This window comes from Aquabacterium sp., assembly GCF_041909175.1.
In the GTDB taxonomy this organism is placed as follows: Bacteria; Pseudomonadota; Gammaproteobacteria; order Burkholderiales; family Burkholderiaceae_C; genus Aquabacterium.
This window is the reverse complement of sequence record NZ_JAYRDZ010000005.1, coordinates 284,656-332,268: the sequence shown is the minus strand read 5'-3', so window position 1 is coordinate 332,268 and position 47,613 is coordinate 284,656. Positions and strand designations below refer to the sequence as shown.

General features: G+C 60.9%; 50 protein-coding genes and 1 riboswitch (1 of these 51 only partly in view). Of the genes, 22 read left to right on the top strand and 28 right to left on the bottom strand.

What is annotated here, in order from left to right:
* The 5 genes from ACE3PH_RS09965 to ACE3PH_RS09945 form a co-directional block, all read left to right on the top strand.
* The coding region (locus tag ACE3PH_RS09965) for a FlhC family transcriptional regulator (RefSeq protein WP_374316199.1) at positions 1–149 on the top strand (149 nt) is incomplete at its 5' end.
* Between the two features lie 304 nt (positions 150–453).
* On the top strand, positions 454–1,314 hold the full coding sequence (gene motA, locus ACE3PH_RS09960; protein ID WP_374318414.1) for a flagellar motor stator protein MotA: 861 nt from the start codon (positions 454–456) through the stop codon (positions 1,312–1,314).
* Positions 1,315–1,343: 29 nt separating this feature from the next.
* A complete protein-coding gene (gene motB, locus ACE3PH_RS09955; protein ID WP_374318413.1) occupies positions 1,344–2,327 on the top strand; it encodes a flagellar motor protein MotB in 984 nt (327 codons plus the stop codon).
* A gap of 65 nt (positions 2,328–2,392) precedes the next feature.
* On the top strand, positions 2,393–2,791 hold the full coding sequence (gene cheY, locus ACE3PH_RS09950) for a chemotaxis response regulator CheY (RefSeq protein WP_374318411.1): 399 nt from the start codon (positions 2,393–2,395) through the stop codon (positions 2,789–2,791).
* Between the two features lie 14 nt (positions 2,792–2,805).
* Positions 2,806–3,486, top strand: coding sequence for a protein phosphatase CheZ (locus ACE3PH_RS09945; RefSeq protein WP_374318409.1), 681 nt, complete (start codon positions 2,806–2,808; stop codon positions 3,484–3,486).
* On the opposite strand, the gene ACE3PH_RS09940 is transcribed toward ACE3PH_RS09945, so the two are convergent.
* The gene (locus tag ACE3PH_RS09940; protein ID WP_374318407.1) at positions 3,483–4,253 is read right to left on the bottom strand and encodes a LytR/AlgR family response regulator transcription factor; all 771 of its coding nucleotides are present in this window, start codon (positions 4,251–4,253) and stop codon (positions 3,483–3,485) included. The two genes, ACE3PH_RS09945 and ACE3PH_RS09940, sit on opposite strands and share 4 nt — an antisense overlap.
* On the bottom strand, positions 4,250–5,401 hold the full coding sequence (locus ACE3PH_RS09935) for a sensor histidine kinase (RefSeq protein WP_374318405.1): 1,152 nt from the start codon (positions 5,399–5,401) through the stop codon (positions 4,250–4,252). The genes ACE3PH_RS09940 and ACE3PH_RS09935 overlap by 4 nt, the downstream gene beginning before the upstream one ends.
* Positions 5,402–5,461: 60 nt before the next feature.
* On the opposite strand from ACE3PH_RS09935, the gene argH reads away from it, so the two are divergent.
* Together argH and ACE3PH_RS09925 are read left to right on the top strand one after the other, a co-directional pair.
* Positions 5,462–6,859: an argininosuccinate lyase gene (gene argH / locus ACE3PH_RS09930; protein WP_374318403.1), complete on the top strand. Its 1,398-nt coding sequence runs from the start codon at positions 5,462–5,464 to the stop codon at positions 6,857–6,859.
* Between the two features lie 96 nt (positions 6,860–6,955).
* A complete protein-coding gene (locus ACE3PH_RS09925) occupies positions 6,956–7,468 on the top strand; it encodes a hemerythrin domain-containing protein (protein ID WP_374318401.1) in 513 nt (170 codons plus the stop codon).
* Between the two features lie 9 nt (positions 7,469–7,477).
* Here ACE3PH_RS09925 and dxs read toward each other — a convergent pair whose 3' ends face one another.
* From dxs to ACE3PH_RS09910, 3 genes are read right to left on the bottom strand one after another with little or no spacing between them, the layout of a single operon-like run.
* Positions 7,478–9,415 (bottom strand): 1-deoxy-D-xylulose-5-phosphate synthase, encoded by a 1,938-nt coding sequence (dxs, locus tag ACE3PH_RS09920; RefSeq protein ID WP_374318398.1) that lies wholly within the window; start codon positions 9,413–9,415, stop codon positions 7,478–7,480.
* Between the two features lie 37 nt (positions 9,416–9,452).
* Positions 9,453–10,382 carry a polyprenyl synthetase family protein gene (locus ACE3PH_RS09915; protein ID WP_374318396.1) on the bottom strand — a complete coding sequence of 310 codons (930 nt, stop codon included), beginning with the start codon at positions 10,380–10,382 and terminating at the stop codon, positions 9,453–9,455.
* Positions 10,379–10,630 (bottom strand): exodeoxyribonuclease VII small subunit, encoded by a 252-nt coding sequence (locus ACE3PH_RS09910; protein WP_374318394.1) that lies wholly within the window; start codon positions 10,628–10,630, stop codon positions 10,379–10,381. Before ACE3PH_RS09910 ends, ACE3PH_RS09915 begins: the two co-directional genes overlap by 4 nt.
* Positions 10,631–10,987: 357 nt before the next feature.
* Here ACE3PH_RS09910 and ACE3PH_RS09905 point away from each other — a divergent pair, with 357 nt between their 5' ends.
* Together ACE3PH_RS09905 and ACE3PH_RS09900 are read left to right on the top strand one after the other, a co-directional pair.
* The gene (locus tag ACE3PH_RS09905) at positions 10,988–12,112 is read left to right on the top strand and encodes an aromatic ring-hydroxylating dioxygenase subunit alpha (protein ID WP_374318392.1); all 1,125 of its coding nucleotides are present in this window, start codon (positions 10,988–10,990) and stop codon (positions 12,110–12,112) included.
* A 49-nt stretch (positions 12,113–12,161) separates the two neighbouring features.
* Positions 12,162–13,100 carry a DMT family transporter gene (locus tag ACE3PH_RS09900; protein WP_374318390.1) on the top strand — a complete coding sequence of 313 codons (939 nt, stop codon included), beginning with the start codon at positions 12,162–12,164 and terminating at the stop codon, positions 13,098–13,100.
* On the opposite strand, the gene ACE3PH_RS09895 is transcribed toward ACE3PH_RS09900, so the two are convergent.
* The gene (locus tag ACE3PH_RS09895; RefSeq protein WP_374318389.1) at positions 13,094–13,930 is read right to left on the bottom strand and encodes a ZIP family metal transporter; all 837 of its coding nucleotides are present in this window, start codon (positions 13,928–13,930) and stop codon (positions 13,094–13,096) included. The genes ACE3PH_RS09900 and ACE3PH_RS09895 overlap by 7 nt on opposite strands.
* Positions 13,931–14,015: 85 nt before the next feature.
* Between ACE3PH_RS09895 and ACE3PH_RS09890 the strand changes: the two genes are divergently transcribed.
* Positions 14,016–15,587: an exopolyphosphatase gene (locus tag ACE3PH_RS09890; RefSeq protein ID WP_374318387.1), complete on the top strand. Its 1,572-nt coding sequence runs from the start codon at positions 14,016–14,018 to the stop codon at positions 15,585–15,587.
* Here the strand turns inward: ACE3PH_RS09890 and ACE3PH_RS09885 are convergent.
* From ACE3PH_RS09885 to ribD, 7 genes are all read right to left on the bottom strand, one after another.
* On the bottom strand, positions 15,577–16,041 hold the full coding sequence (locus tag ACE3PH_RS09885; RefSeq protein WP_374318385.1) for a TssQ family T6SS-associated lipoprotein: 465 nt from the start codon (positions 16,039–16,041) through the stop codon (positions 15,577–15,579). The genes ACE3PH_RS09890 and ACE3PH_RS09885 overlap by 11 nt on opposite strands.
* Before the next feature lie 15 nt (positions 16,042–16,056).
* A complete protein-coding gene (locus ACE3PH_RS09880) occupies positions 16,057–17,595 on the bottom strand; it encodes a serine/threonine-protein kinase (protein WP_374318383.1) in 1,539 nt (512 codons plus the stop codon).
* A 29-nt stretch (positions 17,596–17,624) separates the two neighbouring features.
* Positions 17,625–18,137 (bottom strand): transcription antitermination factor NusB, encoded by a 513-nt coding sequence (gene nusB, locus ACE3PH_RS09875; RefSeq protein ID WP_374318442.1) that lies wholly within the window; start codon positions 18,135–18,137, stop codon positions 17,625–17,627.
* 29 nt (positions 18,138–18,166) lie between these two features.
* Positions 18,167–18,631 (bottom strand): 6,7-dimethyl-8-ribityllumazine synthase, encoded by a 465-nt coding sequence (gene ribH / locus ACE3PH_RS09870; protein WP_374318380.1) that lies wholly within the window; start codon positions 18,629–18,631, stop codon positions 18,167–18,169.
* A 54-nt stretch (positions 18,632–18,685) separates the two neighbouring features.
* Positions 18,686–19,795 (bottom strand): bifunctional 3,4-dihydroxy-2-butanone-4-phosphate synthase/GTP cyclohydrolase II, encoded by a 1,110-nt coding sequence (gene ribBA, locus ACE3PH_RS09865; protein WP_374318378.1) that lies wholly within the window; start codon positions 19,793–19,795, stop codon positions 18,686–18,688.
* Positions 19,796–19,876: 81 nt separating this feature from the next.
* A complete protein-coding gene (locus ACE3PH_RS09860) occupies positions 19,877–20,512 on the bottom strand; it encodes a riboflavin synthase (RefSeq protein ID WP_374318376.1) in 636 nt (211 codons plus the stop codon).
* A 24-nt stretch (positions 20,513–20,536) separates the two neighbouring features.
* Entirely contained in the window at positions 20,537–21,682 is a 1,146-nt protein-coding gene (gene ribD / locus ACE3PH_RS09855; protein ID WP_374318374.1) for a bifunctional diaminohydroxyphosphoribosylaminopyrimidine deaminase/5-amino-6-(5-phosphoribosylamino)uracil reductase RibD, read from the bottom strand.
* A 102-nt stretch (positions 21,683–21,784) separates the two neighbouring features.
* Between ribD and ACE3PH_RS09850 the strand changes: the two genes are divergently transcribed.
* From ACE3PH_RS09850 to ACE3PH_RS09825, 6 genes are read left to right on the top strand one after another with little or no spacing between them, the layout of a single operon-like run.
* A complete protein-coding gene (locus tag ACE3PH_RS09850; RefSeq protein ID WP_374318372.1) occupies positions 21,785–22,375 on the top strand; it encodes a GspH/FimT family pseudopilin in 591 nt (196 codons plus the stop codon).
* A gap of 2 nt (positions 22,376–22,377) precedes the next feature.
* Entirely contained in the window at positions 22,378–22,923 is a 546-nt protein-coding gene (gene pilV, locus ACE3PH_RS09845; protein WP_374318370.1) for a type IV pilus modification protein PilV, read from the top strand.
* Positions 22,920–23,819 carry a PilW family protein gene (locus tag ACE3PH_RS09840; protein ID WP_374318368.1) on the top strand — a complete coding sequence of 300 codons (900 nt, stop codon included), beginning with the start codon at positions 22,920–22,922 and terminating at the stop codon, positions 23,817–23,819. Before pilV ends, ACE3PH_RS09840 begins: the two co-directional genes overlap by 4 nt.
* An 18-nt stretch (positions 23,820–23,837) precedes the next feature.
* Positions 23,838–24,377, top strand: a complete 540-nt coding sequence (locus ACE3PH_RS09835; RefSeq protein WP_374318366.1) for a PilX N-terminal domain-containing pilus assembly protein — start codon at positions 23,838–23,840, stop codon at positions 24,375–24,377.
* 24 nt (positions 24,378–24,401) lie between these two features.
* Positions 24,402–28,133, top strand: coding sequence for a pilus assembly protein (locus ACE3PH_RS09830; protein WP_374318364.1), 3,732 nt, complete (start codon positions 24,402–24,404; stop codon positions 28,131–28,133).
* Positions 28,130–28,609, top strand: coding sequence for a type IV pilin protein (locus tag ACE3PH_RS09825; protein WP_374318362.1), 480 nt, complete (start codon positions 28,130–28,132; stop codon positions 28,607–28,609). The genes ACE3PH_RS09830 and ACE3PH_RS09825 overlap by 4 nt, the downstream gene beginning before the upstream one ends.
* Before the next feature lie 53 nt (positions 28,610–28,662).
* On the opposite strand, the gene nrdR is transcribed toward ACE3PH_RS09825, so the two are convergent.
* From nrdR to ACE3PH_RS09810, 3 genes are all read right to left on the bottom strand, one after another.
* Positions 28,663–29,145, bottom strand: coding sequence for a transcriptional regulator NrdR (nrdR, locus tag ACE3PH_RS09820; protein WP_374318360.1), 483 nt, complete (start codon positions 29,143–29,145; stop codon positions 28,663–28,665).
* 79 nt (positions 29,146–29,224) lie between these two features.
* The gene (gene glyA, locus ACE3PH_RS09815) at positions 29,225–30,475 is read right to left on the bottom strand and encodes a serine hydroxymethyltransferase (protein ID WP_374318358.1); all 1,251 of its coding nucleotides are present in this window, start codon (positions 30,473–30,475) and stop codon (positions 29,225–29,227) included.
* 51 nt (positions 30,476–30,526) lie between these two features.
* Positions 30,527–30,650: riboswitch (ZMP/ZTP riboswitch) on the bottom strand.
* Positions 30,651–30,678: 28 nt separating this feature from the next.
* Complete coding sequence (locus ACE3PH_RS09810; protein ID WP_374318356.1) at positions 30,679–31,635, bottom strand: transglycosylase SLT domain-containing protein; 957 nt, start codon at positions 31,633–31,635, stop codon at positions 30,679–30,681.
* A gap of 279 nt (positions 31,636–31,914) precedes the next feature.
* Here ACE3PH_RS09810 and ACE3PH_RS09805 point away from each other — a divergent pair, with 279 nt between their 5' ends.
* Entirely contained in the window at positions 31,915–33,501 is a 1,587-nt protein-coding gene (locus tag ACE3PH_RS09805; protein ID WP_374318354.1) for a UbiD family decarboxylase, read from the top strand.
* A gap of 236 nt (positions 33,502–33,737) precedes the next feature.
* On the opposite strand, the gene ACE3PH_RS09800 is transcribed toward ACE3PH_RS09805, so the two are convergent.
* Complete coding sequence (locus ACE3PH_RS09800) at positions 33,738–34,622, bottom strand: YdcF family protein (RefSeq protein ID WP_374318352.1); 885 nt, start codon at positions 34,620–34,622, stop codon at positions 33,738–33,740.
* 29 nt (positions 34,623–34,651) lie between these two features.
* Between ACE3PH_RS09800 and msrA the strand changes: the two genes are divergently transcribed.
* Positions 34,652–35,221 carry a peptide-methionine (S)-S-oxide reductase MsrA gene (gene msrA / locus ACE3PH_RS09795; RefSeq protein WP_374318350.1) on the top strand — a complete coding sequence of 190 codons (570 nt, stop codon included), beginning with the start codon at positions 34,652–34,654 and terminating at the stop codon, positions 35,219–35,221.
* 12 nt (positions 35,222–35,233) lie between these two features.
* Here the strand turns inward: msrA and pdxH are convergent, their stop codons facing one another.
* A complete protein-coding gene (gene pdxH / locus ACE3PH_RS09790; protein WP_374318348.1) occupies positions 35,234–35,884 on the bottom strand; it encodes a pyridoxamine 5'-phosphate oxidase in 651 nt (216 codons plus the stop codon).
* A gap of 152 nt (positions 35,885–36,036) precedes the next feature.
* Here pdxH and ACE3PH_RS09785 point away from each other — a divergent pair, with 152 nt between their 5' ends.
* The gene (locus tag ACE3PH_RS09785) at positions 36,037–36,702 is read left to right on the top strand and encodes an NTP transferase domain-containing protein (protein WP_374318346.1); all 666 of its coding nucleotides are present in this window, start codon (positions 36,037–36,039) and stop codon (positions 36,700–36,702) included.
* On the opposite strand, the gene ACE3PH_RS09780 is transcribed toward ACE3PH_RS09785, so the two are convergent.
* From ACE3PH_RS09780 to tyrS, 4 genes are all read right to left on the bottom strand, one after another.
* Entirely contained in the window at positions 36,687–37,313 is a 627-nt protein-coding gene (locus ACE3PH_RS09780; protein WP_374318344.1) for an outer membrane beta-barrel protein, read from the bottom strand. The genes ACE3PH_RS09785 and ACE3PH_RS09780 overlap by 16 nt on opposite strands.
* An 18-nt stretch (positions 37,314–37,331) precedes the next feature.
* The gene (locus tag ACE3PH_RS09775) at positions 37,332–38,468 is read right to left on the bottom strand and encodes an OmpW family protein (protein WP_374318343.1); all 1,137 of its coding nucleotides are present in this window, start codon (positions 38,466–38,468) and stop codon (positions 37,332–37,334) included.
* 122 nt (positions 38,469–38,590) lie between these two features.
* A complete protein-coding gene (locus ACE3PH_RS09770) occupies positions 38,591–39,346 on the bottom strand; it encodes a PEP-CTERM sorting domain-containing protein (RefSeq protein WP_374318341.1) in 756 nt (251 codons plus the stop codon).
* A 275-nt stretch (positions 39,347–39,621) separates the two neighbouring features.
* Complete coding sequence (gene tyrS / locus ACE3PH_RS09765; protein WP_374318339.1) at positions 39,622–40,881, bottom strand: tyrosine--tRNA ligase; 1,260 nt, start codon at positions 40,879–40,881, stop codon at positions 39,622–39,624.
* A 287-nt stretch (positions 40,882–41,168) separates the two neighbouring features.
* Between tyrS and ACE3PH_RS09760 the strand changes: the two genes are divergently transcribed.
* Together ACE3PH_RS09760 and ACE3PH_RS09755 are read left to right on the top strand one after the other, a co-directional pair.
* Positions 41,169–42,455, top strand: a complete 1,287-nt coding sequence (locus ACE3PH_RS09760) for a peptidoglycan DD-metalloendopeptidase family protein (protein WP_374318337.1) — start codon at positions 41,169–41,171, stop codon at positions 42,453–42,455.
* On the top strand, positions 42,452–43,573 hold the full coding sequence (locus tag ACE3PH_RS09755; RefSeq protein ID WP_374318335.1) for an anhydro-N-acetylmuramic acid kinase: 1,122 nt from the start codon (positions 42,452–42,454) through the stop codon (positions 43,571–43,573). Before ACE3PH_RS09760 ends, ACE3PH_RS09755 begins: the two co-directional genes overlap by 4 nt.
* A 20-nt stretch (positions 43,574–43,593) precedes the next feature.
* On the opposite strand, the gene erpA is transcribed toward ACE3PH_RS09755, so the two are convergent.
* The 6 genes from erpA to rplM form a co-directional block, all read right to left on the bottom strand.
* On the bottom strand, positions 43,594–43,971 hold the full coding sequence (gene erpA / locus ACE3PH_RS09750; protein WP_374318333.1) for an iron-sulfur cluster insertion protein ErpA: 378 nt from the start codon (positions 43,969–43,971) through the stop codon (positions 43,594–43,596).
* Positions 43,972–44,005: 34 nt separating this feature from the next.
* Complete coding sequence (locus ACE3PH_RS09745; RefSeq protein WP_374318331.1) at positions 44,006–44,401, bottom strand: polymer-forming cytoskeletal protein; 396 nt, start codon at positions 44,399–44,401, stop codon at positions 44,006–44,008.
* Positions 44,402–44,425: 24 nt separating this feature from the next.
* On the bottom strand, positions 44,426–45,145 hold the full coding sequence (locus ACE3PH_RS09740; RefSeq protein ID WP_374318329.1) for a DUF6776 family protein: 720 nt from the start codon (positions 45,143–45,145) through the stop codon (positions 44,426–44,428).
* Entirely contained in the window at positions 45,145–46,182 is a 1,038-nt protein-coding gene (gene argC, locus ACE3PH_RS09735; RefSeq protein ID WP_374318327.1) for an N-acetyl-gamma-glutamyl-phosphate reductase, read from the bottom strand. The genes ACE3PH_RS09740 and argC overlap by 1 nt, the downstream gene beginning before the upstream one ends.
* A gap of 167 nt (positions 46,183–46,349) precedes the next feature.
* Positions 46,350–46,742, bottom strand: a complete 393-nt coding sequence (rpsI, locus tag ACE3PH_RS09730) for a 30S ribosomal protein S9 (RefSeq protein WP_374318325.1) — start codon at positions 46,740–46,742, stop codon at positions 46,350–46,352.
* A 9-nt stretch (positions 46,743–46,751) separates the two neighbouring features.
* On the bottom strand, positions 46,752–47,180 hold the full coding sequence (gene rplM, locus ACE3PH_RS09725) for a 50S ribosomal protein L13 (protein WP_374318324.1): 429 nt from the start codon (positions 47,178–47,180) through the stop codon (positions 46,752–46,754).
* A gap of 356 nt (positions 47,181–47,536) precedes the next feature.
* Here rplM and ACE3PH_RS09720 point away from each other — a divergent pair, with 356 nt between their 5' ends.
* Positions 47,537–47,613, top strand: the 5' portion of a protein-coding gene (locus ACE3PH_RS09720; RefSeq protein ID WP_374318322.1) for a GNAT family N-acetyltransferase. 592 nt of this gene lie beyond the right edge of the window; the window shows 77 of its 669 coding nt (coding positions 1–77); it begins with the start codon at positions 47,537–47,539; the stop codon falls past the right edge of the window.

Below are 47,613 nucleotides of genomic sequence, written 5' to 3'. Positions count from 1 at the left end.
GCATGCTGACGATGACCAAGTGCTCCAAGTGCGGCGGCCACTTCGTGAGCCACCCGCATGAAATCTCGCGCCACTATGTCTGTGGCCTGTGCAACCCGCCGGCTCGCGCCGGCAAGGGCAAGGCTTCCGGTGGCTTGCAAATGCATTGAGCGCACGGGAAACACGGCAAAGCGTTAAGACCTCACGGGAAATTCGGTCAGTCGTTCAAGGCATCCCGTTCAGTTGTCGATATAGAGGTCGGACGCTTTGCAAGTGAAACGTCCTTGCTTGTCTCCTCCTTACAGCACAACACCCTGTGCTTTCACGGGCCCCAATCGGGCCCGTTTTTTATGTGACGCAAAAAATGCGGGGGTTCACCCCTTGTTTGGCGTTTAGAAAAAGTCGCGATGGCCGAATATGAGAACAGGCCATAAGGCCAATCTGCCTTTCGTATCGACCTGACCCACCACCACCATGTTTGTCATCATCGGTTACGTCGTCGCCCTCGGGTGCATCTTCGGCGCGTACATCATCCACGGCGGGAACATGGCTGTGATCATTCACGCCATCCCAACTGAAATGATGGCCATCGGGGGCGGCGCGATCGGCGCGTTCATCGTGAACAACCAGCCCAAGACCCTGAAAGCCGTGCTCCACAATCTGGGGCCGCTGTTCAAAGGCTCGAAATACACGAAGGCTCGTTACATGGAAATGATGGCCATGCTCTACGAGATCCTTCAAAAGGTCCGCAAGGAAGGTCTGATGTCCATCGAAAAGGACGTCGAAGACCCCCACAACTCGGCACTGTTCAAGAAGTACCCCACCGTCGGCAGCGATCACCACGTGATCGAGTTTGTGACGGACTACCTCCGCATGATGGTGTCCGGCAACCTGAATGCCCACGAGATTGAAACCCTCATGGACAATGAAATCGACACGCACCACCACGAAGAGCACCAAGCCGTGGCGGCGGTGGCCCGACTGGCCGGCGCCCTGCCCGCCTTCGGTATCGTGGCCGCCGTGCTGGGTGTGGTGAACACCATGGGGTCGGTGGGCCAACCCCCTGCCGTGCTGGGGGGCATGATCGGCTCAGCGCTGGTGGGTACCTTCCTGGGTATTTTGCTGGCGTACGGGGTGGTGGAACCACTGGGCGGCCTGATGGAGCAAAAGCAGGACGAGGCCACCAAGGAGTTGCAGGTGGTCAAGACGGTCTTGCTGGCCAGCATGCAGGGCTACGCCCCACAAGTGGCCATCGAATTCGGCCGCAAGGTGCTGTATTCGACAGAAAAGCCGTCGTTCGCCGAGCTGGAAGCCCACGTCAAGGGCAAGAAGTAAGCAAGCCTTGAAACCCGGAGCACGCCACCATGGCCGGTGATTCGAAAAAAGTCCAGCCGATCATCATCAAGCGCATCAAGAAAGGTGGGCACGCTGCCCACGGTGGTGCGTGGAAGATCGCCTATGCGGACTTCGTGACCGCCATGATGGCCTTTTTCCTGCTGATGTGGCTGCTGGGCTCCACCACCGAGGGTGACCGCAAGGGCATTGCCGACTACTTCAACAGCCCCTTGAAAGTGGCCTTCTTTGGTGGCTCGGGCGCAGGCGATGCATCGTCCATTCTCAAGGGTGGCGGCAACAACCTGGCTGAAAGCACGGGCCAGATGAAAAAAGGCGCCACCACAGAATCCGTCCAGGAGCGTGCCCGCAAACGAGCGATCCGAGCCGAGCAGGCAGCCGCCGAAGCCGAGCGACTCAAGGTACTCAAGAACAAGGTTGAAGAGGTGGTCGCCAACGATCCACGGCTGGCCAAATACAAGTCTCAGATCAGGCTGGACATGACGGCCGAGGGCCTGCGCATCCAGATCGTCGATGACCAGAACCGCCCGATGTTCGACAGTGGCAATGCCGAGGTCAAAGGATATATGTACGACATCCTGCAGGCCATTGGCGCGGTGTTGTCCGTCGTGCCGAACCACCTGACCATCGAGGGGCACACCGATGCCATGCCGTTTGTCGGTGGCGAGCGTGGCTACAGCAACTGGGAGTTGTCAGCGGACCGAGCCAACGCCTCACGCCGCGTGCTGATATCAGGCGGCTTACCCCCGGACAAGGTGCTGAGGGTCCAGGGCCTGGCGTCGAGTGTGCCGTACGAGCGAGGTGATCCGATGAGCCCCCTCAACCGGCGCATCAGCATCATCGTGATGAACCGACAGTCCGAAGACAGGATGTTTAATGCCGCGGAGGTGGAGGACGACGAGCCCGCACCTGGCGAGGCCCAAACACCGCCACAACCGGTGACGTCGCTCCCCAGCCCGATAAAGCCCTTAAGCCCGCCCTCAGAACGCCGATAAGTAGATGACGCGAAATTCCGAGGCCTGAAAAAACCGCCTCACCCGATTGAATCAAGGACACGCCCATGAGCAATCCCACCGACCTGAAATTTCTGATCGTTGACGACTTCTCGACGATGCGGCGCATCGTTCGCGGGCTGCTCAAAGAAATCGGCTACAACAATGCCGACGAAGCCGAAGACGGCGCTGTCGCCTTGAACATGTTGAAGAACAACAAGTTCGACTTTGTGGTCAGCGACATCAACATGCCGAACATGAATGGCTTCGAGTTGCTCAAGGCCATCAAGGCGGATGACACGCTCAAGCACCTGCCCGTGCTGATGGTGACGGCCGAAGCCCGCAAGGAAGACATCGTGCTGGCCGCCCAGACCGGTGCTGCCGGCTACATCGTCAAACCCTTCACGAAGGCCACGCTGGAAGAGAAGGTCCAAAAGATCATGCAAAAACTCACGGCATCGGCCTGACTGGGGAGCGACAGATGAAAGTGGATCTGCCAGAAAACATGAGCATGCCGGCTGCATCGCCGGAGATTTTTCAGCAATTGGGCACCCTGACTCGCCAACTGCACGACACCCTGAACATGCTGGGTGTGTTGCCGGGTCTGAAAAACAACGTTGATAACCTGCCGGATGCCCGCAGCCGACTGAACTACATCGCGACCAAAACCGCCGATGCAGCGGAAAGGGTGCTCAATCTGGTCGACACGGCCAAGGCCGATCAGGAGCACATTGCGACCGAGACACGCAAGCTCGCAGAACTGATCACGGCAGACCCCGTCAAGGCGGTGGCCACCGGCGCCGTCTACAACTTTGTGCAGGATGTCGAAACGGTGACCCGTCGTGTGGATGGTCACCTGACCGACATCATGATGGCCCAAGACTTCCATGACCTCACGGGCCAGGTCGTGGCCAAGGTGGTCAAGCTGGCCAATGACCTCGAGAGCCAACTGGTCAAGCTGCTGGTGCAGGCTGCACCGCTAGATCAGGCTCAAAAGGTGGAAGCGGTGCTGACCAGCCACCCGCAGGCAGCTGCAGCAGCCGTGGTGGCCGACCCCGACCACCCTACGCTGGAAGGCCCGGTCGTGTCCCACGAAGGGCGCACCGACGTGGTCGCCAACCAGAGCGAAGTGGACGACCTCCTCGCCAGCCTGGGCTTCTAAGCGCCCGCCGCGATGGCATCGCGCACGGCAGCCACCTGCCGCCGCGACACAACCAGCCATTCTCCTGTGGGGCGAACCTGGACTGCCCAGGTCTCGCCCCCTTCTTCATCGTCCGCCCGGCGCGCCAAAGCCATCATGGCCGACCTGGCCACCAGCGCATTGCGGTGCACACGGACAAACGACGCGCCCAGTTGTTGCTCCAGTTCACTGAGCGACTGGTCCAGCACATGGCTGTGTGTTGCCGTGCGCAGCGTCACGTATTTCAGTTCCGCTTTCAGGTACAGGATGTCATCGGCCGGGATGCGCAGCACCTTGCCGCGGTCATGTACGACCACCACTGACTCACCGCGCACCGCCGTACCGGCATCTGCCGAAGTACGTCCTTCACCACGCACTTTGCAACGCGTCAGTGCCGCCTCCAGTCGCTCCAGCCGAACCGGCTTGGTGAGGTAATCCTTGGCCTCGACCTCAAAAGCGCGGAGTGCATGCTCGACATGGGCCGTGACAAACACGATGGCCGGGACCCTGGGCATCTGCCGGATGCGCTCGGCCAGACGCATGCCATCTGCCCCAGGCATCTGGATGTCGAGCAGCAGCACATCCACATCCACGCCTTGCGGCTGAGACAACAGGGTCATGGCCTGGGCAGCATCGCCTGCTTCGGCCACCACTGAATTGGGCACCCTGGCCTGGGCCAGCAAGGTCTTGAGCCGCAGACGGGCCAGCGGCTCGTCATCGACAATCATGATGCGCAGCCGTTCCGTCACAGCAGACTCCCGGCTGATTTCAGCGGCACCGTCAGCCGAACCACATACACAGCAGACCGCCCCCCATCGGCACTGCGCTGAAGCCCTGCAGAGAAACTGGCGTCCAGATCGTGCATCAACTGCAGGCGCTGCTTGACGTTGCGCAGCGCGATGCCATGGCCAGCAGTCGCACCAACAGGCAGGTTGGGCACCGAGTTGGAGATGGTGACCACCGCCTGTCCGCCCTTGACCAAGGTTGACACCCGCAACCAGCCCCCCTTCGGGTCCGACTCAATGCCGTGCTTCACGGCATTTTCGACCAGGGGCTGCAGGATCAGCGCAGGAACCTCGGCTTCGCCAGCTGCATCGTCCAACGCCCAATGCACTGTCAGACGGGATCCAAAACGCAACTGCTCGATGCTCAGATAGCGTCGCGCCAGGTCAATTTCGTCGGCCAGTCTGACACGGGCATGGGGCGAAGTCAGCGCCTGACGGAACAGTTCGGCCAGGTCTTCCAGCACGGCCTCAGCGCGCTGGGGCTCAATCTGCACCAACGCGATCGCGGTATTCAGGGTATTGAACAGAAAGTGGGGGCGAATGCGCGCCTGCAACTCAGCCAGGCGCGCCTGGGTCTGCGCCGGCATCTCGGAACGCCAGCGCAAGCGCAGCCACCCCATGGTCAGCACGGCCATGGCCCCGCCGCTGAGCAGGCACGGCACCCAGTCCCACCAGTGAAAAACCCGTCCGCCCAGCCACCAATCGATCATCGACGACTGAGCCTGTCCATAGAGCCCCGCCAGCATGCCCAGCAGCACACCCAGGATCCACTGCGCAGCCAGCCGCAGGCGATCGAACACGGGACGCAGTGAGCAGGTCAGAACCAGCCAGAGCAAGGCAGCAGGCAAGGCCGCCGTCCAGGCATTGAGGCTGCGCATCAGCCATGACTGGGGCCCTGTGGCCTCGTGTGAGGCCGCCAGGGCCACGACCACGAGCACGCCCATCGCCACCCGCAGCACCACCCCGACATGGCAGACATCAAAAGGAGAGCGCATACCCACGGATGGGCGACGGCTGACCTTCGAACGGGCCGCCGATGGCTGGTCAAAACCGGTCGCAGCCCACATCGTGGGCGCTTTCAATTCATCCGGCGCACTATCCTGGTCTGGCATGGGTGAAGGGGGATCTTTACAATCGAGGGTTCGAACATTCTCGCCCAAGCACGCTGCGTCATGAGCACCAATCAACTCGACAAGAAGTCCCAGGCCTGGTCGGCCCTCTTTTCCGAACCCATGAGCGAGCTGGTCAAGCGCTATACCGCCAGCGTGTTTTTCGACAAGCGCTTGTGGAAAGCCGACATCCAGGGCTCACTCGCCCATGCCGACATGCTGCAGGCGCAAGGCCTGATCTCGGCTGCCGACCTAGAAGCCATCCAGAAAGGCATGGCTCAAATCACCGCGGAAATTGAAGCGGGCAGCTTCGAGTGGAAGCTCGACCTCGAAGACGTGCACCTCAACATCGAGGCTCGCCTGACCCAACTGGTGGGCGATGCTGGCAAGCGCCTGCATACCGGCCGTTCGCGCAACGACCAGGTTGCCACCGACGTGCGCCTGTGGCTGCGCGGCGAAATCGACGAAATCGGCGTGCTGCTGATCGAGTTGCAAAAAGCCCTGGTGGACGTGGCCGAGCAAAACACCGACACCATCCTGCCCGGTTTCACCCACCTGCAAGTAGCCCAGCCCGTGGCCTTTGGCCACCACCTGCTGGCTTACGTGGAAATGTTTGCCCGCGACGCCGAACGCATGATCGACTTGCGCAAGCGCGTGAACCGCCTGCCGCTGGGTTCGGCCGCACTGGCCGGCACCAGCTACCCGCTGGACCGCGAGCGCGTCGCCCGCACACTGGGCTTCGAGGCCGTCAGCCAGAACAGCCTGGACGGCGTATCTGACCGGGACTTCGCCATCGAGTTCACCGCCGCCGCATCGCTCTTGATGGTGCACGTCTCACGTCTGAGCGAAGAACTGATCCTGTGGATGAGCCAATCGTTCGCCTTCATCGACCTGGCTGACCGCTTCTGCACCGGCTCGTCGATCATGCCGCAGAAGAAGAACCCTGACGTGCCTGAACTGGCGCGCGGCAAGACCGGCCGCGTGGTCGGCCACCTGATGGGCCTGATCACCCTGATGAAGGGCCAGCCCCTGGCCTACAACAAGGACAACCAGGAAGACAAGGAACCCTTGTTCGACACGGTCGATACCCTGAAGGACACGCTGCGCATCTTCGCCGAAATGGCCGCCGGCATCACCGTCAAGCCTGAAGCCATGGAGCGCGCTGCCAAGAAGGGCTACGCCACCGCGACCGACCTGGCCGACTACCTGGTCAAGAAGGGTCTGCCTTTCCGTGATGCCCACGAGGTTGTCGCCCACGCCGTGAAGGATGCCATTGCTGCGGGTGTCGACCTGTCCGAGCTGCCACTGGACAAGCTGAAGGCCTACAACCCCGCCATTGAGCAGGACGTGTATGACGTACTGAGCCTGCGCGGCTCGCTCAACGCCCGCAACATCCTGGGTGGCACCGCCCCAGAGCAGGTGCGTGCGCAGGTCGCTCGTCACCGTACACGCCTGGGCTGATTCCACCCAGTGAACTCTGGCCGGCTTCTTGCGCTAGCGCAACGACAAGCCGGCCGGGGGCGCGTAGCCTTCGGTCTCCCCTAGGAGACTGAGCACATGGCACGCCTTGAATGGTCCGATGCGCTGGCACTTGACCTGCCGCTGATGGACGACACCCACCGCGAATTTGTCGATCTGCTGGCAGCCTGTGAGGCGGCCCCGACCGACATCGCCCTCTTCGAAGCCCTGATCGACCACACCGACGATCACTTTGGTCGCGAGGACCGCTGGATGGCCGAAACCGGCTTTGCGTCTGGCAACTGCCACGCCACCCAGCACGCGGTCGTGCTCAAGGTGCTGCGTGAAGGCCTGACCCGTGCCCGCGCAGGTGATCTGGAGCCGATGCAGCAAATGGTGATCGAGCTGGCACCCTGGTTCAGCAACCATGCCCAGTCGATGGATGCTTCTCTCGCCCTGCACCTGCGCTCGGTCGGCTATGACCCGGAAAGCGGTCAGGTGCTCTCACCGGACGCGCTGCCCCAACAAGCCATCAGTGGCTGTGGTGGTGCCTGCTCGGACAGCGCCAGCAAAGACGCCAGCAGCAACTGCGAGACCCCTGCGGCGGCCTGAGTCCGCCCTTCACCCCCTTAGCGGGGTGACATTCGAAGCGGGCATGTCTTCAGTCGATGCCCGCATGTGCGGCCAACGGGTCCGCACCGTCTGCTCGATACCGGCAGCGTCCAGGCCACAGAGGCTCATCAGCTTGACGGGATCGCCATGTTCAACGAACTGGTCCGGCAAGCCCATGATGGCCACCGGCACACTGACGCCGGCATCCAGCAAGGCCTCGGCCACGGCAGAACCCGCCCCACCCATGCGGCAGCCCTCTTCGATCGTGACAATGGCGTCGTGGGTACGCGCCACCTCCAGCAGCAGTTCGGTGTCCAGCGGCTTGACGAACCGCATGTTGACAACCGTCGCATCGAGCTTGTCGCCGGCCACCAGCGCGGCATGCAACACCGTACCGAAAGCCAGGATGGCCACACGGGCGCCCGCAGCAGCCTGGGTGTGTCGACGTACTTCGCCCTTGCCCCAGGGCATGGGCTCGAGGCTGGGGTCGACCGCCACCCCCGCACCAGCACCACGCGGGTAGCGCACACAAACTGGGTGCTGCTGCGCAAAAGCGGCACTCAGGGCCTGACGGCACTCGTTCTCATCAGCCGGGGTCAGCATGCTCATGTTCGGGATGCAGCGAACGAAGGCAATGTCATATGCCCCGGCATGCGTGGCGCCATCGGCCCCCACCAGACCGGCACGGTCCAGCGCAAACACCACCGGCAGGTTCTGCAGCGCCACGTCATGCACCAGTTGGTCATAGCCGCGCTGCAGGAAGGTCGAATAGATCGCCACCACCGGCTTCAAACCCTCGCACGCCAGCCCACCTGCGAAGGTAACGGCGTGCTGCTCGGCGATTCCGACGTCGAAATACCGACCGGGGTACTTCTGGTGGAACTCGACCATGCCAGAGCCCTCGCGCATGGCAGGGGTGATGCCCACCAGACGCGCGTCATGGGCAGCCATGTCACACAACCACTGGCCGAACACCTGGGTGAATGTCGGCTTGGGCGGGACCGCTGCTGGCGCCTTCACCAGCCCCACGGCCGGGTCAAACTTGCCTGGCCCGTGGTAGGCAATCGGGTCCGCCTCGGCCAGCTTGTAGCCATAGCCCTTCTTGGTGACCACGTGCAGGAACTGCGGACCACCTCGATCCCGCATGTTTTCCAAGGTCGGGATCAGCGAGTCCAGATCATGCCCGTCGATGGGGCCCACGTAATTGAAACCGAACTCCTCGAAGATCGTGGCTGGCACGATCATGCCCTTGGCGTGTTCTTCCAGGCGCTTGGCCAGCTCGAACAAAGGCGGTGCGTTGCGCAACACCTGTTTGGCACCCTCGCGGGCTGCTGCATAGAAACGCCCAGACATCAACCGTGCGAGGTGTCGATTAAGTGCCCCCACAGGCGGTGAAATCGACATGTCGTTGTCGTTGAGCACCACCAGCAAATCGGCCTGCTTGCCGTGGTGGGGCACGCCCCCGTTGTTCATGGCTTCGAAGACCATGCCAGCCGTCATCGCCCCATCACCGATGATGGCGACCGCCTTGCGTGACTCGCCCCGCAGTTGCGAGGCCAGCGCCATGCCCAGCGCGGCCGAGATCGAGGTTGAGGAGTGCGCCGTGCCAAAGGTGTCGTATTCGCTTTCGTCGCGACGGGGAAAACCACTCAGCCCACCCAGCTGACGCAAGCTCGGCATGCGGTCGCGCCGCCCCGTCAGAATCTTGTGCGGATAGGTCTGATGCCCCACATCCCAGACCAGCCGGTCTTCGGGGGTGTTGAACACATAGTGCAAGGCAATGGTGAGCTCGACCGTGCCCAGGTTCGACGACAGGTGCCCACCCGTGCGGGCCACGCTCTGCAGCAGGTACTCACGCAGCTCCACTGCCAGTTGCTTGAGCTCGTGACGCGACAGGCGGCGCAGGTCGGCCGGGGTGTCGATCCGATTCAACAAGGGGTAAGTCATGGCTGCGTCCTCTCAGGGGCCTCTTGTCTGAAGATATTCAATGATCGCGGTTGACGATGCGATGGGCCAGGGCCACCAGCGGCTGGCAACGCGCTGCCGGCAAACCACTGCCGGCCAGCGCTTCCAGGGCCTGCGCCAACAGGGCATCCGCTTCGCTGCGGGCCTGTTCCAGCCCCAGCAGGGACACATAGGTCGGCTTGTTCGCATCGGCATCCTTGCCGGCGGTCTTGCCCAGGGTGTCCGACGGTTGCGTGGCATCCAGGATGTCATCAACCACCTGGAAGGCCAAACCCATGGCCTCGCCATAGGCAGTCAATGCTGCCCATACCGGGCTGCTGTCCTGCACGCCACCACAGGCGGCCCCCATCTGCACACTGGCGCGCAGCAAGGCACCGGTTTTGCGATGGTGCATGTCCCGCAAGGTCTGCTCGTCCAGTGACTGACCGACACTGGCCAGATCGATGGCCTGGCCACCAGCCATGCCCGACTGGCCCGACGCGCGCGCCAGCAAACGACACAGCCGAGCCTGTACGCCGGGCTCGACTTGTTCGGAGCCCACCACACCATCCGGGGTCAGCACTTCGAAGGCCAAGGCCTGCATGGCATCACCGGCCAGCATGGCTTGCGCCTCACCAAAACGGATATGGACAGTCGGCTTGCCACGACGCAGCACGTCGTTGTCCATGCAGGGCATGTCGTCATGCACCAGCGAATAAGCATGGATGAGCTCGACCGCGCAGGCCGCCCGCATCGCGGCATCCACACCGCCCGTCGAGGCGGATGCATCCACGGCCTCGGCGGCAGCTTGTACCAGCAGGGCACGCAGGCGCTTGCCACCGTCCAGCACCGCATAGCGCATGGCATCGCCCAGCCCTGCCGGCGCATTGGCCGGCACCCAGGCATCCAGCGCCTGCTCGACCCGATCAAGAACGCCAGCAGACCAGCGCCCGAAAAACTCTGAATTCATGCACCATCCCAGGGCTTGATCTGCCCGTCTTCCAACACCTTGACCTGGGCTTCCACCGCTTCCAGGCGGCCACGGCAGAACTGCAGCAACTGCGCGCCGCGCTGGTAACTGCTCAGCAACTCATCCAGCGGCAATTGTCCGGACTCCATGCGGCTGACCAGCTGCTCGAGTTCAGCCTGAGCGGCTTCGAAAGTAGCCGGCAAAGGAGCCTCATCCTTGGCGGGTGTGGATGGCGATGATTTGGCCATGGGCGAAACAGCCTCCTGGGGCAGGTCAAAGGGCAAACGCGTATTCTATTTCCTCCCCTGCCACTCGGCCATCTCTGCCTTATACAAACCGGGCGTCAAACCGACCGAAATCCGACATGCGAAAAGGGGACCGGATTGACGGGTCTCAACCCCTTGACTACGGTCGGGGGTAGAATCCCAGGTTCCCCATTTCACGGCCACCTGCTTGGGCGGCACACCACGTCTGACATCTTCCATTCAGGCGAATGGGGTATCTTTGGCCCCCCGGCACTGTTTCCGGGGATTTCCTGAACCTCGGTGACCATTCATTTTGAACACCGAGGGGGTTGACATTGGTTTTTGGAGATCCTGGGGATCATGTCTGACCTGAGTCCTGCGCTCAATGCTCTTCACCGCAGCCGCACGCAGCTGCCTGTTTCCGTCTACTTTGACGAGTCTCTGTACAAGGAGGAGCAAGAACGCATCTTTCAGTCCGGTCCTCGCTACCTTGGACATGCCGTGAGCGTGCCCGAGGTAGGCGATTACTACGCACTGCCTCAGGAAAACGAAGGCCGGGTGCTCGTACGCACGCCCCAGGGCATCCAACTGCTCTCCAACGTCTGCCGCCACCGTCAGGCCATCATGCTCAAGGGCCGTGGCAACACGAAGCACAACATCGTCTGCCCACTGCACCGCTGGACCTACAGCCATCAGGGTGAACTGATCGGTGCCCCGCACTTCGACCATGACCCCTGCCTGAACCTCAACAACTACAAGGTTCGGAACTGGAACGGCATGCTGTTCGAGGACAACGGCCGCGACATTGCCGCCGATCTGGCCGGCATCGACGCCCGTTTCAAACCGGGTGGCGACCTGGACTTCTCCGGTTACGTGCTCGACCACGTCGAAATGCACGAGTGCAACTACAACTGGAAGACGTTCATCGAGGTGTACCTCGAGGACTACCATGTAGGGCCCTTCCACCCCGGCCTGGGCAATTTCGTCACCTGTGACGACCTGCGCTGGGACATGGCTCAGGAATACTCCGTGCAAACGGTGGGTGTCGCCTCGACCTTCGACAAGCCGGGCTCCGACATCTACAAGAAGTGGCGCGAAGTGCTGCTGAAGTACCGTGGCGGTGAAAAGCCCAGCCAGGGCGCCGTCTGGCTGACCTACTACCCGACCATGATGGTCGAGTGGTATCCGCACGTGCTGGTGGTGTCGAACATGCACCCCATCGGGCCGCAGAAAACCCTCAACACGGTGGAGTTCTACTACCCTGAAGAGATTGTGGCCTTCGAGCGTGAATTCATCGAAGCCCAACGCGCGGCCTACATGGAAACCTGCATCGAGGACGACGAGATCGGCGAACGCATGGACGCTGGCCGCAAGGCCCTGATGATGCGTGGTGAAAACGAAGTAGGCCCGTACCAGAGCCCGATGGAAGACGGCATGCAGCACTTCCACGAGTGGTACCGCCGAACCATGAACTTCAAGGACTGATACCATTTCCGTTGAAGTTCCATCGAAGCCGCCTTCGGGCGGCTTTTTCATGATCATGAAGCCACGCGTCTCCCCTTATCTGCAGATGGTGCTGGCCACCGTGCTGTTTGCTGCCATGGGGGTCTGCGTCAAGTTCGCTTCCCGCGACTTCGGCACGGCCGCCGTGGTATCGGCCCGCGGTGCCGTGGGCGCCATCATCATGATCCTGATCGCCCGCGCCGCTGGCACTCCCTTGCACACCAAGGTCCCGATGCTGCATGTCAAGCGCGGGTTGGCTGGCGTCACGGCGCTGTCGATGTGGTTTTACGCGCTGAGCCAGTTGCCCCTGGCCACGTCGGTCACGCTCAACTACATGTCCTCCGTGTGGATGGCCGTATTCCTGCTGATGCAGTCGGCGTTTCTGGGTGGAAAGCGGGTCGATCCCCGCATCGTGCTGGCCATTGCCGTGGGGTTCGCGGGCGTGGCCCTGGTCCTGCACCCCACCTTGGCCAAAGACCAGATCGGCGCAGGCCTGATCGGGCTCGCATCAGGCATGCTGTCTGCCACGGCCTACCTGCAGGTCACGGCACTGGGCAAGGCTGGCGAACCTGAAGTACGGGTGGTGTTCTACTTCTCGCTGATGGGCGCTGCTCTGGGTGCACTGACCTGGCTGATTCCCGGGCAAGGCAACCCCACCGACCTCGCCCACATCCCCATGCACGCCTGGCTGGCCCTGCTGGGTGTAGGCACGTTTGCGACCATCGCCCAACTGCTGATGACCCGTGCCTATGGCCAGGGCAATACCCTGGTCGTGGCCAACCTGCAGTACCTGGGCATCGTGCATGCAGGCTTGCTCGGCACCTTGCTGTTTGAAGAAAACCTGCACTGGGACGGCCTGCTCGGCATGGCACTCATCATCGCTTCAGGGATGGCATCCACGCGCCTGAAGTCGGCCACACCCGCCCCCGCCAAGCCGGCGGACGACCAGCCCCGAACCGTGCCTCAGTGAGCCGGAGCCTGCTGGGTGGCGGGCTCATGTCCCGACTCGCCACCATGGCCATGGTCGTCTTCGATGAAGCTGACGATCGAAGCAATCATCACCAACCCTACAGCCAGCCAGAACAACTGGATCACTGTGTCCCGCCAACTGAGGCGCTTTTGCAGTTGGGGGATGAGGTCAGCCACAGCCACATAGACAAAGCTGCTGGCCGCAATCACCATCATGTAAGGCAGGTACGCCTGCCACGGTGTGATCAGCACATAGCCCAGCACGCCCCCCACCACGGCAGAAAGCCCCGAGATCGCGTTGTAGACCAGGGCGCGTGTGCGTGAGAAACCCGCATTGATCAGCACGATGTAATCGCCCACCTCCTGCGGAATCTCGTGGGCGATGATGGCCAGCGAGGTCACCAGCCCTACCTGCGGGTCGGCCAGGAAGGAGGCTGCGATCAACACGCCATCGCAGAAATTGTGGATGCTGTCGCCGACCAGCACACTCCAGCCACCCCGCCCGGCCTGATCTGCGTCATAACCAGGATGATGATGATGGTCATCGTGCTCATGGTGGTGACCATGTCGATACAGCTCGGCCTTTTCCAGCAGGAAGAAAAACATCAGGCCGACCAGCAGTGTCAGGAACAGGCTGGCGGGTGAGGCCCCATGCGACTCAAACGCCTCGGGCAGCACATGCAGCAGGGCCGTGCCCAACAGCACACCGGTAGACAGGCTAACCAGATGACGGACGATCAAGCCGAGCAAGGGTGCGGACAAGGCTGCTGCCAACACGACCGACGCAACACCACCCAGCAAAGTGGCCAAAACGATATAGAACAAGGTCATCTTTTGATCTTAGCAACGCTGTCAAGCTTGAGCTTGAGCAAGAGTCATGCGCGAACCGTCACCCAAAAGGCGGACAATCACGGCTATGAATGCACGTACCGCTGACAAGCCCGCCGCCCCCCTGAACCTGCAGGGCAGCCGTCACCCCGAACTCCTCGCCGCCATCGACATGGGCTCCAACAGCTTCCGGCTTGAAATTGCCGAGCTGAGCAAGGGCCGCTACAAGCGGGTGGACTATCTCAAGGAAACCGTGCGCCTGGGTGCCGGCCTCGACAGCGAAGGCATGCTGACCGAAGAAGCCACACAGCGCGGCCTGACCTGCCTGTCGCGTTTTGCCCAGCGGCTCAAAGGCTTTGCATCCTGGCAGGTTCGTGCCGTGGCCACCCAGACCCTGCGTGAAGCCAAAAACCGCAACGCCTTTCTCGCGCGCGCCAATCAGGTGCTGGGGCACCAGATTGAAGTGATCTCCGGCCGCGAAGAAGCGCGGCTGATCTACCAGGGCGTAGCCCGACTGCAACCGAGCGATCTGCCTCGGCTGGTCATCGATATCGGCGGGCGCTCCACCGAGATGATCCTCGGGCACCGCCGCACCTCCACGACCACCGAATCATTCGGCGTGGGCAGCGTCAGCTTGTCGCTGCGCCACTTTGGAGACGGACAATTCACGGCTGAAGCCTTCCGGGCCGCCCAGATTGCAGCCGGCGCCGAACTGGAAGAAGCCTTGACACCCTTTGCCAGCTGCAACTGGCAGGAAGCCCTTGGCTCCTCCGGCACAGTGGGTGCCGTTGCCCAGATCCTGCAAGCCAATGGCATCACCGATGGCAGCATCACCCCCGAGGGGCTGCGCTGGTGCATCGAGCAGTGCATTCGGGCCGGATCGGTGGATGCACTCGAATTGCCTGGCCTGAAACCAGACCGCAAAGCCGTGCTGGGTGGCGGCCTGTCCATTCTCTATACCCTGGCCATGCATTTCGACATCGAATCGCTGAAGCCAGCCAAGGGTGCACTGCGTCAGGGCGTCATTTTCGACCTGGAAGAGCGCATCGAATCCGCACGCAGCCACCGCCATCACGATCAGCGCGACACCTCCGTGCGGGAATTGCAAGCGCGCTTTCACGTTGACACCGCCCACGCAGACCGTGTCCGCCAGCGCGCATTGGAGCTGTGGAGCGGCCTCAAGGCGTCCAGTCGCCAGGGAGATGCAACGGTGACGTCAGAGCCAGCACGTGAGCTTGGCTGGGCCAGCGCCCTCCACGAAATGGGCATGATGGTGTCGCACCACGACCACCATCGCCACAGCGCCTACCTGCTGGGTCATGTCGATGCATCGGGCTTCTCGCAATCTCAGTTGCGCAAGCTGTCGACCCTGGTTCTGGGGCAGCGCGGCGACCTCGGCAAACTGGCCACCCATCAGGATGACCCCAGCCTGATGGACCAGGTACTGTGCCTGCGCCTGTCCATCATCCTCCACCATGCGCGCACGCCCTTGCCCACCCGATTGGCCACCCTGTCATCCAGCCGAGGCAAGACGGTACTGAGCGTGCCGGCCCCCTGGGCCAAACTTCACCCCCGGACCATGCACCTGCTGGAAGAGGAAGCAGCGCGTTGGGCGCAGCAAAGTGCACGCCCACTGAGCATTCAGGAAATCAAGGCTTGAGCGGAGGCAAGGCCTTGCGGTAAACGGGGCCCCACATTGGGTGCCCTGCTTCTGCCTTGGTCAGCTCAAAGCGAGGGTCTGCCGCACGCGCGGCCTTGAACTCGGCCCGGCACATCGACACCCGCTTGCTCGTGCAGTAAATGAAGGCCAGGTGCTTGTGCACATTGGCTTGGTCACCGGCAGCCGGCAAGCCCGCCTGCAAGGCATTCTTGAGGTGCTGCTCCGCTTGCGGATACTGCCCGTCCTGATAGGCCTTCAGCCCTGCATTCAAGGCGACTTCAGCTGGCGACAGCGGTGCCGCAACAGGTGCTGGCGGCGGCGTGACAGCAGCCGCAGCCGGGGTGCCCGGCGCTTTCTCACCAGCAGCACCGGGATGGGTTACAGGCGGTGCCACGCAACCGGCCAGCAAACCAGCCAGCAGGCCCATGACAGGCAGCAGACGGTTCAGGATCATGGGGAAACTCTCTCGTCAGAAGTGGTGTTCTACGCGGACGGCCTTGCCTGCCTTGACCACGATGGTCTTGCGCCAGGCGGGGGCATCCCCGTTGCGGATCGTCAGCGTATGCTGCCCCTCGGGCAGACTGAGTTGCGTCATCGGTGGCGTCACACCCAGAGAGCGCTTGCCCTCATAGACCTCACCCCAAGGCGTGATGGCCAGCCTGACCACGCCCATGGCGACGGGTGCTGCCTGCTCGGCCGCTGCGGTCACATCGGAAGCAGCAAGTTGTGCCGAGGCAGCAGCCGCCACAGCGCTGGCTGCTGCGGCTTCCGCACTGGCCGTCGCCACCACAGTCGGCACCTCGACAGCACTGGCCGCAGGGACATCGGCCTTGGCTGGCTGAGCCACCACCGGCACATCGACAGACGATGCCGCCACCGCCACGGCTGGCGTGGACTGGCGACCTTGCCAAGCCCACCAACCACCCGCCATCACGGCGACCACACCCAGCCCTGCTGCGGCCACCAACCCCTTGCGCCACAGGCCACCAGAACTGGCCAAGGCCATCTCGTCCTGCTCCAGCAGCCATTCGCGCAACTCCTTGGACAGCACACGCGCAGAACGCGTCCGCTGCTCCACATCGCGCGCCATGGCTCTGGCTGCAATCTCGGCCAGCGCCTTGGGTACTTCCGGGTTGACCTCGCTCGCCAAAGGCACGTCACGACGCAGCACCGCATCAGCGATGTCTTCCAGGTTGTCACCTGAAAAGGCCCGGTTGCCAGTCAGCAACTCATACAGCACGACACCAAGGGCGTACACATCCACCCGTCGGTCGACGGGCAAACACTGCACCTGCTCCGGCGCCATGTAGTAGGGCGAACCACCGATCATTTCCTGGAACCGGCTCTGCTCGTCATCGCGGTTCAGGGATTCGGCACGGCGAATGCGCGCAATGCCGAAATCAAGCACGCGGGGTTGGGTGCGGCCCACCATGAAAATGTTGGCGGGCTTGATGTCACGGTGAATCACGCCCTTGTGGTGGGCATAGGACAAGGCATCCGCCACGCGACGCACGATGAGTGCCGCCTGCGCCGGCGTCGGGCGCCAGCCCTGGGCCAACAACTGCCGCAGGTCCTTGCCGCGCAACATCTCCATGGCGATATAGGTACCGTGGGCACTGGTGCCCGCGTCGTACATCGTCACGATGTGCGGATGGTTCAGGCTGCCGGCGGCCTTCGCCTCGTTCAGGAAGAGCGCATTGAACTGTTCGCGGTCCTCTTCGGGGAGGTCCACATTCAATGTCTTGATGGCGATCAGCCGGGACAGCAGCGGATCGTGGGCGGCGTACACCGTTCCCAGGCCACCCTCACCAATCTTGTACTTCAGCGCATACCGACCAATGTGCCCGATGCTGGGCAACTGATCGGGACGCAGCTTGGCAGGGTCGATCCGATCGGACTCTGGCAAAGGCCTTGTCAACGCGACGGTATCCGGATCGTCGGCAGCCGCCAGCTCGACCTCATCTTCCATCGGTCGGGTCACAGCATGATTCGGATCGGAAATCGACACGTTAGCAGTCCACTCTCCGCTGGCGCCCCTCAACGCGAGCCGGCGCGCGCAGCCTTTACTTCGTCAGGCCTGAAGCCTGGAGCCAGATGATCCAGCACGCCGTTCACATATTTGTGACCGTCTGTGCCACCGAAACTTTTCGCCAACTCTACGGCCTCATTGATGGCAACTTTATAGGGCACATCAAAACAATGTGCCAATTCGTAAGCGCCGATCCACAACACCGCATGTTCAACGGGAGACAACTCACCCACCGGCCGATCCAGGAACTTCACCAGTTCGGCGTCCAGCACCGCACCCTGTGCGATGCATCCATGCAACAGTGCATCGTAATGAGCGCGATCCGCTTTGGCGAAATCTTCCATTTCACGGATATGCGCATCGACCTCACCGGCATCCCGGGTATTGAGTTGCCACTCGTACAAACCTTGCAGCGCCAACTCGCGGGCACGACGCCGTGCCGACTTCGCGCGGTCACGACCATGCGCAGGAGCGCCCTTGCGGGCAGGTTTCTCAGCAGGAACAGCAGCACCCGACTCCACATCGGCTTTGGGGGATTCAGGCAACTTGCTCACAGCAGATCATCCAGCAGGTTGGCCATTTCCACGGCGACACGGGCGGCTTCGCGGCTCTTTTCTTCGACACGGGCATCAGCTTGAGCCTGGTTTTCAACCGTCAAAATCGCATTAGCCACCGGAATGTGGTGATCGAGACTGACGCGCGTCACACCCGCTCCACTTTCATTGGATACCAACTCGAAATGGTAGGTTTCTCCGCGGATGATGCAACCCAGCGCCACCAAGGCGTCGTAACGCTCGCTGTCAGCCATGCCTTGCAAGGCCACAGGGACTTCCAGCGCCCCGGGCACGGTCACATGCTCGATGTGCTTGCGCTCCACCCCCAGGGTCAGGAGCTCTTCAATGCACAACTCAGCCATCCGGCTGGTCAGTTCATGATTGAAGCGAGCCTGGACGATTCCGACGCGGAGATCGCGTCCGTCTAGTCGGGCAGATTGCCCTTTGTCAGCGCCTTGCATGTTCAATGATCCTCAAAAGAACGAAGTGATTTGAAATAAAGAGCACCCCCGCTCTCAGCGCGGGAGAGATTGCCCATCAGCCGTCAGGAAGCCGGTCACTTCCAGGGCATAGCCCATCATGCTGGGCATGCGCAGCTGGTTGCCCATCAGGCGCATGCGGTTGATGCCCAAGGTGCGCAGGATCTGTGCACCCACACCGTACGTCCGCAAGTCAACGGGCGGACGCGGTGCGACCTCCTGGGCCTGGGGCAGCAGGCGGTCCATCAGGCGGTCCGGCTCATCGCCCACATTGAGCAGCACGATGGCACCGCGGCCCGTTTCGCGCACAGTGGCCAGCGCCTTGGGCAAGGCCCACGAGTGGCTGCGCGCCCCGGAATCCAGCCAATCCAGCACGGACAGCGGTTCGTGCACACGCACCAGAACCTCGTCAGTCGGGCCCCATTCACCCAGTGTCAGAGCCAGGTGCAGCGCCCCGGTTCGGTCGCGGAAGACGGTGGAGTTGAATGCCCCTTCGGGCGTCTGCATCTCGCGCGAACCCAGACGCTGGATGAGCGTCTCGTTGCGACTGCGGTATTCGATCAGATCAGCGATGGTGCCGATCTTCAGGCCATGTTCCTGCGCAAACACTTCCAGATCCGGCAGACGGGCCATGGTGCCATCGTCTTTCATGATCTCGCAGATCACGGCACTGGGGGTCAGACCCGCCATGCCGGCCAGATCACAACCCGCTTCGGTGTGACCAGCACGCATCAGCACGCCACCATCTTGCGCTTGCAGCGGGAAAATGTGCCCAGGCTGAACCAGATCTGCCGGTTTGGCGTGGCGCGCGACCGCGGCCTGCACGGTGCGGGCACGGTCAGCGGCAGAAATCCCGGTGGTCACACCTTCAGCGGCCTCGATGGACACGGTGAAAGCCGTGCCATGCTTGGTGCCGTTGCGCGTGGCCATGGGCGGCAATTGCAAGCGCTCGCAATGTTCGCGCGTCAGCGTCAGGCAGATCAGACCACGGCCGAACTTGGCCATGAAATTGATGGCTTCTGGCGTGACATGGTCAGACGCCAGAACGAGATCACCCTCGTTTTCGCGGTCTTCTTCATCCACCAGGATGACCATGCGACCAGCAGCGAGTTCGGCAATCAGTTCGGGAATGGGTGAGATGGGCATCCCGCCATTGTAGAGGGCGCGCCAGGGTGTCGCGGGAAAACACCCACGAGCCCCGCCCTCACCTGTGACTTTTCCGCGGGATCAGGCCGGCAATTCACCGTTGGACGACAGCATCCGCTCGACATAACGCGCGATCAGATCCACTTCGAGGTTGACCGGTGAACCCGCCTTCAACTGGCCCAACGCCGTGTTCTCGATGGTGTGGGGAATCAGGTTGATGCTGAACTCGGCCTCGCCCTTGTCGAGATCAACCACCTTGTTGACCGTCAGGCTGACCCCATTGACCGTGATCGACCCCTTGTAGGCCAGGAAGCGAGCCAGCGATTGCGGCGCCACAATGCACAACTCCCAGGACTCACCGACCGGCTCGAAACGACGCACCTGACCCACGCCGTCCACGTGCCCCGTCACGATGTGACCACCCAGACGGTCATGCGAACGCAGTGCCTTTTCCAGATTCACCTTGCCCAGCCCATCCAACCCTGCCGTGCGCGCAAGGCTTTCGGCCGACACATCGATCGTGAAACGGCCAGCGGGCACGTCAAAACTGGTCACGGTCATGCAGGCGCCATTGATGGCAATGCTGTCACCCAGGCCCACATCGTCCAGATAGCCCGCAGGAGACTGGATCGTGAGGCGGCGCCCATGGCCCGCGCCTTCACCCAGGGGTTGCGATTCGAGGATCTGGCCAGTGCCAGTGATGATGCCGGTGAACATGTCTTGTTTCCAGATTGCAAAAAATCAACAAAAATCAGCCCGCCCGGCAGGGCGCGCGATGATCCGCACATCCTGCCCGATCTGGCAGACCTCGTGAAATACCCAGGTGGGCGCGTCGGACAGTTGGGCCAGTGGCGGCAAGGCAGCCATGCCTCGCCCAGGGCCGATCAACTTGGGCGCAAGGTACACCAGCCCCTCGTCAACCCAGTTGCCCTGGATCAGAGCCGCATTCAGCCGCGCACCGGCCTCGACATGCAGCTCATTGACGCCCTTGCGCGCCAGGTCTGACAAAACCTGCGCCAGATCCACCTGGCCAGACGCCTGTGCGGCGACCGGCACGAGCTCTGCACCCGCCGCCTTCAAGGCCGACATGCGGGCCGATGCCGCCGCATCGCCTTCAGCTGGCGCGACACCGTATATGAGGACCTTGCGTTCAGCTTGACGCAGCAGTTTGGCCGAGGCTGGCGTCCGCCAGCGGGAATCCAGCACGACACACCAGGGCTGGCGCGCCACGCTGACCTCGCGCACATCCAGACCCGGGTCATCATCGAGCACCGTTCCGATGCCCGTCATCACGGCCGTGGCGCGCGCACGCCACGCATGGCCATCGGCCCTGGCCGCAGCACCGGTGATCCATTGGCTCTCGCCATTGTCGAGCGCCGTGCGGCCATCCAGCGACGCGGCCATCTTCACGCGAACCCACGGCCGGTGTCGCACCACCCGTGACAGGAACCCGATATTCAGCTCTTTGGCCGCCACAGCAACCGGATCGTCGGTGGACAACACGTCCACTGATACGCCTGCAGCACGCAAACGGGCCACACCCTGCCCTGCCACCAGGGGATTGGGGTCCGCCATGGCCACGACCACCCGCGCCACACCGGCCGCCACCAAGGCATCTGCGCACGGCGGCGTGCGCCCGAAATGGGAACAGGGCTCCAGGGTCACATAAGCGGTGCAGCCCTGGGTGGGCACATGGTGCGAGGTGGCATCGCGCAAGGCCATGACCTCGGCATGCGGGCCGCCCGCTTCTTGTGTGTGTCCCTGGGCAAGGATCTGACCGTCAGGGGCCACCAGCACACACCCGACCCTGGGGTTGGGGTCTGACAAGCCAACCGCGCGATGAGCCAACTCCAAGGCAGATGAAAGGTGAATGACGTCAACTTGCATGATGAATCACAACGATTTGGACACCATTTTGATACATGGCGACCGCTTGTCGGGTCAATCAGACCGCTCGTCGCATACCAATGGCACCTACGAAGGTCCCCCATGCAAAATTCCAGCATGAACAGTTATCCGTTACTCCGTCGCCAAATCAGTCAAGGTGGATTCACATTGATTGAACTGCTGATGACCATGGTTGTCCTAGTCGTCTTGCTGGCGATTGGCGCACCACAGTTACAAATATTCTTGGTAAAGCGCACGGCCGTCGTTCAGGCCGAATCACTCGCACACGCGTTGCGTGTCGCCAGATCAGAAGCTATCAAGCGGGGTCAGAAGGTCACCATCTGCAACTCAGCTAACCCGGAAGGTGCTACCAAAACCTGCGCAACGACCAGTACCGACTGGTCTAGTGGCTGGCTGGTCTTTGTTGACACCGGCACGAACGCCAAAGCTTTTGACAGTGGAGAAACGCTGCTGGCTGTCCAAGCTGCGTTCACCAACAGTGGCGGACTGACGCTCTCCAGCAGTAAACCAGCCATAACTTTTGCACCCAATGGCCTCGCTATTGGCGATAACGCCAGCTTCAGATCAAAGCCCAACCTCAGTGGCACTGCAGCAGATGCCGCGAAACTTAATCGTTGCGTCAAGCTGGCCATTTCTGGTCGGGTCAAGATCGAAGAAGGAACCTGTTCCTGAACATGATGACCGATACACGTCAACCCCAACATCGACATCAGCAGGTCGGCGCGACGCTCATTGAAGTGCTGGTCTCCATCCTGCTGATGGCCTTGGGCATTCTCGCTATGGCCGCCATGCAGGCCAACGCTGTTCAATACGGAAAAACCAGTGAAATGCGCTCACTGGCCACGCTGCTAGCTAATGACTTGGCCGACCGCATGCGAGCCAATCATCCGGAGGGGCAAGCCATGAGTGCGTACAACATCACAGGCACCTACTCAGCGCCAACCAGCATGCCAACCGATGCCTCCACCAGTTGTGAAGGCAAGACCATCACTTGCACCTATGCACAGATGGCCGCGTATGACCTCGCAGAATGGAAAAAACAGCTGTATCGCCATCTGCCTCAGGGTACAGCGTATGTCCGCGCCGTCAGCAACCAGGTTGATATCTGGATCGTTTGGACTGACCCTGCAGCAGCAGTTGATCTAACTGCCGACTCCTGCCCAACCGACTATGCGGCAAGCGGGACAGTGCGTTGCATGTACTTCCGGGTAGCCCTATGAAACGACAAGCAAATCGCAACGCACGTTCTGGCCTACTGACGCGAAGCAGCACCCAGTCGGGGATTTCACTCGTCGAGATGCTGGTGTCCATGGTTGTCGGCCTAGTGGTCGTCGGAGCCGGCTTGGCCATGTATGTCAGCTCCGGCTTTGCCAGCAAAGGCAGCACGGCATTATCACAAATGACCGAAGACGCCAGCATTGCCTTGTCCCTACTTCGTAGCCAAGTTGCCATGGCAGGCTACAGCAATCCGACCGGCATCAACTCGGACGGTCTGCTCACAAAGAACTATACAGGCATCGCCATATTTGGCTGCGATGGTGGCCCCACCGCAGCCACCGCCAACGGAGGACTAGCCAGCATGGTCTGCAATGGTGGAGCCGCAGCAGACTCCATCGTCACCCTCTACGAGGCAGATACCAGTAACACGGTAGCAACATCTTCGGGGGCACCGACTGATTGCCTGGGTTCTGGGTTGACTGCTTCTGGTGGTTACTATTTGGCTGAAAATCGATTTTTCGTGAGCAACAACACGCTGTCGTGCCTAGGCAATGGCAACACCACATCGCAGCCCTTAGTCGATAACGTGGTGGACATGCAAATCACCTATGGCGTCGCTGATACCACCACTGTTGGCAGCACCACCGTCACAGGAGGGGTTGCCAAACGCTATATGAGCGCCACGGACATCATCGACACGGCCTCAGTCGCACCCACCACAGCAGCAAAGTGGGGGCAAGTGACATCTGTCCGTATATGTATCGTCGTACGCAGCGAAGACCAAATACTTGATTCGGCAGCCAGTTACTACAACTGCGCAGGCACCGCTACCACTCCTGCCGACAAACGCTTGTATCGCGCGTTCACGACGACCGTGACGCTGCAGAACAGAATTTGACCGCCCGTCATACACACCATGCGTTTCTTGACTTCATCAAAACGACCTGTCCTTCCGCACCGGCACGAACAAGGCGTTGTGCTGGTCGTGGTGCTCATCATGCTGGTTGTCATCGGCCTCGTGTCAGCCGCAGCCATGCGAGGCGCCATGAGTGCTGACATGATCAGCAACAACGCCCGCATCGAAAACCTGGCAAAACAGGCTGCGCAAATCGGCCTGCGTTACTGCGAAGAAGAGATCGTCAAAGACACCCCCGCGATCACCATCTATGCAGCGCCAACGAGCGGCTCGGCCGCTTGGACCACTTTCTCCAACTGGTTCGGCACCACGGGAGTCAAGGCCACTACCGTGCCCGCCAGCTACATGCAATCAACGGACAGCGCCTTCACCCCCGCCACACGCCCACAGTGCTTGGCGGAATACAGCGCGGTCAACGCCAACATCGTGATCATCACAGCACGCGGGTTCAGCCCGGACTTTTCAGCTGCTACAGACGGTAGTACAGCGACAGGCTCCGTGGTCTGGTTCCAGTCATTTGTGTCCCTGCAATCCATTTGAGCCGACAGGACAGGAGAAACTGCCATGTCAAATTATTCAACACGCCGTCGCCCATCACACCTCACCCGCTGGGGCGTCACGGCGGCTGTACTCATGGGCCTGCAAGTGCAACTGCTGCCCTATGGCTGGACAGCCACCGCACCAGCCCAGAAGCCACTGATCACACGCGAAGGGGGGCAACCCAACCCGAACGTGATGCTCACGCTCGACACCTCATGGTCGATGATTGCCCCCTTCTTGCCGGAAGGAGCATTCACAATCAACGGAGCAACCGTCAATTTCCCCGGAAATGTCAACCCGATATTACATCCAAAAGACACCCGCTATTACAACGGCAACTCCAAGGTCGGTGGCGACGGAGGGGTTTTTTTATCAGACCCAACCAACACTACTAACGTTTTCCAGCGTCAGATACGATCACCCGACGTCAACAAAATTTACTACAACCCAGAGATTCGTTACCAACCCTGGCTTGCGAGCAAAACAGGGCAAGTCGAGGTCCGCTACAACAACGCGAAACCTCAAAAAGCTTGGTTTGACCCAGACAAAACAACAGACACCCCCGCAAATTATGCGGACCTGACTGCTTCGACAACAAGCACCTCTGCACTTTGGTGCTCCCAGGGCCCAACCGTAGCGGGAGGGTCGTTAAATTGCTCAATCAGCTCAAAAAACTTTAATCCGGCCATTTATTTCAGACTAAAAAACAGCACCGCTGACCCAAACGCCGCCGGCAGCTATATTATGTACGACATAAATAGCATGAAACAAGACAGTACTTCGATTAGCTCTTTTCAAAAATACCCAAACAGAACAGACTGTTTAGGCACCACCTGCACACAGGCCGAAGAAAGACAAAACTATGCCAATTGGTTTGTATATCACCGAACACGCCTGCATATAGTTCAATCCGCCATCCCAGAATCTTTCCTGCAGTTAGGAAATACCATTCGCACCGGCTGGGCGACTATCCATGCCAAAACAGCTACAAGTGTGGATGGCCAGTCCAACACCATTGTGCTATCAGGTATGCGAGACCTCAGCGACAGCAGGAAAACCGAACTCGTCTCATGGATTAGAAGCTACAACAGCGATAAGAATACGACCGACAGTGATTACACAACCAAGCCCGCACTGGCTCTGGGGACACCCCTGCGATCTGCGCTGGACGCGGTTGGGAAATATTTCCAGCGTACCGATGGTGGTAGTCCGTGGCGTACCGACCCGGCCAGCAAAAGCGCGACAGGTGAACAACTTAGCTGCCGTCGGTCTTATAACCTGCTGATTACCGACGGTTACTATAACGACACTGGCACCAGCTACGCCGCAAACGAGGATGGCACCAACGGATCGACCATCACGAACGGCGCGGGTAATCGCACCTATACCTATACTGCAGCCGCCCCTTACAGCGATGGCACCTCCAACTCGCTGGCAGATGTTGCCATGTACTACTGGAAAAATGACCTGCAAACAGGCATTGCCAACAACGTGCCCTACGGCAATGACACGCCAGATGAAGATCCAGCGTTCTGGCAGCATCTGGTTCAATTCCCAATCGGCCTAGGGATCGAGGGTAATATCGCCCCGGACTCTCTAGACACAGCGATAACCCAACTTACAAACGGAACGCGTTTCTGGTGGGGCACCAGTGCGTCTACCGACGCCGTTACGGTTAATAGCGTTGGCGGCACAGATAAACGGCGCATTGACGACCTGCTGCACGCCGCCGTCAATACCAGAGGTCAGTACTTCAGTGCCAAGAACTCCAAGGAGTTGACCGACGCGCTGACCACCGCACTCAACCGCGCAGCAGACCGCTCGGGCCTGAAAGAAGGCGGCATCGCTGCGGCCAGCCCGACACTGACCGCCAATAACGTCAAATACATTCCGGAGTACACCACCACGCGCTGGACAGGCGACATCAAGGCCTTCACGCTCAACGCAAGCGGCGTTGCCGGCAGCACGCCCATCTGGAGCGCCAACGACAAGATGCCAGGCGCAGCCAGCCGCAACATCATCACCTGGGATGGCACCAGCGGCGTCAACTTCACGTGGGACACGATCGGAACAGCCAATCAGGACACGATCACGCCCACGTTGCCTACCGGTGCCACCGGGGAGCAGTTCGTCAACTACATCCGTGGCGACACCACCAACGAAGACACCTCGCAGGTACTGGGACTCTTCCGCAAACGCCAAGGCAAACTGCCTGACTTCATTAACTCCAACCCGGTATTGATCAAGGGCAACACCGACCTCGGTTATCAGAACCTCCCTTCAGGCACACCTGGGCAGGATACTTACGCGGCATTCGTGACCACCAAAGCTGCACGCAACCCTGTGCTGATTGTGGGTGGCAACGGCGGCATGCTGCATGCCTTTGCCGACTACACCGCAACCGGGGTGGTTCGTGGGCAAGAAGTCTTCGCTTACGTGCCTCGTGCCGTGCTGGGCAACCTGAACATCCTGGCCCAAAAGGACTACGGCAGCTCAGGCAACTACCACCACTTCTATGTGGACGGGCCACTGACCGAGGCTGATGCCTATTACGACACGGCAGGATCCACCAACGATGCCTGGAGAAACGTGCTGGTTGGAACCCTGGGCGCCGGTGGAAAGGGCATCTTCGCCTTGAATGTGACCGATCCCACCTCCATGGGCACCTCGTCCATCCTCTGGGAAAAGACCAGCGCCGACAACAGTGACATGGGCTACATATTCAGTGCGCCGCAAGTGGGTGTGCTGCCTAATGGATCCTGGGTCACGATTGTTGGCAATGGCGCGTACAGCACCAATGGCAAAGCAGCCCTGCTGGTGATCGACATGTGGACAGGCAGCGTTTCTGCTGTGGTGGCAGATAGCCCTACCGCCAAGGACAATGGTCTGGGTGGCGTGCGCCTGGTCAAGAATGCGAACCAGCAGATCACCGCCATCTATGCTGGTGACCTGAAGGGCAATGTGTGGCGTTTCGATGTCACAACCAGCGGCACCACATCAACCATATCCGTTGGCTTGAACGGCGAACCGCTCTACACCACCAAAGACAGCGCTGGAACCATCCAACCCATTACGGCAGCACCGGCCGTGTTGACTCATCCCAACGGCGGCAACTTTGTCATCGTCGGTACAGGCAAGCTGTTCGATGAAGGTGACAACGACACGACCTCAACGCAGAGTGTCTATGGTTTGTGGGACAAGGCTACCACCACGGGTGACTCTGTTTTCAAGGGCCTGACCACGACGCGCGACACCAAGCTGGTCAAGCGAACCATCGCATCGACAACCTCATCGTCGTACTACAACATCACCGGCACGGACGTGGACTACAGCACCGATCTGGGGTGGTATGTTGACCTCACCATTGCCAGCGGCCAACGTTCGGTCTATCCGCCTATCATCGTCCGAGACTTTGTGCTGATCAGCACGATGGTTCCGGCTCAGGCTGCAGCGCTGTGCGAGAACGCGTTGGGCGTCGGCTACAACATGCTGCTGCCAGCCTTGTCGGGTGAGCAGTACAAGTCACCCGTGCTGGACACAGACGGCGACGGAGATGTGGACACGAATGACATGACCGCCGGCATCTACAAAACCAATGCGGACGGCGGGGATACCATCCTGACCAAGACCGTGAATGGCAAAACAACCGTGAGCTTGCAAAACACCACGGGCCAGCAGCCCGGCCAGTTGCCGAACTACGGCAAGGACATCTCTAGCCGTGTGTGGCGCCAGCTCATGAGCCCGCCCCATCCATGATGAAAGTGCAAACCATGCTGACCTCATTCAATATGAAGCCAATGAAGCGCGTCGCTGGGTTCACCCTGATCGAACTGATGATCACGGTAGCCATCATCGGCATCCTGGGTGCCATTGCCTACCCTAGCTACACATCCTACATTGCGCGGGGGCGTCGATCAGACGCTCAAAAGGCGCTTCTTGAAGCGGCCCAGTACATGCAGCGCTATTACGCAGGGCACAACACCTATTCGACGGGAGATGCCACGACGCCGAATGTGACCCTGCCCAGCCCACTGAACCAGTCGCCCAGTCAAGGCACGGCCGTCTACAACATCACCGTGACCAACTCGTCGGCCACGGGCTACACGGTCAATGCCACGCCTGTTTCGGGGGGACTGATGGCCGGTGACATGTGTGGCAACTTCACCTTGACCCACACGAACGTGCGAGGCGTAACAGGCACAGGCGCCACCGTCGACAAGTGCTGGAAATAAGTCAACAGCGCACAGCTAAGCCCCGGATCGCTCTGATCCGGGGCTTTTTACTTTCAGTCATCCTCGCTGGACGCTGCCTTGCCTGATCGTTTACCCGTTTCCTTGATGGCTGCCACAAACTCGCTCACATCATCGAAACTGCGGTAGACCGACGCAAAGCGCACATAAGCCACCTTGTCGAGCTTGCGCAACTCGCGCATCACCCACTCACCCAGCATGGTGGACACCACTTCCTTTTCGCCGCTCTGGCGCAAGCGGGCTTCGATCGACTCGATGGCCCCTTCCAGCGCCTCGGCACTGACCGGGCGCTTGCGCAGGGCCACCATCATCGAACCCTTGAGCTTGGCCCGGTCGTAATCGGTTCGGCGACCATCGCGCTTGACGATGGCGGGCAACTCGATTTCCGCACGCTCATAGGTCGTGAACCGCTTGTCGCATGACTGACAGCGGCGGCGACGGCGGGTCGAGTCGCCTTCATCCGAATCACGGGTTTCGACAACCTGGGTGTCGGGGTGTCCACAAAATGGGCAACGCATGGTGGTTCAGCCTGAAAAAAAGCCCGGCTCAGGCATGACACCTGGCCGGGCCGCGATCACTGGCGTGTCAGCGCAGGTATCAGCGGTAGACGGGGAACTGACGGGTCAATTCGGCAACTTGCTCGCGCACGCGGGCAATGGTGGCTTCATCGTGCGGGTTGTCCAGCACATCGGCAATCAGGTTACCCACCTTCACGGCCTGCTCTTCCTTGAAGCCGCGGGTCGTCATGGCTGGCGAACCCAGGCGGATACCCGATGTCACCATCGGCTTTTGCGGGTCGTTGGGGATGCCGTTCTTGTTGCAGGTGATGTGCGCTTGACCCAGGATGGCTTCGGCTTCCTTGCCGGTGAGGTTCTTGGGACGCAGATCAACCAGCATCACGTGGCTTTCGGTGCGGCCCGAAACGATGCGCAGACCACGCTTGGTCAGCGTGTCGGCCAGCGCAGCAGCGTTCTTCACCACCTGTTGCTGATAGGCCTTGAATTCAGGCGACAGCGCCTCCTTGAAAGCCACTGCCTTGCCGGCGATGACGTGCATCAGGGGACCACCCTGGATGCCAGGGAAAATAGCCGAGTTGATCTTCTTGGCAATCTCTTCCGAGCGCATCAGGATGATGCCGCCACGCGGCCCACGCAGGCTCTTGTGGGTGGTAGAGGTGACGACGTCGGCATGAGGCACCGGGTTGGGATACACACCCGCAGCGATCAGGCCGGCATAGTGGGCCATGTCGACCATGAAGAAGGCACCGATTTCCTTGGCAATCTTGCCGAAACGCTCGAAGTCGATGCGCAGGGCAAAAGCCGAGGCACCAGCGATGATCAGCTTCGGCTTGTGCTCGCGAGCCAGGGCTTCCATCTTGTCGTAGTCGATGTCTTCAGCCGCATTCAGGCCGTAGGACACGACCTTGAACCACTTGCCAGACATGTTGAGCGGCATGCCATGGGTCAGGTGACCACCCTCGGCCAGGCTCAGCCCCATGATGGTATCGCCAGGCTGCAACAGACCGAAGAACACGGCCTGGTTGGCTTGCGAGCCCGAATTTGGCTGCACGTTGGCATATTCGGCGCCAAACAGCTGCTTCAGGCGGTCAATGGCCAGTTGCTCGACGACGTCGACGTATTCGCAACCACCGTAATAGCGCTTGCCTGGGTAGCCTTCAGCGTACTTGTTCGTCAGCTGGGAGCCCTGGGCTTCCATCACCGCCGGCGAGGTGTAGTTTTCAGAAGCGATCAGCTCGATGTGATCTTCCTGACGCTTGTTTTCAGACTGGATGGCCGACCACAGCTCGGGGTCGACATTCGCAATGGTGTGTTGGGCGCGATCAAACATGACTTGGCAGTCCTCTTCAGAGATATGAAGACCCACTGCAGACAACTGCAAGAGGGCTGCCCAGGCGAACGGCACAAACAGCGATCCAGCCATCAGGCTGAACAACCGGCCGCGCTTCCCGGTGGTTCACCACCTCAGACCCGCAGGTCATCTATCGCCAGTCGCGCGGCAGTAACAGAATCACATTGTATCGGAGAGCCCGATCACGGCGCCAGCGCCACCTGTTCCGGACGACGCAGGACAGGGGCATGCTCGTCGGGCTGGTGCGCACTGGCGGCTGGCGCCACTGGCGCAGCCTGAGCCGGCCGGGCAGCATCTTCGGCCGCCGGAACGCTCGACACCATCGTTGCCTGCGGCAACGGCGCCGTCACAGCCACCTTGTGGCCATTGGCGATCTGGCGCAAATAGCCCTGCTCAGCCAGCACCTTTGCCGAGTAACCACCGTCATACGCCATATTGGCCGCGCCGACGTAGTACTTCAGGCCACCTGCAAGGCTACCCGCCCGCTGAATGCACTCTTTCAGCACCTGCGCGCCCACGCGGAGGTTGGTCACCGGGTCAAATGCGGCATTGCGACCACCAAAGATTTGGTACTTGTCCTGGTGCACCCGGGTCATGACCTGCATGAGTCCCTGGGCGCCCACATGGCTTTGAGCAAACGGGTTGAAACCCGACTCCACAGCCATCACGGCCAGGATCAAGGACGGGTCCAACCCGACCTGACGCCCCACATTCCAGGCCTCCTGCACCAACCGACTGACTGGCTCTGGTGCCACGCTGTAACGGCGTGACAGCCAGTACACCACGGCGGACTGCTGCCGGCTCAGCTCTGCTGGATCAGATGCTGTCGCCCGCTGGATAGCCTCGGGTTCAGCCATCGCCAGCAAGACGCCATTGAGTTGCTCCTGGGCACTGGCTACCAGTTCGGTGCGGGCATTGGCGCGCTCGGTCAGCCAGGTCAGAACACGGCCCTCCAGGCCTGCTCGCATGTCGTCGCGCCCTGCCAGGAACACCACCAAGGCCACAGCGGCCAAACCCAGCAGAGCCAGGGCATTGTGACTGACCTGACGGAAGCCGGTCAGCACATCGGTTGCGAACAAACGCACGGCAGCGTGTGCGGCAGCGCTCAACGAGCGCTCTTCACGGGTAACAGCTGTCATGACACTCCTTTCCTCGCTATCGCGACCTGGCCTGGGACGGTGTTCCCCACCTGCTCCTGCGGTGGCCTGGGTACGACGACAGTGATAATCACCCTGGTAAGTGGACCTTCGACGGGTCCGGCCTCGCAACGTCAGGCCTGTCCAGGGTGGGTCTATTGCGCCTTCTTGACGCAGGGAAACCCCGGGAAACTACGATCCGGGTATCAACGGGTGCGGATTCTAGGCAGCGTTGAAATAACCGGTCAAGCATAAGACATTACAACTTGATAACAATTTGATATGAAATACCGCGATCTTCGGGACTTTGTGACAGGTCTGGAGCGGCTTGGCGAGCTGAAACGGGTCGCTAGCCCAGTGTCTGTGCGCCTCGAGATGACCGCACTGTGTGATCGCGTGCTTCGAGCCGGTGGGCCAGCCCTCTGGTTTGAGTGCCCGACCGGGCCCGTCCCCCCCCATGCAGAGGGCACCCGTCAGTACGACATCCCGGTTCTGGCGAACCTGTTTGGTACCCCCAAACGGGTCGCGCTGGGCATGGGAGCCCATGATGTCTCCGAGCTCAGAACGATTGGCCATGTGCTGGCATCACTGAAAGAGCCTGAGCCTCCTCGCGGCCTCAAGGATGCAGGGCAACTGCTTCAGATGGCCAAGGCCCTTTGGGACATGAAGCCCAGCAAGGTAGGCAAAGCCCCCTGCCAGGAGGTGGTTATAGAGCAGACCGAGGTCGACCTGACACATCTGCCTGTTCAGTGGTGCTGGCCTGACGATGCCGCCCCCTTGCTGACATGGGGCCTGGTGGTGACACGCGGCCCGCAAAACACGCCCAAGCCACGCACCCGCCAGAATCTGGGCATCTACCGTCAGCAACTGATCGGCAAGCGCCAGGTCATCATGCGGTGGCTGGCACACCGTGGCGGTGCGCTCGACTTCCGGGAGTTCGCCTTGGCCAACCCTGGCCAACCCTTCCCGATTGCCGTGGCCTTCGGCGCTGACCCCGCCACCATCCTGGGTGCGGTCACACCGGTACCTGATTCACTCAGCGAATACCAATTTGCAGGCCTGCTGCGCGGCAGCCGGACCGAAGTGGTGGACACGGCTGTCGGGCAGGACAGGCAATGGCTGCAGGTACCTGCCAGCGCCGAGTTCGTGCTGGAAGGCCATATCCCAACCGCCCCTGCAGGGTTCAAGGGCACCAGCGAGCATGGTGTTCCCCTGATGGAGCGGGGCGGCTACCTGCATGCCCTCGAAGGCCCCTTCGGCGACCACACAGGCTATTACAACGAGCAGGACTGGTTCCCGGTGTTCGAGGTCTCCCGCCTCACACACCGCCGCAACCCGGTCTACCACTCCACCTATACCGGCAAACCACCTGACGAACCCGCCGTCCTCGGCGTGGCACTCAATGAAGTGTTCGTGCCTATCCTGCAAAAGCAGTTTCCCGAGATCGTCGACTTCTATCTGCCGCCGGAAGGCTGCAGCTACCGCATGGCCGTGATCAGCATGAAAAAGGCCTATGCGGGCCATGCCAAGCGGCTGATGTTCGGCATCTGGAGTTTCCTGCGTCAATTCATGTACACGAAGTTCATCGTCATCGTTGACGACGATGTCGATGTACGCAACTGGCAGGAGGTGATCTGGGCCATCACCACACGCATGGACCCGGTGAGAGACACCACGCTGGTGGACAACACGCCGATCGACTACCTGGACTTTGCCTCGCCGGTGAGCGGGCTGGGCGGCAAGATGGGCCTCGACGCCACCAACAAATGGCCCGGAGAGACTGCCCGCGAATGGGGTCGCCCCATCGTCATGCCAGCCGAAATCGGAGCCCGCGTGGACAGCCTGCTCGACAAGATCCTTGCCAAGTGAAACATCGCAAGTGATGCCTTGTTCAATCATTCACCGAACACGCCAACCGACGCTTGCATCGACACGCGAATAACGTTATTCTGAAGTCGTCCGCAAAGCGGGCATTCCAGTTGACGCAGTCACTGCGTCATGGGAAGTGGCAAACCCTCCTCTTTGCCCTTCCCTCGGGTGGCTGAAGGCCACCCAACCCCCGGCTCACTACCGGGGGTTTCTCATTTTGGGGGCTGATTCAATCGTCAGTTCCCGCTCAGCATGCCAAGCAACTCATGGCTGGCCAGGCGCACATTCATCATGCCCGAGTGAGACGGCAGCCAATCCAGCACGGCTCGCCCGTCGCGCCCCCAGAACCCCATGGGTGCGGGCGTGATGACGGGGGCCGGCTTCCCGGTCCGCCCAGCCCAGACCGCAGCGGCCGACTCGAATGCGCGCTGCGCTCGCGGCATGTGCCAGGCCTGTGTCACGACCACGATCTCATGCACCCCTTGATCAGCCAGCATGGACACCGTGGCCATGGCGTTCTCGCGCGTATCAGCCGAGCGTGACTCTACCCAGGTGAGCCGCACACCAAACTGCTCCTCACTGATCCGTGCAGCCGTCTCTGCCTCGGAAGCAACCTGCACGCCCTTCTGGGCCCAGCCTACGCCCCCACTGAACCCGAGCGGCAAGCCCGTCTGCCGGCTCAGCCAGACGCCATAACGCAATCGATCAGCCGAAGGCGTAGCCAGATCAGCCACGCCATATTCAGGTGCGCGAGGCACCACGCCACCGCCCAGCACCACGATGCCAGCCGGAGGCACCTTGTTGAGCGCATCCTGGCCATGCCGTTTCATGGCTGGCTGCTGTCGGGCGTAGTCCCGACCCAGGCGCATCAGGCGATCCTGGGTGCTGCCCAAAATAGCAGGCGGTGGGCGCAAGACTCGGTTCTGCAGCCAGGTGGCCACCCCGGTACAACAAGACAACCACAGCAGCACCCAGCCCGTCAGCAAGATGAAAAAGCCAAGACCACGCCTGGGCAAGATCAGGCGGGCACCAATCAAGATCAGCAGCATCCAGGGCACAGGCGGCAACAACAATGCGGCGATCACGGGTTTCCAAGCGCCGGCAAGATGCAGAAAATCCATGTTCATCGTCTCCAGTTGAGTACCCAACCATGTCCAGCACACCGCCTGCAGCGCCTGCCACCCCCAGCCTGACCGCCACAGCCACACTGGCCGGAGGATGCTTCTGGTGCCTGGAAGCCGTGTTTCAACGTGTCAACGGGGTGCTTGCCGTGGAGTCGGGCTACAGCAACGGCCACACGGGCACCCCCACTTATGAGCAGGTCTGTAGCGGCACCACGGGCTACGCGGAAGTCGTCCGCATCACCTATGACCCGAGCATCATCACCTACCAGCAATTGCTGACTGTTTTCATGGCGATACACGACCCCACCAGCCTGAATTGCCAGGGACACGACGAAGGGACGCAATACCGCTCGGCCATCTATACCCACGATGCGCTACAGCAAGCACAGGCAGAAGCCTTCTTGCAGGAAGCGCAAGCGCACCATGGGCGCGCCATTGTCACGGAGGTGTGCCCCGTTGAACGGTATCACCGCGCCGAGGCCTATCACCAGCGCTATTTTGAAATGCACCCGGGTGCGGGTTACTGCGCCATGGTGGTGGCACCCAAAGTGCACCATGCCGAAATGCAGTTTGGTGACTGGCTCAAGCCCGCATAAGGCAAAGCAATATCAGGGTGCCAGGCGCTCCAGCACCCACTGACCGGCCTCATCACGGTTGAATACCAGCCGATCATGCAGGCGAGACGGGCGCCCCTGCCAGAACTCCCAGTGATCAGGCAACAAACGGAAACCACCCCAGTGCGGGGGGCGGGGAGGATCATCACCCAGCCGAGCCTGCTGCTCAGCCCAAGCGGCCTCCAGTTGCTCGCGCCCCTTGATCACATGACTTTGCGGCGAAGCCCAGGCACCAATGCGAGACCCCAATGGGCGCACCTTGTAATACTCGTCGGACTCTGCTTCAGCCACTTTCTCCACACGGCCCTCAATACGAACCATGCGCTCCAGCTCACCCCAGTAAAACTGCATGGCAGCAAAAGGGTTGGCGGTGAGATCTTGCCCCTTACGGCTTTGATAATTCGTGAAAAACACGAAACCACGCTCATCAACCCCCTTCAACAACAAAACCCGCGTTGAGGGGTGTCCGTCAGCCGAGGCTGTCGCCAACGTCATCGCATTGGGCTCCAGCACCTTGGCGTGAACAGCATCATCAAACCACCGGTGGAACTGGTCCATTGGGTCTGGCAGGACATGGCTCTCGTCCAGTGCTGCCTGTTCGTAGCTCTTGCGCATGTGCGCGAGGTCGTGATTGGTCTTGCTCATGGCATCAGTATCGAGGATCTCCCGACATCCGGAGCATGACCTTGCTCAAGGTCGACTCGGGTCCGAATATCTGGGGTATTTGCTTAAGTGAAGGTGCTGTGGTGCATTGCAGCAGATGGGGACACACTGACACCATACACCCAAGCGCAAACATGAGCACCCTGCCCACCCTTCTGATCCTGGCTGAGCCATCATTCAATGGCTCAGAGGCTCATTCGACCGTGGCTGGTCTGCCCAGCCTGCTGGACAGCACCCTTCAAAAAGCGCTCGCCAGTGGTTTGCCGGTCACCCTGATTTGCCCACCCGGTGTAGCGCACAGGGCGCGGCAAACGCTTCCCGCCAATGACATCGTCGTGATGCCCTCCACGCAGCACATGACCATGGATCACATGGCCCGCGCCATCGCAGCGGGGGTGCTGGCTTCAGCTCAGGCGCCGGGCTGGCTCTTGCTACCAGCAGACATGCCCATGCTCCAAACCGAGACGCTGCGGAAAATGGCCGCCAACATCGCAGGCAACACGGTCGTGTTTCCTCAATTCAGGCATCACCCAGGCCACCCCATGGGGTTTTCCGCGGAGCTGTTTTCGGAGTTGATCAGAATCAGCAGCGAGCGAGATCTGGCCCGCCTGACCGCCCGCTATCCTGCCGCACCTGTCGATGTGGACGATCCGGGTGTGCTGATGAGCCAACGCAACAGCGAGCCTGGCATGCTGGAACATCTGCGAGTAGCCCTGGGCGGTGGAGGGGCGGCCGCGCTGTTTCCGACCCGCCCCTCCACCAGCACAGCCGGGTCATATGGTGTTCAGAAGTCCTTCTGAACGCCCAGCGACCACAACGACACATTGCCCTTTTCTTCGGCAACGGCGTATTGGCTCCAGTCATAGGCCAGCGCCACCTTGACGATGCCCTTGATGTCGTATTCAACCCCAACACCCAGGTACGGCTTCACCTTGCTGCTGGTCTGAGACCCATTGGAGACATAGCCTGAGGCTGCGCCATTGTTCACCGACATGACGGCGTAATCGACCGACGCGATCGAATACGCCAGACCAATGCGCCCGACCAAATTCAGATTGGCGACCGGCTCGTACCGCCCGACCAATGCCGCCGTGATCGCACGGGCGTTGATGTGGTGCTTCTCGTATGAGTCGACCGTGGCGGCTGCTCCAGCGTCATACACCTGTGTCGCATGCTGGGCATCGAAACTGCCGAACCGGATATAGCTGACCTCCATCCCGAAGTTCGGCAGGTCAGCGATCTTGGTGCCACCATAAATTTTGAAAGGATTACTCGCACGGTGGTCGCACGGCATGCCTGACTCGCATTTCACACCGGCTTTGCTGCTCCCGTAGGCAGCCCCAACATAGCCGTCAGCCCAAACAGCACTGGCTGCGGCAGCCAGCGCAACCCCCATCAACACGCGTTTCATCTTGTCAGGTCTCCGTCGTCAGAAGTTGTAGCCCACGCTCAGCATGAACATGGTGTTTTCGAGCGTGGTGTCTTGCTTGCGAACATAGGTGGTGGCATTGACCCCATCAGCCTGCTTGCCGGCCTTGATCAAGGCCATCAACTCTGTCGTGAACGCGCCCGTTACCGTGCGGTTGTCGTAGGTGGCCCCGATGTTGATCGCATCAACGACATCGGTGGCGTAGTCAGCCAACACAGCCGAGCTGGAGGTGATGGTCGTGTTGCGTGTCACGAGGGTGGCGGTGGTCTTGAGCCGCACGTTTGCAAAGTCAAGCTTGACGAACCACTTGTCATTGACCGTGTACTTGAAGCCCCCGATCGGACCGATACCAAAAGCGTTCTTCAGACTGACGGTCGTATCGCCCGGCCGCCCACCACCCTGGTAGCTGTTGAGCGTTTCGGTTGCCTTGGTGTCAAAGAAGATGGCGTACATGGCAGCCACCCCCAGATAGGGACGGAAGCGGTCACTGCGCTTGCCGAACTGGTAGCCCAAGGTCACCATCGGCGGCAACAGCTTGGTATTCATGATCTCCTTGCCATTGAGCCCATTGGGCTGACCTGACGCGTTGACGCCGTCACCATAGACCCGCGACACCAGCGGTTTGGCCAGCAGATAGGCCTCCACCAGCCACGTGTAGTCGTCCGTCAGGTAGTAGCCCATGCTGAGGGCCATGGTGGACGCCGACGAACTGGCGCGAGCCTTGATGCCCTCAGGAGATCCGAGCCCCGCCATGCCATCGTCTTCCAGCACCGAATCAAGCGCAGCCACCGCGAACCGGTACGCAGTGCGGCAACTACTGGGGTTGGCGGCCGCAGCACAGGCAGCCACGTAGACGAGCTGACCGTCTTCGTTGGTTCGCTCGATCACATATTTGGTACCGTCACCGGTGGCGTACACCGGACCCGTGACGTCATAGGCATTGCCCGATTTGGTCTTGATCCGCACATAGATGGGCGCGAGTTGCATGTACATCCGGTCGCGAATCGCCGGAGTCAGTGACAGGCTGGGGTATTTGGTCGCACCGGCCGATTCGGCATGAGCCACCTGCAGACCAGGCAGCATGGTGAACGACAGCAAGACGGCGGCACCGAAACGCGTCAGGGCTTGGATGCGCATGTTTTTCCTTGACTCAGAGATATGCGGACAATTCAGACAGACGAAATAAAAAGCCGCCCGACAACAATGTGAGCGGCTTGGTGCCGGGGCAACGCTCAGCGTGCCCCAGACAAGACACCGGCTTACTTGGCGCGGCGACGGGCCACCAGACCCATGCCAACCAGACCCAGCCCCATCAGGGCATAGGTAGAGGGCTCAGGAACAGCGGCAGCGGACACATTGGTCACCGAGGTGATCGTGCCGAAGTCACTGACCACGGACAGCGCAGCAGCACCCAGCTTGATCAGGCCCAGGGCCTTGGTAAACGTCGTCAAACCGCCATCGGTGATGGTCAAGCCGCTGATGGTGGTGGTGAAAGAGCCCGCACCCGTGATGCTGGTCGTGCCAGTCACAGAAGTGATGTCCCACAGGTAGTAGTGGGACAGCGAGCCGATACCGTTGCCGCCGATGATGTCGGCATAGACCTTCTTGTTGACCAGGTCCACATCCAGGTTGTAGACGGTCAGGGAGCCGCCGGTCGAGATGCTGCTCTTGGCCACGGCGGTCTGGGTAGCGCCACCGGAGGTCAGCACGGACTGCACAGCACCGGTGGTGGTGTCAACCGTGACGCTGGTGAACGGCGCAGTAGCGCCAGCCGAGGTATAAGCCCCGACCGTACCCGTCGTCGCTGCGGTAGCGGCGCCGTAAGGTGCAACCGACACGCCACCGGTGTTCAGCGCATCGATCAGCTCACTGCTGAACGCCAGCGTGCCGGTGCCGCTGGTCAAGGTCAGAGCACCCAGAGAGCCACCCACTGGCACCGTCACGCTGGTAGCGCTGGCAGCACCAGCAGCAACCAGAGCAGCAGCGGCAACCAGGCTCTTCAATGCAAATTTCATGTCTATCTCTCCACAGAAATAGCGGTCCCATTTTTAGAGGAATCTCAGAGTCTGGAGAGGCGTCCGCGTGCTCCTCTTTCGACTCACAGACTTTACCGATCTGTCTGGATTGAGCTTAAGAGCGCGGTTGCTGCATGAACAACGGGTTTCCCACGGGTACGCCACACTTGGCGGCTCAGGAAAGCCCGAATGGGGGGGCACAAACCCCCTGACCATGGGTCGGGTAGACCCTAGTTGCTGCCGTTTACCCTTGAACGTTCATCGTCATTTGGATTTCAGGACAAGGTGACGCGAGCAAACTTGCGCTTGCCAACCTGGACCACGATGGTGCCGGCCCCGATCTTCAGGCCCTTGTCGGACACCGGCGTCCCATCAATGCGCACCCCGCCCTGTTCGATCATGCGGACAGCCTCGCTGGTCGATGGCACCAGCCCCGCCTGCTTCAGCAAGGCGCCGATGCCCACGCCAGCCCCGTCGGCCGGCAGCCCCAGGCTCAGCTCCGGGATGTCGTCAGGAATGCCGCCCTTCGAGCGGTTGACGAAGTCAGCCAGCGCGTCCTCTGCTGCTTGCGCACCATGGAAGCGGCTCACGATTTCCTGGGCGAGCATGACCTTGGCATCGCGCGGGTTGCGACCTGACGTGCATTCGGCCTTCAACTGTGCGATGTCGGCCAGGGCCTTGAAGCTCAACAGCTCGAAATAGCTCCACATCAGGTCATCCGAGATGCTCATCAGCTTGCCGAACATGCTGTTAGGAGCCTCGCTGATGCCGACATAGTTGTTCTTCGACTTGGACATCTTGTCCACGCCATCCAGCCCCACGAGCAACGGCATGGTCAGGATGCATTGCGGCTCCTGGTCGTATTCGGACTGCAGGTGACGGCCCATCAGCAGGTTGAACTTCTGATCGGTGCCGCCCAACTCCAGGTCAGACTTCAGGGCCACCGAGTCATAGCCCTGCATCAGCGGGTAGAGAAACTCATGCACGCTGATCGGTGTGTTGGCCTTGAAACGCTTGGTGAAGTCATCGCGCTCCATCATGCGGGCCACCGTGTAACGGCTGGCCAGCTGGATCATGCCCCGCGCACCCAGCGCGTCACACCACTCGCTGTTGTAGCGAATCTCGGTGCGCTCTGCGTCCAGCACCAGGCTGGCCTGCTTGTAATAGGTCTCGGCATTGACCTTGACCTGTTCAGGCGTGAGCGGCGGACGGGTGGTGTTACGGCCAGACGGGTCACCGATCAAGGAGGTGAAGTCGCCAATCAGGAAAATCACGTTGTGCCCAAGATCTTGCAACTGACGCAGCTTGTTGAGCACCACGGTATGCCCGAGGTGGATGTCCGGAGCGGTCGGATCCAGGCCCAGCTTGATGCGCAGTGGCACACCCGTTGCTTCTGAACGAGCCAGTTTTTTGACCCAATCGCCTTCGGGCAGCAATTCATCACATCCACGCTGCGTCACGGCCAAGGCCTCACGAACACGGTCGGTGACGGGGTAGGAAGAGGTGGCCTCTTGCGTATTTTCAGATTGCAGCATAGGTAACCAATGGATGAAAAGCAGATGGTCCGGAGACACCAAACTGACAGCTATACTCGGCTATTCGAAGTCTGACGCCCCCCTTTGTGGGTATGGCGGGGGCTGATTTTAGGCGACAGCCCCTTCTCCCAGCAGGAATTGACGCTTTGGCACAGAACGACTTGCTCCAATCAGCCCAGACTTGGCGCACCACCGCCACCCAAGGTCTCCAACGCACCCAAGCAGTGCTCCACCGTCACCCCCATCGTGTTGCAGGCGCCGTACTGGCTCTGCTCGCGGGCACCGCCATGACTGCCTTCGGTGTGGCCCCGCTGACGGCGCAACCCGAATCCACCCCCGTCAAAGTGACCCAGGTCAGCGAGCCTGTCGAGTCGCCGCTGCTCAAAGAGCAGATTGACCAACTGGATGTGCATACCCTCGCCCTGTATCGCAGCGACCTGACACGCACCAGTGACACCGTGGACACGCTGCTGCAACGTCTGGGCATTGATGATGCCGAAGCGGCCGAGTTCCTGCGCAAGGATCCGGTCGCCCGCACGCTGCTGATGGGCCGCGCTGGCAAGATGGTCAAGGCCAAGGCGGCCGATGGCAAGTTGCTTGAACTGGTAGCCCGTGGTCCCGCCCAGAATACCGAGCAGATCGAAACCCATTTCACCCGCCTCACCATCGAGCGCGGCGCTCAAGATGCCAAGCTGACTGCCCACACGGAGCAAGCAGCACTCACGATCACGCCGAAGCTGGCATCCGGGCTGATCCAGTCTTCCCTGTATGCCGCGGCTGATGATGCTCACGTGCCGGATTCGATCACCAATCAGGTGGCTGAGATCTTCGGGACGGACATCGACTTCCGCCGTGAACTGCGCAAGGGCGACGCTTTCAGCGTGCTCTACGAAGCCCAGATGGCCGATGGCGAACCCATCAGCTGGGGCGGCGGCGCAGGCCGCGTGCTGGCAGCCCGCTTCATCAACAAGGACAAGACACACGATGCCGTCTGGTTCCAGGAAGCAGGCCACAAAGGCGCTTACTACGACCTGACCGGACGCAGCAAGACGCGCGCATTCCTGGCGTCACCTCTGGCGTTTTCGCGGGTCACCTCCGGTTTTTCCATGCGTTTCCATCCGATCCTGCAGCAATGGAAAGCCCACCTCGGGGTTGATTACGGCGCCCCCACCGGCACCCCCGTGCGCTCGGTCGGCAATGGCCGTGTTTCGTTCGCTGGCCAGCAGCGTGGCTATGGCAATGTCATCCAGATCCAGCACAGTGGCGACCGCATGACGGTCTACGCTCACTTGAGCCGCATCGGCGTGCGGGTGGGCCAAACCATTGAACAAGGCCAGCCAATCGGCAATGTGGGCGCAACTGGCTGGGCCACGGGCCCCCACCTGCATTTCGAATTCAAGGTCAGCGGCCGCCAGATCGATCCCATGACCATTGCTCGGGCATCAGAGAGCACGCAGCTGTCTGCCCAGGCTCTGGCGCAGTTCCGTCAAATGGCGACCACCGTGGCTCAGCGGCTGCAAAGTGCTGACCAGCAGCGCATGGCCGCCATCCAGTCTGGTGCACGCGTCGAATGAGTGAGATGCCCGGCGGGCTGTACATCGGTCTGATGTCCGGCACGTCGATGGATGGTGTCGATGGCGTGCTCATCGACTTCCAGCGACACCCATGGCAGACCCGGGCACACGCCCATCACCCCTTCCCTGCGGAGCTCAAAGCCAGCCTGATGGCCTTGAACAGCCCGGGCGAAGATGAGATCCATGCGGCCGCGCTCGCCGCCCAAGACTTGACCCGGCTGTATGCCGAAGTGGTTGCCGACGTCTGCCAGCAGGCGGGCATCGCAGCCAACGCTGTCCAGGCCATTGGTGCACATGGCCAGACCATCCGCCATCGACCGGAATGTGGCTACACCGTGCAACTGCAGGCGCCAGCCTTGCTGGCAGAACTGACCAGTATCGACGTGGTGGCGGACTTTCGCAGCCGAGACATCGCAGCCGGCGGACAAGGCGCCCCGCTCGTGCCTGCCTTCCATTCAGCCCTGCTGAAGAGCCTCCAGGCTGAGGATGCGGTGGTGCTCAATATTGGCGGCATCGCCAACATCAGCATCATCCAACGAGACAGACCCCCCCTGGGGTTCGACTGTGGTCCGGGCAACGCCTTGATGGACAGCTGGTGCGAACGCCATACCGGCGCACCCTACGATGCCGGCGGCGCGTGGGGCGCTACGGGGCAGCACAGAGAGGCGGCCGTAGCGCAAGCACTGTCTCACCCGTACTTCATGAGCCCACCGCCCAAAAGCACCGGAAGAGATCTGTTCAATGAGGTGTGGCTGCAGAACTGGTTGACGGCGTGTGGCCTGCACCATGCGCCCGCCCACGACATTCAGGCCAGCCTGTGCGAGATCACCGCCCGGAGCATTGCCATGGCCATTCAGATGCACGCATCGGCGTGCAGCCAGGTCATTGTGTGTGGTGGCGGCGCCTTCAACCAGGCGCTCATGCAGCGCATCGAGCGTCACCTGCCAGGCATCCAGGTGGTGCCATCGGATGCCATTGGCCTACCCGTGATGCAGATGGAGGCCGCCGCCTTCGCCTGGCTCGCGTATCGGCATGTGCACCGATTGTCTGCCAACGAACCTACTGTGACAGGGGCACGTGGGCCGAGGGTGCTCGGCGCCCTGTATCCGGCAGGCTGAACCGCCTGCCGCGGTCCAGGTCAGACCGAGAAGCTCGAACCGCAACCGCAGGTGGTCTGCGCATTCGGGTTGCGAATAACGAACTGCGAACCTTCCAGATCGTCCTTGTAGTCGATCTCGGCGCCCACCAGATACTGCAGGCTCATGGCGTCGATCAGCAAGGTCACGCCGTTCTTTTCCATCTGGGTGTCGTCTTCGTTGACGATCTCGTCGAAGGTGAAACCGTACTGGAAGCCGGAACAGCCGCCACCCTGCACGAACACACGCAGCTTCAGGTCAGGGTTGCCTTCTTCAGCAACCAGCTCCGCCACCTTGTTGGCAGCGCTGTCGGTGAAGATGATCGGAGCCGGAGGGGCGTCGGCAAAAGCTTCAGGGGAGGTTTGGATAGCAGCAGTCATGGGGGTCTCCAGATAACAAAAAGAGCGAGATCTCTCAGCCGTTGTTCGAGGCCAGCTTCAGCGCCGGCTTGTCGTCTTCATTCTTCAAGGGGTGCAAACCACCAGCAATGGTGGCACCCTGGTGCATTTCAAGTGCACCGTAATACACATCACCCACGATGCGCGCCTTGGGCTGCAATTCGAGCAACTGGGTGGCCTCGACAGGGCCTTCAATCAGCCCGTTGATGATGACATGGTCTGCCTTGACCTTGCCGGTGACCTTGGCTTTGTCACTGATGACCAGGACAGAGCGGCCCTCGCCGGTCGCCACGATGTCACCTTTGACTTCGCCGTCAATGCGAAGCCCTTCAACAAACTGCATTTCGCCGGTGATGGCAGTGCCTTCACCGATCAGGGTGCGAATGGGCGGGGTCTTCTTCAAGCCAAACATCTCAAAGCTCCTTCAGAACATCCATCACAAGTGCAGAAGCTGGGATGCCACTTCCTTGCCATTGTCGTCAAGGACGCGCACCAGCACCTGCTTCACCACGGCGTGGGCAGGGTATTGTCCCAGCCCTTCAATGCGTCGATATTGTTTGAACTGCAAGGCCTGCTTCACCAGGGGTTCGGTCGCAGCCCAGGGTTTGCCATCCTGCACACCTGAGGCGCTCAACTCGAACCGGCCATTGAAATCGGGCTGCGCCCGCCCGCCCTGCTGCATGACCAGCAGCCTGAATTTCAGTGTGCCGGCACCCGCAGGCTCCACTTCCAGCCCCCGCACCGACACGCTTTTGCCTGTAGCAGGCAGCAGGTGCTCAAAAAACCCGAGGTCGGTGCGCAGGGCCTGGTTATCGGCCTCCAGCGTCTTGACCTGCTCGGCCAGCCGCGCCTGCGTGGCGCGCTCCGCCTTGATCAGGCTGTCGGCCACATTGGCCAGCGCTTGTGCCCGGTCTCGCTCTTGCGACACATTATCGAGTTGCTGCTTGAGCGACTCCACCTGCTGCACCAGGCTTTGCCCCCCTCTGCCAATGCCCGCCAGGTTCTTGCCGAACTCGAAAGCCCACAGCGCCAAAGCCGCGGAAAAACCCAGCATGAGGGCCACCATGGCCCAGCGCACAGGCCAGGGCACATGGCTGCGCACCGACATGCGGGGCGCGCTGATGGACAGGCGCCGTCGAAGCAAGCGCCAACGCATCAGGGCAACACAGGTACGAGGGTCAGGCCCAGGTGTTCATCCAGGCCGCACATCAGGTTCATGCACTGCACGGCCTGACCGGAAGCACCCTTGGTCAGGTTGTCTTCCACCACCAGCACCATCACGGTGTCAGGCAGCGGGCGATGCACGGCGATGCGCACGGTGTTGCTGGCCCGCACGCTGCGGGTTTCAGGGGCACTGCCAGCCGGCAGCACGTCGACGAAACGCTCACCCTGGTAGAAGGCTTCGTAGATGGCCTGCAGATCAGCCGCCTGGCCTTCACTGTTGAGGCGCGCGTACAAGGTGGAATGGATGCCCCGGATCAACGGCAGCAGGTGCGGCACAAACAGGCAGTTGACACGGTCATCACCCGCAATGGTGCGCAACTGCTGGTTGATTTCGGGACCATGGCGGTGGCCCTTCACGCCGTAGGCCTTGAAGTTGTCCGAGGCCTCAGCCATCAGGGTGTGCACTTCGGCCTTGCGGCCCGCGCCGGACACCCCTGAAGCGCAATTGGCGATCAGGTGGGTCGGATCGATCAGCTTGTGCTTGAGCAAAGGCGCAAAGCCCAGTTGCACCGACGTCGGGTAGCAACCGGGGTTGCCGATGACGCGGGCCTTCTTGATGGCTTCGCGATTCAGTTCGGGCAGGCCGTACACGGCTTCAGCCAGGATGTCCGGACAGGTGTGGCCCATGCCATACCACTGCTCGAATACGGCCGTGTCCTTGAGGCGGAAATCAGCTGCCAGGTCGATCACCTTGACGCCAGCGGCAAGCAGTTCGCGAGCCTGGGCCATCGCCACACCATGAGGGGTGGCAAAGAACACCACATCGCACTCGGTCAGCTTGGCATCGTCAGGCGTCACGAAGGCCAGGTCGACATGACCACGCAGGCTCGGGTACATGTCCGACACCGGCATGCCAGCCTCCTTGCGGCTGGTGATGGCCTGAATGCGAACCTCAGGGTGCTGCGACAGCAGGCGCAGCAGTTCAACTCCGGTGTAGCCCGTGCCACCAACGATACCGACCTTGATCATGAGATACCTTCTTCTACCTGGCTGGAAAGCCGAGTCCGACATTGTAGAAAGGATGCCGCAACTCGACGTATGAGAATGTGACGCACCAAGAAAAAACCCGCCAGGGCATGACGCCAGGCGGGTTTGGTGCACAGAGCCAGATGAACCGGCTCCGGGCGGGTCGGGGATCAGCGCTTGCTGAACTGCTTACGACGACGAGCGCCGTGCAGACCGACCTTTTTACGTTCGACTTCACGGGCATCGCGAGTCACGAAGCCTGCGCGGCTCAGTTCGGACTTCAACGCTGCATCGTAGTCGATCAGAGCGCGGGTCACGCCGTGGCGCACAGCGCCAGCTTGACCGGATTCGCCACCACCGTGCACGTTGACCTTGATGTCAAACGCTTCGGCGTTGTTCGTCAGCACCAGAGGTTGCTTGACGATCATGATCGAAGTCTGGCGGCCGAAGTACTGTTCAACAGGCTTGCCGTTGACGACGATCTGGCCGGTGCCCTTCTTGATGAACACGCGAGCGACCGACGACTTGCGACGGCCAGTGCCATAGTTCCAATTACCGATCATGGCCACTCCTTAGATTTCCAGGGGCTTCGGGTTCTGGGCAGCATGCGGATGCGTGTCGCCAGCGTAAACCTTCAGCTTCTTGATCATGGCGTAGCCCAGGGGACCCTTGGGCAGCATGCCCTTGACGGCCTTTTCGAGGGCGCGACCAGGGTGCTTGGCTTGCATGTCCTTGAACTTGGTGCCGTAGATGCCGCCCGGGAAGCCCGAGTGACGGTAGTACACCTTGTCAATGGCCTTGTTGCCAGTGACACGAATCTTGTCCGAGTTGATGACGACGATGAAGTCACCGGTGTCGACGTGCGGCGTGTAAATGGCTTTGTGTTTTCCACGCAGACGGAGAGCGACTTCGCTGGCCACTCGTCCGAGCACCTTATCGGTGGCGTCGATCACAAACCACTCGTGTTGCACTTCGGCCGGCTTGGCGCTGAAGGTCTTCATGAGATTTCCTAAGTGGTTAAAACTGGCTGACTGCTACCTTTGGTGCCACTTCTTATGTTGTGACCCGAAAACGGGACCACAGGCGTGGTGGCCTCTCCGGCAGCGCAGACATCTCTGAAAGAGACATCCAATTCACTGCGAATTCTCCCGGCAGCCATGACGGGAATTGCGGATTCTATACGTAAACACCGCAAGCCGGCAAGAGGCACACTATCGTGCAATTTATGGCATCAAACGCGCACGGCTTGATGCAGGTGCTTGCGCGGACCGGTGAATTCCCATAGAGTGCGGGAAAACCCTAGGTTCACCCGGGTGCAGCCGTGCTGTGCCAGCCGACGACACAAGGGGATCAGACCATGACCAAACATTCGACCGAATCAGAGCAGCTGGATCGCTTCGGCCTGGAAGAAGGCCCGGTCAGCGCCCCGACTGA

Excerpts from the sequence above, each read along its gene's own strand:
- ribD (WP_374318374.1), bottom strand. The coding sequence starts at position 21,682 with ATGCAAGTTGACGTCATTCACCTTTCATCTGCCTTGGAGTTGGCTCAT.
- nrdR (WP_374318360.1), bottom strand. The coding sequence starts at position 29,145 with ATGCGTTGCCCATTTTGTGGACACCCCGACACCCAGGTTGTCGAAACC.
- ACE3PH_RS09810 (WP_374318356.1), bottom strand. The coding sequence starts at position 31,635 with ATGACAGCTGTTACCCGTGAAGAGCGCTCGTTGAGCGCTGCCGCACAC.
- ACE3PH_RS09760 (WP_374318337.1), top strand. The coding sequence starts at position 41,169 with ATGACTGCCTTCGGTGTGGCCCCGCTGACGGCGCAACCCGAATCCACC.
- cheY (WP_374318411.1), top strand. The coding sequence starts at position 2,393 with ATGAGCAATCCCACCGACCTGAAATTTCTGATCGTTGACGACTTCTCG.
- ACE3PH_RS09840 (WP_374318368.1), top strand. The coding sequence starts at position 22,920 with ATGAAACGACAAGCAAATCGCAACGCACGTTCTGGCCTACTGACGCGA.
- ACE3PH_RS09825 (WP_374318362.1), top strand. The coding sequence starts at position 28,130 with ATGATGAAAGTGCAAACCATGCTGACCTCATTCAATATGAAGCCAATG.
- ACE3PH_RS09925 (WP_374318401.1), top strand. The coding sequence starts at position 6,956 with ATGGCACGCCTTGAATGGTCCGATGCGCTGGCACTTGACCTGCCGCTG.
- ACE3PH_RS09835 (WP_374318366.1), top strand. The coding sequence starts at position 23,838 with ATGCGTTTCTTGACTTCATCAAAACGACCTGTCCTTCCGCACCGGCAC.
- ACE3PH_RS09770 (WP_374318341.1), bottom strand. The coding sequence starts at position 39,346 with ATGAAATTTGCATTGAAGAGCCTGGTTGCCGCTGCTGCTCTGGTTGCT.
- ACE3PH_RS09745 (WP_374318331.1), bottom strand. The coding sequence starts at position 44,401 with ATGTTTGGCTTGAAGAAGACCCCGCCCATTCGCACCCTGATCGGTGAA.
- ACE3PH_RS09740 (WP_374318329.1), bottom strand. The coding sequence starts at position 45,145 with ATGCGTTGGCGCTTGCTTCGACGGCGCCTGTCCATCAGCGCGCCCCGC.
- dxs (WP_374318398.1), bottom strand. The coding sequence starts at position 9,415 with ATGACTTACCCCTTGTTGAATCGGATCGACACCCCGGCCGACCTGCGC.
- ACE3PH_RS09830 (WP_374318364.1), top strand. The coding sequence starts at position 24,402 with ATGTCAAATTATTCAACACGCCGTCGCCCATCACACCTCACCCGCTGG.
- ACE3PH_RS09850 (WP_374318372.1), top strand. The coding sequence starts at position 21,785 with ATGCAAAATTCCAGCATGAACAGTTATCCGTTACTCCGTCGCCAAATC.
- motB (WP_374318413.1), top strand. The coding sequence starts at position 1,344 with ATGGCCGGTGATTCGAAAAAAGTCCAGCCGATCATCATCAAGCGCATC.
- pdxH (WP_374318348.1), bottom strand. The coding sequence starts at position 35,884 with ATGAGCAAGACCAATCACGACCTCGCGCACATGCGCAAGAGCTACGAA.
- ACE3PH_RS09755 (WP_374318335.1), top strand. The coding sequence starts at position 42,452 with ATGAGTGAGATGCCCGGCGGGCTGTACATCGGTCTGATGTCCGGCACG.
- rplM (WP_374318324.1), bottom strand. The coding sequence starts at position 47,180 with ATGAAGACCTTCAGCGCCAAGCCGGCCGAAGTGCAACACGAGTGGTTT.
- tyrS (WP_374318339.1), bottom strand. The coding sequence starts at position 40,881 with ATGCTGCAATCTGAAAATACGCAAGAGGCCACCTCTTCCTACCCCGTC.
- argC (WP_374318327.1), bottom strand. The coding sequence starts at position 46,182 with ATGATCAAGGTCGGTATCGTTGGTGGCACGGGCTACACCGGAGTTGAA.
- erpA (WP_374318333.1), bottom strand. The coding sequence starts at position 43,971 with ATGACTGCTGCTATCCAAACCTCCCCTGAAGCTTTTGCCGACGCCCCT.
- ACE3PH_RS09885 (WP_374318385.1), bottom strand. The coding sequence starts at position 16,041 with ATGATCCTGAACCGTCTGCTGCCTGTCATGGGCCTGCTGGCTGGTTTG.
- rpsI (WP_374318325.1), bottom strand. The coding sequence starts at position 46,742 with ATGATCGGTAATTGGAACTATGGCACTGGCCGTCGCAAGTCGTCGGTC.
- pilV (WP_374318370.1), top strand. The coding sequence starts at position 22,378 with ATGATGACCGATACACGTCAACCCCAACATCGACATCAGCAGGTCGGC.
- motA (WP_374318414.1), top strand. The coding sequence starts at position 454 with ATGTTTGTCATCATCGGTTACGTCGTCGCCCTCGGGTGCATCTTCGGC.
- ACE3PH_RS09915 (WP_374318396.1), bottom strand. The coding sequence starts at position 10,382 with ATGAATTCAGAGTTTTTCGGGCGCTGGTCTGCTGGCGTTCTTGATCGG.
- msrA (WP_374318350.1), top strand. The coding sequence starts at position 34,652 with ATGTCCAGCACACCGCCTGCAGCGCCTGCCACCCCCAGCCTGACCGCC.
- ACE3PH_RS09785 (WP_374318346.1), top strand. The coding sequence starts at position 36,037 with ATGAGCACCCTGCCCACCCTTCTGATCCTGGCTGAGCCATCATTCAAT.
- ACE3PH_RS09800 (WP_374318352.1), bottom strand. The coding sequence starts at position 34,622 with ATGGATTTTCTGCATCTTGCCGGCGCTTGGAAACCCGTGATCGCCGCA.
- argH (WP_374318403.1), top strand. The coding sequence starts at position 5,462 with ATGAGCACCAATCAACTCGACAAGAAGTCCCAGGCCTGGTCGGCCCTC.
- ACE3PH_RS09780 (WP_374318344.1), bottom strand. The coding sequence starts at position 37,313 with ATGAAACGCGTGTTGATGGGGGTTGCGCTGGCTGCCGCAGCCAGTGCT.
- ACE3PH_RS09935 (WP_374318405.1), bottom strand. The coding sequence starts at position 5,401 with ATGCCAGACCAGGATAGTGCGCCGGATGAATTGAAAGCGCCCACGATG.
- ACE3PH_RS09905 (WP_374318392.1), top strand. The coding sequence starts at position 10,988 with ATGTCTGACCTGAGTCCTGCGCTCAATGCTCTTCACCGCAGCCGCACG.
- ACE3PH_RS09900 (WP_374318390.1), top strand. The coding sequence starts at position 12,162 with ATGATCATGAAGCCACGCGTCTCCCCTTATCTGCAGATGGTGCTGGCC.
- ACE3PH_RS09890 (WP_374318387.1), top strand. The coding sequence starts at position 14,016 with ATGAATGCACGTACCGCTGACAAGCCCGCCGCCCCCCTGAACCTGCAG.
- ribH (WP_374318380.1), bottom strand. The coding sequence starts at position 18,631 with ATGCAAGGCGCTGACAAAGGGCAATCTGCCCGACTAGACGGACGCGAT.
- ACE3PH_RS09910 (WP_374318394.1), bottom strand. The coding sequence starts at position 10,630 with ATGGCCAAATCATCGCCATCCACACCCGCCAAGGATGAGGCTCCTTTG.
- ACE3PH_RS09805 (WP_374318354.1), top strand. The coding sequence starts at position 31,915 with ATGAAATACCGCGATCTTCGGGACTTTGTGACAGGTCTGGAGCGGCTT.
- ACE3PH_RS09775 (WP_374318343.1), bottom strand. The coding sequence starts at position 38,468 with ATGCGCATCCAAGCCCTGACGCGTTTCGGTGCCGCCGTCTTGCTGTCG.
- ACE3PH_RS09945 (WP_374318409.1), top strand. The coding sequence starts at position 2,806 with ATGAAAGTGGATCTGCCAGAAAACATGAGCATGCCGGCTGCATCGCCG.
- ACE3PH_RS09860 (WP_374318376.1), bottom strand. The coding sequence starts at position 20,512 with ATGTTCACCGGCATCATCACTGGCACTGGCCAGATCCTCGAATCGCAA.
- ACE3PH_RS09895 (WP_374318389.1), bottom strand. The coding sequence starts at position 13,930 with ATGACCTTGTTCTATATCGTTTTGGCCACTTTGCTGGGTGGTGTTGCG.
- glyA (WP_374318358.1), bottom strand. The coding sequence starts at position 30,475 with ATGTTTGATCGCGCCCAACACACCATTGCGAATGTCGACCCCGAGCTG.
- ribBA (WP_374318378.1), bottom strand. The coding sequence starts at position 19,795 with ATGCCCATCTCACCCATTCCCGAACTGATTGCCGAACTCGCTGCTGGT.